We start from the raw sequence: 57,671 nt of genomic DNA, 5'->3' as shown, positions 1-57,671 counted from the left end.
TAAGAGCAACCAAGTTATTGAAACAGACGTTTACAGAGAAACACATGCACTTTATCACGCAATTATGGAAGCTTTGTACGGAGTGACGAGAGGTCAAATTCAGTTAGCAGACGTTCTTCGTACAGTAGGACTTCGCTTTGCGATTGTGCGCGGTACACCATACGACGGAAAAAAAGAAGGCGAATGGGTTGCTGTTGCATTATATGGAACGATTGGTGCACCTGTAAAAGGATCTGAGCATGAGGCGATTGGTTTAGGAATTAATCACATATGATTTGCCCATAGTCTATTAGTTAGAAGGGGGCCTTACTTTTTTAGGACAGAAGTCTGTCTTAAAAAGATAAGGTCCCCTTTTGCCTTTTTAAGGAGGAAAAACAATGATTACGTTAACAGGACACACATTGACAATTGAAGAAATGAAGAGGTTATTACTTGAAGGAGAAGGTGTAACAGCTTGTCCAACTAGTATGCAAAAGGTGGCGGAGTGCCGCGAAGTTGTTGAGAAAATTGTAGAAGACGGAAAAGTCGTTTACGGTATTACAACTGGATTTGGAAAGTTCAGTGATGTGCTTATTCAAAAAGATGATGTAAAGGCACTTCAACACAATTTAATTCAGTCACATGCATGCGGGATAGGCGATCCATTCCCTGAAGAAGTATCACGCGGTATGTTAATTTTACGAGCGAACACGATGCTTAAAGGCGTATCTGGCGTTAGACCGCTTGTTGTAAATATGCTTCTTGAGTTTGTAAATCGTAAAATTCACCCAGTCGTTCCGCAACAAGGTTCACTTGGTGCGAGTGGCGATTTAGCGCCTTTATCTCATCTTGCGCTCGTATTATTAGGCGAAGGTGAAGTGTTCTATAAAGGGAAACGCGTTCATGCGATGGTGGCTCTTACAGAAGAAGGTCTTGAGCCGATTGAACTTGAAGCGAAAGAAGGGCTTGCATTAATCAATGGTACGCAGGCGATGACAGCGCAAGGAGTTCTTTCTTATATAGAAGCAGAAGCAACTGCGTATCAAGCTGAATTAATCGCTTCAATGACAATTGAAGGGTTACAAGGCATTATTGATGCATTTGATGAAAATGTTCATAAAGCACGTGGTTATAAAGAGCAAGTGGAAGTAGCGAGCAGAATTCGTGACATCCTTCACGATAGTAAGTTAACAACAAAACAAGGAGAACTACGAGTACAGGATGCCTATTCACTTCGCTGTATCCCGCAAGTACATGGTGCTTCTTGGCAGGTTTTAAATTATGTGAAAGAAAAATTAGAAATTGAAATGAATGCAGCAACAGATAATCCGCTGATCTTTGATGGCGGAGAAAAAGTAATTTCGGGTGGGAATTTCCACGGTCAACCGATTGCGTTTGCGATGGACTTCTTAAAAGTAGGAATGGCGGAACTTGCAAATATTTCAGAGCGTCGTATTGAGCGTTTAGTAAATCCGCAATTAAATGATTTACCTCCATTTTTAAGTCCAGAACCAGGACTTCAGTCTGGTGCAATGATTATGCAATACGCAGCAGCGTCACTAGTTTCTGAAAATAAAACGTTAGCACATCCGGCGAGTGTTGATTCAATCCCGTCATCAGCTAACCAAGAAGATCACGTAAGTATGGGAACAATCGCTTCACGCCATGCACATCAAATTATTCAAAACGTAAGACGTGTTCTTTCAATTGAAATGATTTGTGCGATGCAAGCAGCAGAATATCGTGGTATTGAAAATATGAGTACAGTGACGAAGAGCTTCTACCATCAAGGTCGTCAGCAAGTGCCTTCTATTACAAATGACCGCATATTCTCAACAGATATTGAAAATATTGCGCATTGGTTAAAAACGAATTATTCGATTAAAGAAAGATTAGATGTAAACGCAGCACTATAAAATGAGAAAAGGGAGAGATTGAAATGGAAAAAGTAAAACAAACAATTCGCGCGCCAAGAGGTACTGAGTTACAAACGAAAGGGTGGGTTCAAGAAGCTGCACTTCGTATGTTAATGAACAATTTAGATCCGGAAGTTGCTGAAAAGCCAGAAGAATTAGTTGTATATGGCGGAATTGGCCGTGCAGCTCGTAACTGGGAAAGCTACAATGCAATTGTAGATTCATTAAAAACGTTAGAAAGCGATGAAACATTACTTGTTCAATCAGGAAAACCAGTTGCTATTTTTAAATCACATGAAGATGCGCCACGCGTTTTGTTAGCAAACTCAAACTTAGTACCGAAGTGGGCGAACTGGGATCACTTCCGTGAACTAGAGAAAAAAGGTCTTATGATGTACGGACAAATGACAGCAGGTAGCTGGATTTACATCGGAACACAAGGTATTTTACAAGGAACATATGAAACATTTGGTGAAGCGGCACGTCAACATTTCGGTGGTTCATTAAAAGGTACATTAACACTTACTGCTGGTTTAGGTGGTATGGGCGGTGCACAACCTCTTGCTGTAACGATGAACGGCGGTGTTGTTATCGCTATTGATGTTGATAAGCGCAGTATCGATCGCCGTATTGAAAAGAGATACTGTGATATGTATACAGAATCGTTAGAAGAAGCGTTAACGGTTGCGAACGAGTATAAAGAGAAGAAAGAACCGATTTCTATTGGTTTATTAGGAAATGCGGCAGAAATTTTACCAGAGCTAGTGAAGCGTAATATTACGCCAGATTTAGTTACGGATCAAACATCTGCTCATGACCCATTAAACGGCTATATTCCAGTAGGTTACACGTTAGAAGAAGCGGCAAAACTTCGTGAAGAAGATCCAGAACGTTACGTACAATTATCAAAAGAAAGCATGACAAAACATGTGGAAGCAATGCTTGCTATGCAAGCAAAAGGCGCAATTACATTTGATTACGGAAATAACATTCGCCAAGTTGCTTTCGATGAAGGTTTGAAAAATGCATTCGATTTCCCTGGATTCGTTCCAGCATTTATCCGTCCATTATTCTGCGAAGGAAAAGGACCATTCCGCTGGGTAGCACTTTCTGGTGATCCAGAAGATATTTATAAAACAGACGAAGTAATTTTACGTGAGTTCGCGGATAATGAGCATTTATGTAATTGGATCCGTATGGCTCGTCAGCAAGTTGAATTCCAAGGCCTTCCATCACGTATTTGTTGGCTTGGTTACGGTGAGCGTGCGAAATTTGGTCGCATCATTAATGAAATGGTTGCAAATGGTGAATTATCAGCACCAATTGTTATCGGTCGTGACCATTTAGATTGCGGATCAGTAGCATCTCCAAACCGTGAAACAGAAGCGATGAAAGATGGTAGTGATGCAGTAGCTGACTGGCCAATTTTGAATGCATTAATTAACAGTGTAAACGGTGCAAGCTGGGTATCTGTTCACCACGGTGGTGGCGTTGGTATGGGTTATTCACTTCACGCTGGAATGGTTATCGTTGCAGATGGAACAGAAGCAGCAGCAAAACGTATTGAGCGCGTATTAACTTCTGACCCTGGTATGGGTGTTGTTCGTCACGTGGATGCAGGGTATGACTTAGCTGTGGAAACTGCGAAAGAAAAAGGCGTTAATATTCCAATGATGAAATAAGGAGGAGAAAAACATGCTGGACACTTTACTAATAAATATCGGTCAATTGCTAACAATGGATCAAGAAGATGGCTTGTTAAGACGGGAAGCGATGAACACGCTTCCTGTTATCGAAAACGGTGCGGTTGGAATTGAAAATGGTGTAATCACTTTCGTTGGAACAGCAGAAGAAGCAAAAGGACTTCAGGCGAAAGAAGTTATTGATTGTGGCGGGAAAATGGTTTCTCCTGGTCTTGTTGACCCGCATACTCATCTTGTATTTGGTGGATCTCGTGAAAATGAAATTGCACTAAAACTACAAGGAGTTCCGTACTTAGAAATTTTAGAACAAGGCGGAGGTATTCTTTCAACTGTAAATGCAACGAAACAGGCGTCGAAAGAAGAACTTGTTCAAAAAGCGAAATTCCATTTAGACCGTATGCTATCTTTCGGAGTTACAACTGTAGAAGCGAAGAGTGGTTACGGATTAGATGATGAGACAGAATGGAAACAATTAGAGGCAACTGCACAATTACAAAAAGAGCATCCCATCGATTTAGTTTCTACATTTTTAGGTGCTCATGCAGTTCCGAAAGAGTATAAAGGTAGATCGAAAGAATTTTTACAATGGATGTTAGACCTACTACCAGAAATGAAGGAGAAGCAATTAGCTGAATTCGTTGATATTTTCTGTGAAACAGGCGTGTTCTCTGTTGAAGAGTCGAAAGAGTTTTTATTAAAAGCGAAAGAGCTTGGCTTTGACGTAAAAATTCATGCAGATGAAATTGATCCTCTTGGTGGTGCGGAAGCAGCGGCTGAAATTGGTGCAGCATCAGCCGACCATTTAGTTGGTGCTTCTGATAAAGGAATTGAAATGCTTGCAAACTCTAATACAGTAGCCACTTTATTACCAGGAACAACTTTCTATTTAAATAAAGAAAGCTTTGCCCGCGGTCGTAAAATGATCGATGAAGGTGTTGCAGTTGCGTTAGCTACAGACTTTAACCCAGGTAGCTGTCCAACTGAAAACATTCAGCTTATTATGAGCATCGCAATGTTGAAGCTGAAAATGACACCAGAAGAAGTTTGGAACGCGGTAACAGTTAACTCTTCTTATGCTATTAACCGAGGCGATGTAGCTGGGAAAATTAGAGTTGGTCGTAAGGCAGATTTAGTTTTATGGGATGCTTACAATTATGCTTACGTACCGTATCATTACGGCGTAAGTCATGTAAATACAGTATGGAAGAATGGTAATATCGCATATACAAGAGGTGAACAATCGTGGAGCACGGCCACTATTTAAAGAAGAATGCAAAGTTTATCGATCGTGAAGTGACGAAATGGAGTGAAATGATTAAAGATTGGGAGGAAGGAGTGGAAATATTCGGTGCTGCCTTAATTGGAGCACCCCTTTCTAAACCATCTATTAGTCATTCAGGAGCAAGTTTTGCGCCAAAAACGATTCGTGCGATGTTGGATGCATATAGCACGTACGCGATTACAGAAGAACACGATATGAAAGAAAGTGTTTTATATGATTGCGGCGATATTACGATGCATGTGACGGATATAAAAGAAAGTCATAACCGAATTGCGAAAACAGTTGGTCATGTAACGAAAGTAAATCCGAACATGATACCAATCGTTCTTGGCGGGGATCACTCAATTAGTTTTCCGAGTATAACAGGATTTGCAAACAGTAAAGGAAAGGTCGGGATTATTCAATTTGATGCCCATCATGATTTACGTAATTTAGATGATGGTGGTCCGTCAAATGGTACTCCGTTCCGTAGTTTACTAGAAAATGATATTATTACAGGAAAACAACTCGTTCAAATCGGAATTCGTAATTTTTCAAATGCACGAGCGTACCATGAATATGCAAAAGAACACGGTGTGACAGTTTATACAATGAAAGATGTACGAGAGCGAGAAATCAAAGATATTATTATAGAAAGTATTGAAGTATTAAGAAAGCAAGGCGTGACCTCTATTTACATTTCTCTTGATATGGATGTACTAGATCAAGCATTCGCACCAGGTTGTCCAGCAATCGGTCCTGGTGGAATGGACAGTACGACTTTACTTGATGCGATTGAATTGCTTGGTAAAGAACCGCTTGTGCAAGGGATGGATATTGTAGAAATTGATCCAACCCTCGATTTTAGAGATATGACGAGTCGAGTAGCTGCGCAAGTGATTATGAGTTTTCTTTTGGCGAGAGAAACAGTCCGTAAGCAGGTTAGTGTATAGACGGAAAAGTAGATTTTTATTTATGCCTTATCAAAAACACATTACTACTCAAATGTAGTAATGTGTTTTTATGTTAAAAGAGAATGAATGTGTGTGGAAATGTTAATAAAATTGCGCTTTTTATAGTGTATTGTGTGAATTAAATTTCTTGCTTTTGAAGTGTTGACGTGTAAAATAATTTTATGATAAAATAAAAATTTTGCTAAAAAAACGAATGTGTGTTAAGCTTGAGAAGGTTACCATATATGGAGGTGGATTATTTGTTTCAAATTGGCGATAACATTGTTTATCCAATGCAAGGAGCAGGTATAATTGAAGCCATAGAAGAGAAGGAAATCGCAGGAAAAAAACAACAATATTATGTTATAAAAATGTCGGCTAGTAATATGGAAATAATGATTCCTGAAGGGAAAATATTGAGTTCAAATATACGACCAGTAACGGATATCACGGCATTAATACACATAATAGATATTTTTCAACATGGAGAATCAGATAGATTACTTACGTGGAAACAAAGATATAAATTGAACACTGATAAAATAAAAACGGGTAAAATGCAAGAAGGTGCTGAAGTTGTGCGTGATTTAATGCGTATACAGAAAGAAAAAGCACTTAATGCAAGCGAAAAGAAAATGTTAGATAACGCACATGAGTTTTTGATTAGTGAACTAGGATTAATTGAAGGTATCACAGAAAATCAAATAAAAAGCTTTTGTTAAGGTTTATTACAAATAATGTATTGCATCCCAAAAAAGATTCTGAATTTTTTGGGGACAAAATTATAGACAATCAATCATTTCAAAGACATTCAACTCTTTTAAACCACTTTTTTGAGCATTAACCTCTTTTGTTATTACTACAATCAAATCCATTTTTATTTTTTAATTCTTTTACGATTGTTCGAAGTTTAATGAAACACTTCGATAGAATAGTTACTTGATTTTTGCAATCCTGATTCACACTGGCACGGACGAGGAGCCGTAAGGATGAAAGAGAGGTAGGGCTTTCATTGTTTTAGGTTTATAAGTTATTATTTTTAGAAGAATACTGAACCATTTCCACTTCTATTGATAAGGGATTTTTTATATGTGAAGAGATAAAGAAATTGATACCCATATATGGTCAACTAAAAAGGTTTCCTACTAAGGAAACCTTTTTAGTTGATTTATCCCGCTATTTGCCGGGCAGTAAGACCCCCACCTCAAAATTTAGCGGAAGCAAAGGAGTTAGGTAGGGATCAACTACCCGTAAAAGCCCGATTGGTGAGGGCTAATAATCAGTGGTGGGATGAACACCCCCCACTGATTAAAGTTTCATTTTATAGCATTCTATTTGTTTGATATTCGAATGTTTTGTGGTTAGAGCGTATAAATTGACGTTACTATCTAAAAGTAAGTATGATGCGATTATAGTAAGAATATTTTTAGGGGGAAGAAAAATGACAAGTTCAAATAATAAAGCGGCAAGTATTTATGAAGGAACAAATATAAACGCTTGGGGATCTTTTGAAAACATTGAAGAAACGAAGTTGTTTGATCCGATTCAAATTGGATCTTGGTCTCTTCGTAATCGTATAGCAATGGCACCGATGACGAGATGTTTCGCGAATCATGAAACGGGAGTCGTTGGTGCTGACGTAGTTGAGTATTATAGAAAGCGTGCAGCTGATGGAGTTGGATTCATTATTACAGAGGGAATCGTCATTAGCCCAAGAGCAAAAGGGAATCCAGGAGTACCAGGAATTTATACACAAGAACAAATCGATTCGTGGAAGCCTGTTACAGAGGCAGTACATAAAGAAGACGGGACGATTATTGCTCAAATATGGCATGTTGGACGTATGAGTCATCACGAAATAATAGGTGGGCAAATGCCGCAAGCGCCTTCTGCAATCGCTGCAGAAGGGAATGTTCCGCGTTTTCGTAAACCATTTGATACGCCAGAAGAAATGACGTTACAAGAAATACAAGAAGTTATCAGTCAATACGCACAAGCTGCGAAAAACGCGATCGAAGCTGGGTTTGATGGGGTAGAAATTCACGGTGCACACGGATATTTAATTGATCAATTTACTTATGAGTTTGCTAATAAGCGTACTGATAAATATGGCGGTGACTTAAAGCAAAGGTTAACGTTTATGAAAGAAGTAACTGAGGCTGTAATAGAAGCAGTTGGAGCTGATAAAACACTTCTTCGTTTCTCTGCTTTTAAAGGGGATAATCCTACTTATATGTGGGAAAACCCTGAGCTGGCAATTGAAACATTCGTAAATATGTTTAAAGAAGTTGGATTAACGATGATTCACCCTTCAACGATGAATTATACGCAAGTGATTGCTGACGGAAAGAATTTTCATCAATTAGTAAGAAAATATTGGGATGGTACGATTGTTGGAGTTGGTAATTTAAATCCGAAAGAGGCAGAAGAAGCACTGCAAGAAGGAACAATTGACGTAGCTGCATTCGGAAGACCGTTAATTGCTAATCCAGATTTTGTTCATCGAATTAAACATGCTGAAAGTTTAGTTGAATATGACGCGAAAGAGCATCTTGCTACATTAATTTGAATAAAGATAAAAGGAGAACACATGGAGTGTTCTCCTTTTATTATGGAATTTCATAGGGGGAAGCGAGATGAGTGAAACGCTACTCGTTATTATTAGTATATTACTATTATTAATGTTGCTTTTAATCGTCTTTTTTATTATCACATTTTTTATAAAAAAACGGACGCATCATTCTATTTTAAAATTACATCCATACTTAGGAAGAATGCGTTACTTATTGGAAAAGATAGGGCCGGAATTCCGACAATATTGGTTTGATCACGATACAGATGGAAAACCTTTTTCACGTTACGATTTTCAAAGTGTTATGTTTTTAGCGAAGTATCGCTCTGAAATACTTGGTTTTGGGTCGAAACGAGATTTTGAAGCATCTGGTTATTATATTGCTAATACGTTGTTTCCGGTATTAACAGAAGAATTAAGTGTGAACGTAACGCAAGAACGTGAAGGGAAAAAGTATGTGATTCATAAAGAAGGATTATTTTCACGGAGAGAAAAATTGACAGCGGATACAACGAATCTTTGGTTATACGAAGAAGACGATGCAATTATCGTCGGCGAAAATCGTAAATATCCGTGGAAACTGTATGGCATGTTTGGGGCATCAGCAACTTCTTACGGTGCGATTGGCGAAAATTATATTTTAGCGAGCGGCTTTGGAGCGAAAATGGCAGGCGGATCGTGGATTAATACTGGTGAAGGTGGCGTTATTCCAGAACATTTACATACAGGGGCGAATATCGTGGCGCAAATTGGTCCAGGGCTATTTGGATACCGTGATGAGGACGGGAATTTTTCAATGGAGAAATTTATGGAGAAAGTGAAAGAAAGTAATATTAAAGCATTTGAATTGAAATTTGGGCAAGGTGCGAAAATACGTGGTGGTCATTTAGAGGGGCAAAAAGTAAATGAGAAAATTGCTTCTGTTCGGAATGTACGAGTAGGAGAGACGATTAATTCTCCGAATCGATTTTCATTTTTGAACAATGCAGCAGATACACTTTATTTTATTCAGCGTTTGCAAGAAACTGGCGGGAAACCAATCGGTATGAAAATTGTAATTGGACAGCAGGAGCCGTTGGAAGATTTATTTAAAACGATGAAAGAGTTAAATATCTATCCGGATTTTATTACAATTGACGGTTCAGAAGGTGGATCAGGAGCAACATATAAATCGATGGCAGATAGTATGGGGATGCCGCTTATTCCAGCGCTACTGACATGTATTGATACAGCGAATCAGTATGGTGTTCGTGATAAATTCAAAGTGTTTGCCTCGGGGAAATTAATTACACCAGATAAAGTGGCAATTGCTTTAGCGATTGGTGCAGATGCTGTAAACTCGGCACGTGGTTTTATGATGGCAAGCGGTTGTATTATGGCGCTTCAATGTAATTCTGGCCAATGTCCATCTGGTGTTGCCACGACGAATCCGCACTATCAAAAAGCGTTAGATCCGTATGAGAAGAAGTGGCGAGTTATGAATTATATTATTAGTATGAGATATAGTTTGTTTTCGTTAGCAGCAGCAGCGGGAGTAAAGAGTCCACGTCATTTAAAGAGAGATCATATTGTATTTAAAGATGAGATGGGGCGGATAGTTCCTCTCTCAGAATTGTTTCCTACTAGTAAATAGAAGTAAGCTATGTTTAATAGATTAAAAGTCATACATTTGTATGGCTTATTTTTATTAAAAAAATAGGTGTTTTATTTTCTGAATATTTTTACTTTAATTCTTTTTAAAAACCGGGTAATCCACTGGGATAAAGGCGTTTATGAAGGTTTTCACATGCAGTAAAAAACACCTGTTCACTTGAAAGAACAAAAAATGTTTGTTAAGGTAGGGAACCATAAGCGAAAACAAGAAAATAGAAAAAGTCATTTTTCGAAATTTTGAATGGCTTATGTAACTAAGGGAGAGATTTGGTGAAGATTGAGATTATGGTTTCGCTTGCTATTTATATGGCAGGTATGTTGTATATCGGTTATTGGTCTTATAAGAAGACATCCGATTTATCAGATTATATGTTAGGCGGAAGGGGACTCGGTCCAGCAGTTACAGCTTTATCAGCTGGTGCTTCTGACATGAGTGGTTGGATGCTAATGGGATTACCTGGTGCGATGTATGCGACAGGGTTATCAAGTGTATGGATTGCGATAGGTTTATTAATAGGTGCTTATGCAAACTATTTAATTCTTGCCCCGCGTTTGCGAACGTATACAGAAGTGGCTAATGATTCAATTACGATTCCAGACTTTTTAGAGAATCGATTTAAAGATCGTACGAAAATACTTCGTTTTGTCTCCGCTATCGTCATTTTAGTATTTTTCACATTTTATGCGTCGGCTGGTTTAGTATCAGGTGGACGTTTGTTTGAAAATTCTTTCAACCTTGATTATAAAATTGGTTTATTTGTAACTGTCGGTGTCGTAGTTGCTTATACACTATTCGGTGGTTTTTTAGCAGTAAGTTGGACCGACTTTGTGCAAGGGTGTATTATGTTTATTGCTCTCGTATTAGTACCAATTGTTGCTTTTACAGATGTCGGTGGTGTAACAGAGACATACAATACGATTAAGCAAGTTGATGCATCGCATTTAGACATGTTTAAAGGGACCACAATTCTTGGTATTATTTCCTTTTTAGCATGGGGCCTTGGGTATTTTGGTCAACCACATATTATTGTCCGCTTTATGGCAATTACCTCTATTAAAGATTTGAAAACTTCTCGTAGAATCGGTATCGGTTGGATGGCGATTTCCATTATAGGTGCAATGCTTACTGGCTTGGTTGGTATCGCCTACTATGCTAAAAATAATGGGACATTACAAGACCCAGAAATGGTCTTTGTAACATTCTCAAACATTTTATTCCATCCGTACATTACTGGGTTTTTATTGTCAGCTATATTAGCTTCTATAATGAGTAGTATTTCCTCGCAATTACTTGTTATTTCAAGTGCAGTAACGGAAGATTTCTATAAAACATTTTTCCGTCGTAACGCAAGTGATAAAGAACTTGTATTTATCGGTAGACTGTCAGTTTTAGTAGTAGCTATGATCGCAGTTGTTTTAGCGTATCATCCAAGTGATACAATTTTAACACTCGTCGGTTATGCTTGGGCAGGATTTGGTTCAGCATTCGGACCTGCCATTTTATTAAGTTTATATTGGAAAAGAACGAACAAATGGGGCGTTCTTGCTGGGATGATTGTTGGTGCAGTAGTTGTAATTACTTGGGTACAAATTCCAAGTTTAAAAGCGACTATGTATGAAATGGTACCTGGATTCTTCTGTAGTTTATTAGCTGTTATTATCGTAAGTTTAGTAACGAAAGAACCAGTTAAAGCAATTCATCGTGAATTTAATGAGATGGAAGCAGTGCTGGAAGAAGAAACGAAATGATTTGAAAAGGGAGTAAACGGTGAATAGTGTTTACTCCCTTTTCATTTTAAATGAAATAAGTAACTTGTTGACAAAGAAAAGTAAGTAACTTATAATAAGTGTTAATTTCGAGGTAAATGATATTCTAAATCACGTTTTATCCCACTTTAATGGGCGGTAAGCCCCCCACTGATTATGGTATTAAAGTGAGTAAATTTTTTGGAAACTATCTTGAAATCGAGATAATTTCGATAAGTTAAACGTTAATGTGTAATTTTATAATTAATATCTCGAATTCGAGATAAAATTATCATGACGGATTTTACTAGGCAGTATGGACAAAATGAATAATGAATTTTAATGTAAAGCAATTTTTATAATAGAATAAAAAGGAGTGGACGAAATGGAAAAGAAAACAATGGGAATTCATCACATTACAGCAATCGTAGGACATCCACAAGAAAATGTAGATTTTTACGCTGGTGTGTTAGGTTTACGTTTAGTAAAACAAACAGTGAATTTTGATGATCCAGGTACGTACCATCTTTATTTTGGTAATGAAGGAGGAAAACCGGGAACAATTATTACGTTTTTCCCATGGGCAGGTGCTCGTCAAGGAGTTATTGGTGACGGTCAAGTAGGAATCACTTCTTATGTTGTACCAAAAGGGGCAATGCAGTTTTGGGAAAATAGATTAGAAAAATTCGATGTTTCGTATACAAAAATGACTCGATTTGGAGAGCAGTATTTAGAATTTGATGATCCACATGGTTTGCATATAGAATTAGTAGAAAGAGAAGAGGGTGAATTAAATAATTGGACTTTTGGAGAAGTTACGCCAGAAGTAGCAATTAAAGGATTTGGTGGTGCAGTTCTTTTATCAACGCAGCCTCAAAAAACAGCCGAACTGTTAGAGCACGTTATGGGTCTTGAGAAAATTGGGGAAGAGGGCGAATTTGTTCGATTCCGTTCTTCTGCTAATATTGGAAATATTATTGATTTGAGATTATCGACAATTGGTCGTGGCCAAATGGGCGTTGGTACAGTGCATCATATTGCTTGGAGAGCGAGTGACGATGATGATCAGCTAGACTGGAAAGAGCATGTGTCCCGTTTTGGATACCACGTAACTCCTGTACAAGATCGAAATTATTTTAACGCAATTTATTTTAGAGAACACGGTGAAATTTTATTTGAAATTGCAACAGATCCCCCTGGTTTCGCTCATGATGAATCGTTAGAGACGATGGGTGAGGAATTAAAGTTACCGGAACAATATGAAAAACATAGAAAACAGATTGAACAAACGCTTTTACCATTTGAAGTGAGACATTTAGATTAAAGTGATTGAAAGGGGAAAAGGATTATGATGAAACATATTTTTCAAAAAGGAAAAGATACGTCAAAACCAGTATTGCTATTACTTCATGGTACAGGAGGTAATGAATTAGATTTATTACCACTTGCAGAAATAATTGATCCGGAAGCATCTGTATTAAGTGTTAGAGGAAATGTATTAGAAAATGGCATGCCACGTTTCTTCCGTAGATTGGCAGAAGGCATTTTTGATGAAGAAGATTTGATTTTCCGTACGAAGGAATTAAATGAGTTTTTAGATGAAGCTTCAAAAGCATATGAATTTGATAGAAATAACATTGTAGCTATCGGGTATTCAAATGGAGCAAACATTGCGGCAAGCTTATTATTCCATTACGAAAATGCGTTAAAAGGTGCTGTGCTTCATCACCCAATGGTGCCTAGAAGAGGAACACAATTGCCTAATTTAGCTGGGAAATCCGTGTTTATTGCTGCTGGGACAAATGATTCAATTTGTTCATCTTCTGAGTCAGAGGAATTGAAGCTACTATTAGAAAATGCAAACGCTAATGTAACAATGCATTGGGAAAATAGAGGACATCAATTAACGATGGGTGAAGTAGAAAAAGCAAAAGAATGGTATGGAAAAACAGTTCTATAAGTATAAATAATAAAAGAAGCATCTGCTAACGATTAGCAGATGCTTCTTTTATTATTTAAGACTGGATTGCAAGGTGAGGTGAAGAAAGTGGTAGGTGAATATCAACGACCGTACCTTTATTTAATTCACTTGAAATGTGTAATTTACCATGATGTTCTTCAATTATTTTGTAACACATCATTAATCCTAGCCCTGTGCCTTTTTCTTTTAAACTATAAAACGGTTCGCCTAAACGGGAGATACGATCTTCTGGGATACCGCAACCTTCATCGATGATCCGTATTAAGATGAAATTACCCTCTAATGGTTTTGTTTGGATGAAAATATTTCCGCCATTTGGCATTGCTTCAATCGCATTTTTTAATATATTTATAAAAACTTGTTTTAATTGGTTACCGTCACATTGAATATCATATACGTAATCAAAATGGTCCATAATGATATGAACGCTGTGCATAATAGCAGTCGGTAAAATAAATGTAACTACCTCTTCAATTAAAGTTTGTATGTTACAAGTTTGGATTGCTAATACTTGTGGTTTAGACATCGCCATAAATTGACTCGTGATAGATTCCATCTGTGAAATTTCACTTAACATAACATCGATATACCACTTCTGCTCCTCATTTATTTCAGGGAGTAGCAATGTTAGAAAACCTTTTAGAGAAGTGAGTGGATTTCGAATTTCATGAGCAATTCCAGCTGTCAGTTGTCCGACTACGGCGAGCTTTTCAGATTTTCGTAATAACTTTTCCGTTTCCTTTAGCTCAGTAATATCTCTTCCCATTACGATAAGACCTTTACGGGAGCCGTCAGGGTGATAGAGAGGAACCTTCGATATACTTAAGATTAGGTCGAAATCATCTCTATGAATAATAAATTCTTCACCATGAAGAATTTGTCTTTGTTGCCATGCTAATTCATCGACTTCTTCACAATGTAAAAAAGCTTCTCGGTACGCTTCATTATATTGAATGAGTTCACTATCTTTTTTTCCGTGGTAAGGTACATGATGGAAATTGAAGCAAGAAAGTGCGTAGTCATTTGCCTCAAGCCAGCGCCCTTCATGATCTTTAAATATAACAAATGCAGGCATGGAGTTTACTAATGTACGCAACCTCTTCTCACTTTCTTTAAGCTTTTTCTCAATTCTTTCTGATTTTTCAAGAGGCTTCATAATGGCATATACGCCAGTTAGACGATTTTGGACAAAAATAGGAACTAGTTTTGTCACGACGTCTAATAAAAATCCATTTTTATGATAAATAGATAATATATACTCGTGCTGATTATCAGCTTTAGTGTTCTTTATATTTTGTAATACTTGCTCAGAAATATGAGCTTCTAAAATAGAGGTAATGCTTTTTCGTTCTAATTCTGAAGAAGTGTAACCTAGTGTTCTTTCGGCAGAAGGATTAGTGTGTATAATAATTCCTTCTAAATTTAATGAAATAATACTATCAGGATTGTGTTCGAACAGAGATGCATACATTTCTGTTAATGAACGATCTTGTATATGGTTCCGTAAACGTCTAGAAATGTTCGGATGACGTTTTCTTTGAGTTGATGAATATTTTTTACGACTCATAATAGTTCCTCCGTACAAATAGCATCTAAAAAGATTTGTCTATTCATAACTATAATATAGATGTAATGTGTATTTCTATAAAAAATGGAAGTTATATAATAAATTTTGTTTTCTTTATTTTGGAAAAGTGCGTATAGGGTGGTAATAAGGGGAGCTTATATTGTTTTATAAATCATTTGTAAGTTACAGGAGTAGGTTTTCCTTATAACATTAGGGTAGAAGAGGGGGAGAGAAAATGAGAAATTATATTCAAGGTATCGATCATGTACAAGTAGCTGCGCCTGTAGGGTGTGAAGAAGAAGCGCGAGAGTTTTATAGTAATAAAATTGGTATGGAGGAAATCCCAAAGCCAGAGGAATTAAAGAAGCGCGGTGGGTGCTGGTTTAAGTGTGGAAATCAAGAGATTCATATCGGAGTTGAGCAAAACTTTACCCCAGCTAAAAAGGCACATCCGGCTTTTTATGTTTTAAAAATAGATGAATTTAAACAAGCGTTAATACAGCAAGGCATTGAAGTAATAGATGATCATGCACGACCAGATGTAATTCGATTTTATGTGTCAGATCCGTTCGGAAATCGAATTGAATTTATGGAAAATAAAAACTAGGTGGAAATCCACCTAGTTTTTTAACCTTTTCTAAACAATCCTAATACTTCAACCGTTTCTGTAATGTTAACGAATGCATGAGGGTCAATTTCAGAAATTGTTAATTTCATACTTGCTAATTCTTCACGAGAAACGACTGTCATAAGTACACGTTTCTTTTCGCTAGAATAAGCACCTTCGCCATCAAGTAATGTAATGCCACGTACAACAGTTGAAAGAAGTTGTTTTTTCATTTTTTCTGCTTCATTTGTTACAATCATAAGTGTAACCTTCCGATGTTTCGTATGAATAGCATCAATAACTTTACCAGTTACATAAATCGAAAGTAAGCTTGTAAGAGCAACATCCCAAGTGAAGAAGAATCCTGCAATGATTACAACGACTGCATTTAAAACAATAAGGAATCCGCCAAGTTTAATATCTCTTTTGCGAGACAACAACATACCGATAATATCAAATCCACCAGTTGATCCATTACAGTTAAAAACAAGACCGATACCAGCTCCGGCAATAACACCACCAAAGATAGATGATAAAAGTGGATCTGTTGCTACGACTTTCACTGGAACATAGTATAATGCAACAGATAATACAATCACAGAGATAATCGTGTTAAAAATGACTTTTTTTCCAAGACCTATGTATCCTAAAATAAGGATAGGTAAGTTTAATACAAAGTTAATAATACCTGTGTTTACAGGAGTTACAATCCCTAAAATAATAGCAATTCCGCCAATTCCACTACTTAAAATTTTGTGGGGGATAAGGAAAAGATTAAAGGCAATCGCAATAATAATAGAACCAATAATAACACCAAGAAATCTGACCATCTCTTTCCCGTCCTTCACTGAAAAATTCATATTATTTCAAGATTATATATGATATTGAAAGTTTTGGGTAAAAACAGTTTATTTCGGAAAATTAGATTAATCAAAAGAATTTGAGTATTTTATCATTTGGAAGGGGATACAGTTATGAAGATAAAAACATATCAACAGAAAAGCCCGTTGAAGCAAGAATGTGAGGATTCTTATTTTTGTAATGAAGAAAAAAAGATTTATGGTGTATGTGACGGCGCAACACCACTTGTCCCGTTTCGTGATGAAAAGGGACATAATGGAGCATACATCGCTTCACATTTATTTGCAAGTTATTTTAATTCATTTCGCGAAAATCATAGTTTACAAGTTGCTGTTGCAAAAGCAAATGAAGCATTGCAAAGAAAAATGTTAGCATATGGAGTAGATACGAGAAAGAAAGAGCATTTGTGGTGCACATGTATCGCGGCAGTCCAAATAGTTGGTGAGAAAATTGAATATGCACAATTAGGGGACTGTATGATTGTTGCAATACTTCAAAATGGAACGATGCAAGTATTAACGAAAGACACGGTCGAAGGAATTAGTAAACGAGCAAAAAAGAAAAGAGAAGAAGATCGTAAAGAAGGGGTATCTGTACCAGAAGAACATGTTTTTCAAGATGTGCGAGAACAGTTAAAATATAATCGTTATCTTGCAAATATGCAGGGGGGGTATTCCGTTGCAAACGGAATGAAAGAAGCGATTCATTATTTACAGCATGGGGAATTACATATAGATGAAGTAAGCGGGGTTTTTATTTGTTCAGACGGATTATTCCACCCAGATTGGTCACTCGAACAAACTGTTGCATATATAAGAAAGAATAGTATAAATGAATATGTAGCAATTATTGAAGAACTAGAAGGGGAAAAGAGAATAAGACCAGATGATAAAACAATTATGATTATTGAATTGTAAGGGAGGATGTTCAAATGGAAATTAAATGTGTTAATTTAACATTTCAAGATGAATTAGTTCCTTTAGAAAAAGTAAATAAACTGATTATCCACCACACATCCGAAGATGGATGGGATGTGTATAAAACACATGAATTTCATCAAAAAGTAAGAGGGTGGAGCGGGATTGGTTATAATTATTTTATCGAAGCAGATGGAACTGTAGTCGAAGGACGTGGTTTACATATTGGAGCGCATGCGAAAGATAATAATAGAGATACAATTGGAATATGTATGACGGGTAATTTTGATAAATATGATCCAACTACCGCACAAATGAATGCATTATATTCTTTATGTAAAATGTTTATGAAGCAGTTTGCTATAAAGAAAGAAAATATACTCGGTCATAGAGAGCTAGAAGGAGTTACAAAAACTTGCCCTGGAAAGCGTTTTTCTATGGTAGAGTTAAGAAACGTACTATCCTAAATATAGAGGAGTAATAAATGATGATGAATATAAAAATACCAAATGATAAAAAAGAAGAGCTAGTAGCACAAATTCAGCAATTTTTCGTTGAGGAAGATTTAGATGAAATTGGACGCTTCCAAGCAGAGCGTTTAATAGAAGAAATGATTAAATTAGTAGGACCATTTGCATACAATCAAGCGATTGGAGATGCTAGAAAGCTTGTAACAGAGAAATTATCTAATATTGAAGAAGATTTGTATGTGTTAGAAAAAAGTGAAGGGAAGTAAACTTCCGTCAATTATAAAATAAGTGTTATGTCACGGCCTTTTTCGATGTTTTATTTGGAAAAGGCCGTGACATTTTTTTATTGTCATCAGGAAAATAATGAAACTTATTCCTCTATCTCGTACTCCATTCTTTTGCCATTTCATCATGATATGCTTCTGTCCAATGATATGGTTGCAACTCTTTTAAAGGTTTAAAAATAATATCTTGTTTAGCATTTGTAATCGCACACTGTACTTCTGGTCCCCAATAAAATAAACGTTCTTGGCATACACCACAAGGCGAGAGTACCTTTAATTCAGAATGCTCATTTTCTCTCGCAAGACAAATAGAATGTGTAACTTTCTTTTGAAATTTATGAGCTTCTAAAATTGCACCTGTTTCCATACAAAGTTCTGTTGAAGCATTTATTACGCCTGGAGCAACACTTGTATAAATTGTTCCATCTTCTACACGAATCGCTGCGGCTCCACCCCAATCGTTTGGATATCTTTGTTCAATTAACTGTTTCACCACATCATATAATTGTTGCTCAATATTCAATTTCTTTTCCTCATTTCTGCCCAAATTCAGGTTTGTTATTTCGAAATATTCTTTCTTTTATCATAATAGCATAAACAAAAAAATGGAATGAACATTTAATTTCAAGCCATCTTTTTGCCAAAAGGAACGTTTTTTTATAAAAAGATTGAGATTAAAAATATATAATCTTAATTTTATCTTTTTTTAATAATTTGTTTATGGGCAATTTATAGTTGTTATTTATAATTCCTATATATAGCAGCTATTGATACTACAAATAAGAAATTTGGATGTGTAACACTTTGTATTCCATTAGCTGTAATCAAAATTTATAACATAAATTGCGCACATAGAATCTTCTTTTGAAAGAAAAGTTGTGTAATTATTTGTTAAATGAAGGAAGGGATTGGGAAGCTATGAATAAAACAATTTTAAAAACATGTATCATATCAGCAGTTTTAGGTGGAAGTCTATTAAGTGAAACGACTGGAGAGGTGAAAGCAGAAGTAGTTACACCAAACACGAATCATACTGGGGTATTCAAAGATGTTCCAAAGGGGCACTGGGCATATGAGGCGATTCAGCAATTAACAGGCGAGAAAATCATTTTCGGCTATGATGATGGGAGATTTGGTTTTGGAGATAACGTGACACGTGAACAAGTTGCAGCTTTACTGTATCGTTATTTTAATTTGGCAGAAGAGAAAAATTATGAGAATCCATATGGGGACGTAAGTGAAGAGTCGACAAGCTATATAAAGGAAATCTTGTCTTTAACAGAAATGGGCGTTTTTAAGGGTGACGAGCACGGGAACTTTAGACCGAAGGCATCCTTAACACGTGCAGAAATGGCACAAGTTCTTACAAATGCTTTTCATTTAAAGGCAAAGAGTAATCATACTTTTAATGACGTTTCAACGAACTCATGGGCAAGCAATGCCATTAGTGCTGTTCAAACAAATAATATTGCAAAAGGAGTAGGCGGAGGGAATTTTGCTCCAAATATGGATGTGACGCGTGAACAGTATGCACAATTTTTATACAATGCAATACAAGAAACTGAGAAAACTCAAGAAACGAAAGGGCAACTATTAGCTAGCATACTTGGTGAAACAAATTGGCAAGGGACAAAAGTCTATGACAAAGATCATAATGATGTAACGAAAGAAAATCAGAATTTCATCGGGCTTGCAAAGTATGATGCTAAAACGGCAAGGTATGAATTTTTTAATGCAAGTACAGGAGAGAGTCGTAATGATAGCGGTACCTTTTTTATAACGAATGATGGAAAGAAAAGAGTACTAATTTCTGAGACGCAAAATTACCAAGCAGTTGTTGAATTAACGCAATTAGATAAAGAGAAATTTACATATAAAAGAATGGGGAAAGATGCAAAAGGGAACGATGTAGAAGTATTTGTTGAACATATTCCTTATCAAGAAAAAGAGCTATCTTTCACGCGACCTGATAAAAATTTAGAGAGCTCGACGGGTAAAATAGTTACGGATGTTGATGGAGATAAAATATTATCTAGTACACTATGGAATGGAACGGTGGTATTAGATGAACAAGGTAATAATGTAACAAAATACAATTCAAACTTAATCAGTCTAGCAAAATATGATAAAAATACAAATAAATATGAGTTTTTTAATGTGAATACAGGAGAAAGTCGTGGAGACTATGGTTTCTTTGATGTTGTACATGATAATAAAATAAGAGCCCACGTTTCGTTAGGAAATAATAAATACGGTGCAGTTCTTGAACTTACAGAATTAAATAAAGAGAAATTTACGTATACAAGAATGGGGAAAGATGCGAATGGAAAAGATATAAAAATCTTTGTTGAGCATGAACCGTATACAGGTGACCTAAAACCAAATTTCACAAAGTAAGCCTTTACTGTATGTAGCAAAGGCATTATGTTAGAAAAGGTTAGTAAGGAAAGATCAGAGTGATTATATAATTAAAATAGTTGTTTATAGACAAATAGATGCCTTGAGGCATCTATTTGTCGTTTTAAAATGATTTTATGGGGCAAATTCTCTTTTTTCAGACCTAGTCACTTACTACTTGCACAACCATACATTTTCGTTCTTTTATTTATTCTCTTTATGTTCTTTATATTCATGAACTTTTTCTTTTACATTACCGACAGTATCTTTAGCAGTGCCTTTTACTTTATCCCATTTTCCTTCAGCTTGTAATTTTTTATTGTCAGTTACTTTCCCGACAACTTCTTTTACTTCGCCTTTTACTTTATCAATAGCACCTTCTACTTTTTCTTTTAAACCATGATCATGTTTAGTCATACATTTCTCCTCCTTGTAGTTTGATTAGAATTCTCTTTTCATATTGCAAGTTGAATGATGTATCTAGCAATAGCGTAACAGATTTAGTTTGAATATTCAAATGATTAATAGAGTTGAAAAGGAATTGTCATAAAGTGTATAAAGTTGTAATGAGAAGAGAAAGAATGTTAATTATATGTTTTTGGCGGTCCAGATTGATTTTGTATAAGCGATCTTCATATGGGCACGTTCCATATTATTTTGACTGCTGCTACCGAATCTTGCTTGTCCGACTATTAAATGACAATTGGATTCAATAGCTGTCTCAATTCGCTTTTGAATTAAGGCAGTATGACAGCCTTTACGCTGAAATTCTGGCAAAGTAGCAGAAGCAGCTAATGATGCGACACCCTTATTTATATACAGGACACCAATGCCCGCAGGAATGTTTTGAACTTCAGCTATGAAAAAATGCCATCCTGGTTTATCGTAGAGAATTTCGTTATTTTGGCGCACACCATCTTTTGTAAAGGATGGCATGTTAAATCCACGTACATATATGTCTGCAAAAACATCAAACTCATTTTCTTTTAATTTGCGTACTGAAATGTTAGAAGGAACAAGGGACGGATCTTCTCGCGGTGTACTATATAAAGCGGTATGGAAGCTAGATTGATAAAAACCTTTTTCAGATAAGTATTGAAATAGTTCAGCTGTACCTTGCGCTGGCGTAATTTCAAAACGACAAGGGATTTGTAGTGATTGATAATAAGAGATGATTTCATCTATCTGAGTTGTATTTGTAATACCTTTTATCGTATTAAAAGCAGGACCAGCAATTACTTTTGATGAAAAGGCGGTGGCACTTCCGAATTGTTCTATTTGTACTTGCATTGGATTTTCTTTTATCGCTTGTAGTGCCTCTAATCTAGAAGAAAGCATATTTATTTCTGCGTTTTCTATTTCTTGTGCTGTATTGGGCGTCATAATTGTACTCATATAATTCCTCCGTCAGTAAATATATTTCATAGTACATATACGATGTTTGTTCTGATATTCCTGTTGAAATGTAAGAGAATATGAAGTTTTTTGGAAGGGAAATGGAAGTGGACTGTCGAAGGGAGTGGAAACAGATTAAAGGTGGTGCTCTCATGAAACAGAAAGACGTGCAGACATGCTCTAATTGTGGTTCTCATAACATAGGAGAAGGTGAGTTTGTCGGTTATGCACAAATACGGAAAAAGGAGACGATGTTTACATCTTCACCAGTAGATGCTTATATTTGTACAGATTGCGGAAATGTCCTTTTATTAAAAGTACGACATTACGAAAAGTTTAAGCAGAAGCCGTTATGATTATTGAGAAGTGGTCATATCCAACATTGTATACGAAACGTCTTATATTAAGGGAAATTAATATGAGTGATAGTTTACATATATATGAGTATGCTGCAGATAAAGAGATGACAACTTATACTGTATGGGATGCTCATCAATCGTTATGTGACACATATAACTATATAGAAGAAATTGTGAGTCAATATAATGAAGGACAAGTAGCGCCTCTTGGAATTGTGTTAAAAGAGAAGCAAAAACTTATAGGAACGTGTGGATTTATAAAATATGATTTGACCGTACATACAACAGAAATTGCATACGCCTTATCTCGGAAATATTGGGGAAGAGGATTAGCTATCGAGGCTGTGTTAGCTTTTTTCTACTATGGTTTTCATAAGTTGCATCTTAATAGTATTGAAGCGGAATGTGATTCAGAAAATGAAGCATCTGAAAAAATAATGAAACGTTTGAATATGGAGTACGAGTGCACGATTTAAAAGGATATGTTCATTAAAGGTAAGTATCGTGACACGAAAAGATATTGTATATCTCGAGAAAGATATATGAATAAATGAAATATTTTATATTAAAAACTCCTTTCAATGAATAAGGGAGTTTTTATTTTTTTGTAGCAATAATTACCTTTAATTTCTATAATTGGTTATTAAGAAGTAGTGGTTTATTAACATCATAATTTTAGAAGAAAAATAGCTAAATCGTATACAAAACCGCTATATAACATAATCGCAACCGTAAGTTGACAAAGTGCAACCGCGGGAAGATAGAGATAAGGGCTATGTTTACATACAATTTAGTTAAGAAAACGGAGGGGGACACACATATGGGATTTGGTGAAAAGCTTTTTAAATTAAGAAAGGAAAAAGGCCTTTCTCAAGAAGCGTTAGCTGAGAAATTAAACACGACAAGGCAAGCAGTTAGTAAATGGGAAAATGGTCAAGGGTTTCCTGAAACTGAAAAATTAATAATGATTGGAAATGTATTCGAAGTATCTCTTGATTACTTATTAAAAGAAAATGTTGAACAAAGTAACGAAAAGGAAAATGGTTATTACGTAAGCAAGGAAATGGCAGAAGGGTATATAGTGTATGGACAAAAAATTTCTAAATATATTGCGTTAGGATTTAGTTTGCTCATTTTATCTACAATACCATATTTATTATTTAAAGAAGATGTAACAATGTCTACGTTTCTTGTCATTATCATTGCTGTCTTTGGAATTGGAGCAATGATGGTACCTGTAACGATAGAAGAGAGTCGATACAATGTATTAAAAAAAGAAGAATTATTATTTGATCAAAACTTTCTAAAAGAATTCACAAAAAGATATGCGATTATTAAGAAAAAGTATGCTGCAGTAATGATCGTTGGATTTTGTTTTATAGCTGCAGGCGCAATCCCGTTTTTGTTTGAGAAAAAGCATATCACTTCAGGGGAATTAGTGCAGTATTACCCTTACTGTGTTGTACTTATTGCTATCGGAGTTTATCTTTTTGTTCGTGTGTTAGGAGTATTAGAGGCGTATCGAATTTTAGTAGAAAATAAAGAATATAGTAATCGTCTTATTTTTAAACTGAAAAAGAAAGTGAGAGAAAAGGTGGATAATTTTTAATAGGAGGAAACATATTTTTATGAAAAGTTAAGATAGGAGTGTAATGATGTCAAATCTTCTAGAAATTGAAAATCTAAGTAAATCATTTGGAAATAAAGTTGTTTTAAGAGATGTTTCTTTCAATGTGCCGTCTGGATCAATTGTTGGATTCATTGGTAACAATGGAGCTGGGAAATCAACAACCTTTAAAACAGTATTACAATTAATTTCTAAAGATAATGGTACAGTAAAAATATTTGGTAAAGAAAATATAAATAAAGATGCCAAGATTAAGGAAAAGATAGGAGTCGTATTTGATGCTATGAATCTCCCGGCTCATCTTACAATAAAACAACTAAATAAAGTTTTTGAAAAGATGTTTGAATCTTGGGATAGAGAAAAATTTTACCGATTAGTTCATTCTTTCTCTTTACCTACTAATGAGAAAGTAGGTAAATTCTCGCGTGGAATGTCAATGAAACTAACTATAGCTGTTGCGCTGTCACATAATGCAAAATTATTAATCCTAGATGAAGCGACGGGAGGTCTCGATCCTTCATCTAGGGAGCAGGTATTAGAGGAGTTAAAAAGTTTTGTGAGTAAAAGTAATGGTGGTATACTACTTTCTTCTCATATTATGAGTGATGTAGAAAAAATAGCTAGCCATCTTATCATTATAAAAGATGGAGAAATTTTATTGAATGAAGAAAAGAATAAGGTTTTGAACAATTATGCCATTGTAGATGTTGATGAGGAACAACTAACTTTAATTAACAAAGATATAGTTGTGGTGAAAAGGAATAATGGCTCTTATTTCAATGTACTTGTATCAGATGTGCATAAATTACCAAATGGGATCGCTCATAGAACCATTTCAATAGAAGAAATAAGTGTTTTATTAACAAGGAGTGAAAAATAAATGAAAGGTTTATTATTGACAAACTATTATCTAGTGTATCGAACTTTCTTTACGTTCATGGGAATAGCGATATTAGGATCGGGATTTGTTTTTTATTTTGGTAATGCTTCAATGTACCGTTTAATTGCTACATTCATTATCTTATTTGCTGCAATTCCTGCACTTGAAGTTATTAAATATGAGAGTAAGTCAGGTTATGAAAAATATGTACTTACTTTACCGGTTACTAGAAGTAATATTGTGCAAAGTCACTACTTTTTCTATTTTTTAGTTGTAATTATTGGTACTGTATTATCATATGGCATATTTTATGTACATAGTTTCGTTTCAGATACGCCAATTGATGATGAGATATTTAAGAGTGTTTCTTTAGGGACATTCATCATCCTTAATGCCGGAGCAATAGCCTACCCACTTCTCTATGTTTTTGGAGCAGAAAAATCTGATGCTATTACAATTGGGGGCGCATGCGGGGGACTTGTAACTTATTTTGGATTACAAAGTGTAATTGGCTATCTAATAGAACAATTTCCAATATCAAATTTAAATTTATCTGTATACGTTTCAATTCTATATACAATATTTGGCGTTATCATATATATCTTTTCTTTTGTTATTTCGGTATTTATATATCGTAAGAAGGAGTTTTAATGTGTTTTCTCTTAGTATTTTCTGAATTATTTCCAAAGAAATAATTCAGAAAATACAGAAAAATGTCGTGATTATTTGTAGAAGTCTGTTATAATAAACAAAAAATGAAAACGCTTTAAAGGGGGATGTAACCAATATGATGATGAATGTACCGCTAACAATTAGTTCTATGATGGAAAGAGCAGAAAAACTGTTTTCGAAGAAAGAAATTGTTTCACGGACACATGACACAGTTATGACATTAACGTATAAGCAGTTAGGTGAAAGAACGAGAAGGCTTTCCAGTGCGTTGAAAAAATTAGGAATTAAAGAAGGCGAGCGTATAGGAACGTTAGCGTGGAATCATCATCGACATGTGGAAGCGTATTTTGCTATTCCTGGTATTGCTTCCGTTTTACACACAATTAATATTCGTTTATCTCCTCAACATATTTCATACATTATTCAGCACGCAGAAGATCGAATTCTACTTATTGATGAAGATCTTGTACCACTTGTTGAAAAAATTCAATCTGAATTATCAACTGTACAAGCCTACATTATTATGACTGATAAAGATGAACTTCCAAATACTACGCTAGAACCTGTATATCATTATGAAAAGCTATTAGAAGAAGGCGATCCAAATTTCCAATTTGTAAAAGATATTGATGAAAATACACCTGCTGGTATGTGTTATACGTCAGCGACTACAGGAAATCCAAAAGGTGTTGTATATACGCATCGTAGTACTGTACTGCATTGTATGGCACTCGGTTTAGCAGATACAGCTGCTTTATCGGAAAGTGATGCGGCAATGGCTATTGTACCGATGTTCCATGTGAATGCTTGGGGACTACCTTTCGCAGCTACTTGGTTTGGATCAAAACAAGTTCTTCCAGGACCGATGTTTACGCCGAAAATTTTATTAGAAATGATTCAAACTGAAAAAGTGACGTTAGCTGCTGGTGTGCCGACAATTTGGCTTGGTGTATTACAAGAGTTAGAAAATAATAGTTACGATTTATCTAGTATGACGAGAATACTATGCGGTGGTGCAGCTGCACCGAAGAGTGTTATTAAAGCATTTGAACAGAAACATAATGTTCCGTTCATCCATGCATATGGTATGACCGAAACAAGCCCACTCGTAACACTTGCACGTTTAAAAAGTTATGAAACAGAATTATCATATGAAGAGCAATTAGAAATCCGCTCAAAACAAGGATATCTTGTCCCTGGTGTAGAGATGAAAGTAGTCGGTACAAATGGTGAAGTGAAGTGGGATAGTACGGAGATGGGAGAACTATGTTTACGAGCACCGTGGATCGCTGAAAACTATTATAACGATGATCGTACTGTTGAAGGCTTTCGCGATGGATGGTTATATACAGGAGATGTTGTCACAGTCGATGAGGAAGGTTGCATAAAAATTGTCGACCGCACGAAAGATGTGATTAAAAGCGGAGGCGAGTGGATTTCCTCTGTTGACCTTGAAAATGCGTTAATGGCACATGATGCTATATTTGAAGCGGCTGTCGTTGCCGTTCCTCATCCGCAGTGGCAAGAGCGACCAGTTGCCTGTGTCGTTCAAAAGAAAAATAGTACAGTAACAAAAGAAGAAATATATGAGTTTTTAAAACCACAGTTTGCAAAGTGGTGGTTACCAGACGATATTGTATTTATGGAAGAAATACCGAAAACATCTGTTGGGAAGTTTTTAAAACAGGCGCTTCGGAAAGAACTCGAGCATTTGCATAAAGAGAAATAATGGAATTTATATTTGTAAACCTATTTTAAAAATAAGTTGACAAATGCTAGATAGAAAGATAATATAACTCCTATAATATGTTATCTAAAAATCATTTTGAGTTTACAAATAGGAGAAGCAAATATGAATACAAAAAACTTAGTTTTCGTCGCTCTATTTAGTTCTATTATGGGAGTGTTAGGGTTAATACCTCCAATTGCTCTTTCTATTACACCAGTTCCAATTACATTACAATCACTTGGTGTTATGCTTGCTGGTGGATTGTTAGGATCACGTCTTGGTGCATTAAGCCAGCTTATTTTCTTACTTATTGTAGGAGTTGGAGCGCCATTACTTGCTGGTGGACGTGGTGGCTTTGGCGTATTTGTTGGACCAAGTGCAGGATATTTAATTGGTTATATTGTTGGAGCGTTTGTCATAGGGTATTTAATTGAGCGTTTACGTGAAGTTTCTATTATAAAAGTATTATGTATTAATATAATTGGTGGTATTTTCGTAGTTTATGTATTTGGTATCCTTGTGCAAGCTTTCGTAATGGATATTTCTGTATGGGAAACGATGAAAGTGAGTGTTGTGTTTTTACCAGGTGATTGCATAAAAGCAATTATAGCAGCAATTCTTGTAACGAAATTACATCGTTCATTGAAACATATTATTACGCCTGCTTTAAAGAGTGGGAAATATACAAAAGCGGGATAAGAAAGAGAAGAAACACGTTCATTACGTGTTTCTTTTTATTATTTTGTCAAGAAAGGACGTCTCATATGGGGATTACAAAAGAATATAAAAAGCATGCCTCTGTACAACCGAATAAAATAGCAATAAAGGAAAATGATCGAGTTTTAACATATAAAGAGTGGTTTGAGTCAGTGTGTAAAGTAGTAAACTGGTTGGATGAAAAAAAGTCAAAGAATAAAACGATAGCAATCGTATTAGAAAATCGTATAGAGTTTTTACAACTATTCGCTGGTGCTGCTATGGCCGGATGGATTTGTGTACCATTAGATATAAGGTGGAAACAGGATGAGCTTAAAGAAAGGATTGCAATCAGTAATCCGGATGTGATTGTGACAGAGCGATATAAGGTAAATGATCTACCTGGTGAAGAAGGAAGAGTAATAGAAATTGATGAGTGGAAAAGAATGATAGAGCATTATCTTCCTGCATATCAGTCCGTAAAAAATGTACAAAATGCTCCTTTTTATATGGGATTCACATCAGGATCAACTGGAAAAGCAAAAGCATTTTTACGTGCGCAACAATCGTGGGTTCATAGTTTCGATTGCAATATACATGATTTTCATATGAAAGAAGAAGATTCTATTTTAATAGCTGGGACACTCGTTCATTCTCTTTTTTTATACGGCGCAATCAGTGCATTATATGTAGGGCAAACGGTGCATATTATGAGGAAGTTTATTCCAAAACAAGTGTTGGATAAGTTAGAAACTGAAAATATTTCGGTCATGTATACCGTACCAACAATGCTGGAATCTTTATATAAAGAAAATAGAGTAATAGAAAATAAAATGAAAATAATTTCGTCAGGAGCGAAGTGGGAAGCTGAAGCGAAAGAAAAAATAAAGAGTATATTTCCTTATGCGAAAAGATATGAATTTTACGGTGCATCGGAGTTAAGCTTTGTAACAGCGCTAGTTGATGAAGAGAGTAATAGAAGGCCAAATTCAGTAGGGAAATCTTGCCACAATGTGCAAGTGCGAATATGTAATGAAGCAGGAGAAGAAGTACAGAAAGGTGAGATAGGAACTGTTTATGTGAAAAGTGATCAGTTTTTTATGGGATACATATTAGATGGGATTTTAATTCCAGAGTTGACTGCAGATGGCTGGATGACAGTGCGAGATGTAGGTTATGAAGATGAAGAAGGATTTATTTATATTGTCGGTAGAGAGAAGAATATGATTTTATTTGGAGGAATTAATATTTTCCCAGAAGAAATAGAAAGCGTATTACATGAACATCCAGCTGTTGATGAAATAGTTGTAATTGGTGTGGAAGATAGTTACTGGGGTGAAAAACCTGTCGCGATTGTAAAAGGAAGTGCTACGAGGCAACAATTAAAGAGTTTTTGCTTACAACGATTATCCTCTTTTAAAATACCGAAAGAATGGTATTTTGTAGATGAAATACCGTATACAAATAGCGGGAAAATCGCTCGTATGGAAGCAAAAAGTATCATTGAAAATCAGGAGAAAATATATGAATAGAGCAGTTGTTGTAGAAGCGAAAAGGACACCTATTGGTAAGAAGAATGGGATGTTAAAAGACTATGAAGTTCAGCAATTAGCAGCGCCGCTTCTTACATTTTTAAGTAAAGGAATGGAGAGAGCAATAGACGATGTCATATTAGGGAATGTTGTTGGGCCAGGAGGGAATGTTGCGAGATTATCTGCTTTAGAAGCAGGGCTTAGTCATCATATTCCGGGTGTAACGATTGACCGGCAATGTGGTGCCGGATTGGAAGCGATTCGCACCGCATGTCATTTCATTCAAGGGGGGGCCGGTAAGTGCTATATCGCCGGAGGAGTAGAGAGTACAAGTGTGTCACCTTTTCAAAATAGGGCGCGATTTTCACCAGAAACAATTGGCGATCCTAATATGGGAGTAGCGGCTGAATATGTTGCAGAACGTTATAACATCACGAGAGAAATGCAAGATGAGTATGCTTGCCTCAGTTATAAACGAACACTGCAAGCATTAGAAAAAGGATATATACATGATGAAATATTGTCTTTTCATGGATTATTAGATGAATCTATAAAGCCAGAAATGAATTATGAACGAATGATTAAAAGAACTAAACCTGCATTTTTACAAAATGGTACAGTAACGGCAGGTAATTCGTGTGGTGTCAATGATGGGGCATGTGCTGTTCTTGTAATGGAAGAGGGGCAAGCTCGAAAATTAGGATATAAGCCTGTCCTTCGTTTCGTTCGTAGTGCTGTAGTTGGAGTAGACCCAAATCTTCCGGGGACTGGTCCGATGTTTGCGGTGAACAAATTATTAAACGAAAGGAATATGAAAGTAGAGGACATCGATTATTTTGAAATAAATGAAGCATTCGCCTCAAAAGTTGTAGCTTGTGCAAAGGAGTTACAAATTCCGTATGAAAAATTAAATGTAAATGGTGGTGCAATTGCGCTCGGTCATCCGTACGGTGCATCTGGGGCTATGCTTGTAACGCGCTTGTTTTATCAGGCGAAACGAGAGCGTATGAAATACGGAATCGCGACGTTAGGAATAGGGGGCGGGATAGGTCTTGCACTATTATTTGAGAAAGTAGAAGACTAGAAAGGAACTAGTTTTCTACTTTTTGAGGAACATAAGCATTGCTACCACGTTTTGCTTTTATTTCATTCCAAGCAGCGATAGCATCAGCTTTTGATTTTCCTTTATTATGTGGATCTTCGAAAAAGTCACGAGTAAAACGATTGTATTCAAACTGCGCGCTGATCGTTGTTTTATATGTAGGGTCTTTTTTACGTTCGTTTTCTTCATACCAAAATGTTATCGCGTCTTCATATGTTTTTCCAACATTCTCTTTAAAAAACTTTTGAAGAGCTACTGTAAAGCGGAAGTTTGCTCCAATTTTTTCTTTGAAAAAAGCACGAACATCTTCGCTACAGCGGTGATTGTTAGTAATAATCGTTTGAAGAGAAAGTTCTTTATAAGAGAGGGAAGTTTTACTCATCTTTTGACCAGAGCTGTTTTTTAATATTTTACCAGTATATAAATAATGTGAGATACGCTCGGTTATTTCAATCTTAGAGCCACTAGCTGGTAACCCATGCTCACGACAAAATATTTGAAGTTCTTCTTTTAACCAATAATAGTTTTGGAAATCTTCAAGTGATATAGACTTTGTTAAAGGTGGACGCATGAATGTAACAACTTCTTTCTTCCATAATTTTCTTTAATTATAAAACATATGTTCTTTTTGTGGAAGGATTAATTTGTAAATATAACAGGAAGAGGAGATTACATATGGAAAATGTAATGCAAGTTCGTGTTACCGGAATTTTAATTGAAGATGAAAAGGTATTGCTAGTAAAGCAAAAAGTTGCTAATCGGAATTGGTCTTTACCTGGAGGAAGAGCAGAGAATGGCGAAACGTTAGAGGAAGCAATGATTCGAGAAATGAGAGAAGAGACAGGGTTAGAAGTTAACATTCAGAAGCTACTCTATGTTTGTGATAAACCAGATGAACGCCCGTCTTTATTACATATAACGTTTTTGCTTAAAAGGATTGAAGGTGAAATTACGCTACCTTCTAACGAGTTTGATCATAATCCGATTCATGATGTGCAAATGGTACCGGTTAACGAATTAAGTCATTATGGTTTTTCGGAAACTTTTATAAAACTGGTAAATGAAGGGTTTGCAAATGCAGGGAGTTATCAAGGATTGAAACGAAATATAGGCTTGTAAATAAAGATGAAGGATAGCTATTAGCTATCCTTCATAAACATGCTTTACACTGCTGACTGTAAAGAAGAAATAAGTTGATTTAAAAACTCATCCCCAGTCATAAACGCTTTTCCACCGCCACGAGCACTTTTTTTATTTCCGCCACCTTTTCCTTCAATTGCAGGAAGTGCATCTTTTAAAAGAGCATTCATATCAAACGTGACTGTTTTTCCGCAAGCAAGAATACATTGTAATTTGTCCTCGTTTTCAATAACAAAATATGTAATGGCATGTTCTTGTTGTTCTGTAATAATAGCAGATAGTTTTGCGATTTCTTGTATAGAACGATTTGTAAACACTTTAGAAATAAGTATGCTAGCATGTATTTTGACAGGCTGTTGAAGTAGTTCATTTGCCTCTGCATATAATAATTTTTCATTCATTGTTTGTATTGTTTTTTCGTTTTCTTTTTGAGAAGTAAGCAGTTGTGCTACTTTTGCTGGAATATCACTCTCGCTACTGTTTAATTGTTTGGAAACATCCTTCATAATTTGTTGTTGTTGCCCTATTACTTTAAGTGTGCGCCAGCCAGCGATAAACGTTAGTCGTATGCCACCTTTATTGCGTTCCCAGCTAAGAACTTGAATAGGACCTACTTCACCAGTACGTTTCGGGTGTGTTCCGCCACAGCCGTTATAATCAAAGTTTTCGATCATAACAATGCGTATATTTTCTGTCATATTCGGTTCTTTACGAAGAGGTAATGTTTTCGCTTCTTCTAAGTCCATCCACTCTATACGGATTGGATGGTTTTCAAAAACAATATTGTTCGCAATTTGCACTGCTTTTTCAACCGTTTCATTAGGAAGATTTTCCGTTTCTAAATCGATTGTTACTATTTCTTTTCCAAGATGGAATCCAATCGTAGGTATGTTAAAATGGTCCCAAAAAGCAGCAGATAAAATGTGCTGAGCTGCATGTTGCTGCATATGATCAAAACGACGCTCCCAATTAATTGTCCCTTCTACTTCTTCTGTATGTAATTGTTCTACAATGAAGTGGCGAATTTCTCCATCTATCTCTTCTACATTGATTACATCGATGTCATTTAATGTGCCAGTATCATACGGTTGTCCGCCACCTGTCGGATAAAATGCCGTTTCGTTTAAAACAACGTATAAGTGCCCGTCTTTATCATAATCTTGCTTTATAATTTTAGTAGTAAAGTCCTTTTTATAAGCGTCAGTGTAATATAATTTTTGTACCAATTTTCTTTCCCCTTTCATGTTCACTAGTTTCATTGTAAAACAATTGAAATTAGTTTCCTAATATTTCAGAAGAAAGAAACTTTTTTTGGAATTTTCTTGCTATAATAAGAAAAAGAAAATGCGGGGGTGGAATGAATATGTTGTATGAAAACGGCGTAGATAAACTGCTTAGTTTAAGCAAAAATATTTCTGAATTGTATCGAGAATTAAACGAAATGACCCGGATTTTAACGGATTGTAACCGTGAAAGTGTGAAGTTTGATCGGTTATATGTAAAAGAGGTAATGTGGAAGAAAGAAGATGTAATCGAGAAATATGACCAGTTACTTGTGCAACTTTGTATAAATGAATGCTTTGATTTAAAAAGTGTTATTACAGGGGAATATAAGTATACATATGAAGAAGTAGAAAACATCGTTTTACAATTTAATGAAAAGTATAATGTCGCAATTTTAATTAAAGATGTTTGTAAAGAATTACAGTTTACATATGGCATAGATATGGATATAACGAGAACAGCTCGAGTATCAACAGCTCAAGTATAAAAAGGGAAAAGAAAGCAGATCCTTTGCTTTCTTTTTTTATGTGATAACAGGGAGAGTAGGTTTTTAAGATGAAGGGGAAGTTACAAAATATTCATCCGTTAGGAATGACAATTATAATAGGGACTTTATTTGCGAGGTTCGCCACGTCAATGAGTATTCCTTTTTTAGCAATTTATTTAACGACTGTTAAAGGCGTATCAGCTGGAATGACGGGTGCTATTATTGGAACGAGTGCACTTGTTGGAGTGTTTGCTAGTTTTATCGGAGGGAATTTATCTGATCGATTCGGTCGAAATATGATTCTAATATGGTCCATGATCGTTTGGGTGTTTGTATTCATAGGATTTTCACTTGCAGATCATGTTTTAAGTTTCTTTTTATTAAATGCTTTGAATGGATTATGTAGGTCCTTTTTTGAACCGACGTCAAGAGCATTATTATCAGATTTAACGAAACCAGAGTATCGTTTACTCGTATATAATTTGCGTTACGGTGCAATCAATGTTGGGGTAGCGATTGGGCCACTTGTCGGATTACAAATCGGAAGCGCAAAATCTACAATTCCTTTTTTAGTAGCAGCGGGAGTATATATTCTATATACAGCTATATTAGCATTCCAATTTAAGAAGTATCCAATTGAAAAAAAGAAAGTAAATATAGAAAAGCCTGTCACAATGTTAAATGCAATTCGCATTTTGCGAAAGGATGTTGTATTTTTAGTCGCGTTAGTTGGTATTATTTTGAGTAATTGTGGTTTTTCTCACTTAACGACGACAGTATCACAATATTTTGCAAATGCACATATATTCCAGGATGGAGTGAAGTTATTCTCATATATGCTCGCTTTAAATGCAGTTGTTGTAGTGATTATTCAATATCCTGTTATTCAAATGTGTAAAAAGTATACACCATTAGGATCCATTATGGTTGGAACTTTATTTGTGAGCGGGGGATTATTTGGATTTGGAATAGTAGAATCTATGCTAGGTGCTGCTATTTGCACAATTATTTTTACAATTGGAGAAGTCTTAATGTTTTCAATGACGGATGTATTTATAGATGATATAGCTGTTTCACAGTTAAAAGGAACATATTTTGGAGCAATGGGATTTTCAGGAATTGGAGCAGTAATAGGTCCATGGTTTGGGGGAGTACTTCTCGATTATTACGGGTACCAAAATGGATTTGTAGTATTTTCAGCGTTAGCTATATTTTCAACTGTAGCATTTCCTGTACTTTTAATTACGAAAGGTTTATTGAAAAAAAGGCATGGTGCAAATTGTAATTTAGAATTACATGCGAAATAAAATAAGCCCCAGTCATCTGCTGGGGCTTATTTTTGTATTTATCCCGTTATTAACGGGTAGTAAAACTCCTGTTGATTAAAGTTTTACTTTATTTTAATTCTCAATTTGAAAAAGAACTTTTTCTTCATGTTTATGAGCAACTTCGTTTTTGGAAATATGAATGGCTAAATATCCATTCTCTAAGCAGGCTAGCATCTTCTTATAAATAATATTATCGGGTAAAAGAATGATTCTCTGCAAAGAAATATTTTTATGAAGTATGCAAATGTTTAGGCCTGTCTTCATCTTTTTAATGACTACATTTTGTTCTTTTACATTTGGTACATCTGTTTCCAAAATGTATTCTTGTTCCGTTTCACAAAGGTCAATATGAATTTGATTTGGGAAACTAAAGTTGCTACAAGAATCAGAACAAAACTGATCCATCCATTCTTCGAAACCATCAACATGAAAAAGACAATCCTTCTTTTTCTTGCCCATGTAAGACACCCTCCGTAAAATCTCAATTCATACTATGTTATGCATGAATGAAGTAGGGGTGAAGAATAAATGGAAAAATATAAACATTGTATGTGGAAAAGGTAGCTAGTGTGCATTTTTTGTTTTACATATCATGATGTGCATGATGTTTTTGACGTGAATGGTTACGGTTTTTTACTTTATGAGATCCGCTTAATGGTTCGGGTTGTCCTTTTTTTTCTTTCGCTTCACGATTGTTTTTGCCCATTGTATGTGACACCTCCTCTTTCTCTTTAGAATGAGAGAAGTTTGCAAATTTATACGAGAATGTTTTTAGAAAAAAAGGTAAAGATAATTGGGACTAACTATTATGGAAAGGGGATTATATAATGCCATATCATAAAGATAAGCAGCAAGCTTTTCAAGCAGCGCAGCAAGGAGTTACACAAGCAGAAAATGCATTTAACAACATTGTAAAAAATGATCCAAACTACGGTCATGATTTAAAAGAATTACGCCAAGAGGTTCAGGAAGCCTATGAACAGATTCAAAATGCACTAGAAGTAGCTTCGGAAACACAACGCCCACAACTTGAGCAATACGAAAATAATCTTCAAAATATTATGCAGCATGTAGATCAATTAGAAAAGTAAATGAGATTGTTGTGTATTCGACAACCTCTTACTTTAACGAATATTATGCGAAAACAGAAAATTTTTCTACTCATTTTTTCTTTATTATGCGCAGTACATATATTTCAAGTTGAAAAAGTGGAAGCGAAAATGTTGCTCAGAAAAGAGCTAGAACCAACTGGCTATGTAACATGGGAAGTACCTAATAATGAAAAGATTATTGCTATTACATTTGATGATGGACCGGATCCAACTTATACACCACAAATTTTAAATTTATTGCGCCAATATAAAGCAGAAGCGACATTTTTTATGATTGGATTTCGAGTTCAGCGTAATCCATATTTAGTGAAACAAGTGTTAAAAGAGGGGCATGAAATTGGAAATCATACGATGAACCATTTGTATGCGAGTAATTCATCGGATGAAAAATTAGAAAATGATATTTTAGATGGAAAGAAATTTTTCGAAAAATGGGTGAAAGAGCCTTTGCTATTCCGTCCTCCTGGCGGTTATATTAACGATGCTGTATTTAAAACAGCGAAAGAAGCTGGTTATCAAACTGTTCTATGGTCGTGGCATCAAGATCCGCGTGATTGGGCAAATCCAGGGGTTGAATCTATCGTAAATCATGTAGTGAAACATGCTAAAAGTGGTGATATTGTATTGTTACATGATGGGGGAAATAATCGTAGTCAAACAGTAGCGGCGCTAGCAAAAATATTACCTGAACTGAAAAAGCAGGGCTATCGATTTGTAACGGTTTCGGAATTGTTACGTTATAAACATTAGAAAAAATCCCAAAAGGTGAATGCTCCTTTTGGGATTTTTCGTTACTGGTTCTTTTTGCGTTTCTTATTATTTTGTCGTTCTGCAGGAGTTAAGTTTTCATTTGCAAACTCTTCGTTATAACCAGCACCTTGTCCTTGTGCAGATGCTGCATTCATTCCTGAAATAGTATGATTTGCTTTTCTTTTACCCATTTTATTTCACCTCTATAACTTTTTTTGTAAGTTGCATGATGAGCAGTTCATAGTATGTATGAACTGTAAAGAAAACGCTAATAGAGCACTTTACTTTATGGTAATAGTATTCATAAGGAACATGAACACTATTCAAATTTAGAAACATAAAGAAAACTTATGATAATCTATAAGTTTCTTATTATTTACTTATTTAGAAAGTTGTAATAAGATATTATCGTAAGGTATTGAAAAGTTTGTCTACATTTTATATTCAGACAACTTAGTCACGTTTAACAGGGGGGAAACATAATGGTCAAACATAATCCATTTCAATCACGCGCAACTTTTGAAGTAGATGGAAAAACGTATCATTATTATGATTTGAAAGCGCTTGAAAACGCAGGGGTTGGCAACGTATCTCAATTACCATATTCCGTGAAAGTTTTACTTGAATCAGTACTTCGTCAAGTAGACGGACGTGTAATCACAGAAGAGCATGTTACAAATTTAGCGAAATGGGGAACGAAAGATGTGCAAGATATCGATGTTCCATTTAAACCATCTCGTGTAATTTTACAAGATTTCACTGGTGTTCCAGCTGTTGTTGATTTGGCTTCGCTTCGTAAAGCAATGGCAGACATGGGTGGGGATCCTGATAAAATTAATCCGGAAATTACTGTAGACCTTGTAATTGATCACTCTGTACAGGTTGATAGAGCGGGTACAGCAGACGCGCTTGCATTCAACATGGACTTAGAGTTTAAACGTAATGAAGAACGTTATAAATTTTTAAGCTGGGCACAAAAATCATTTGATAACTATCGTGCAGTTCCACCGGCTACAGGTATTGTACACCAAGTAAATCTTGAATATTTAGCACCAGTTGTTCATGCTGTGAAAAATGCCGAAGGTGACTTAGTTGCATACCCAGATTCGTTAGTTGGAACAGACTCACATACAACAATGATTAATGGTATCGGTGTTCTTGGATGGGGCGTTGGTGGTATTGAAGCAGAAGCGGGAATGCTTGGACAGCCTTCGTACTTCCCAGTACCTGAAGTAATCGGTGTAAAATTAACTGGTACACTTCCAAGTGGTACTACAGCAACAGACGTTGCATTAAAAGTAACACAAGTATTACGTCAAAAAGGTGTAGTTGGTAAATTTGTTGAGTTCTTCGGTAATGGCTTAAAGAGCATGCCTTTAGCTGACCGTGCAACAATTTCAAACATGGCACCAGAATACGGCGCAACTTGTGGATTCTTCCCAATCGACGAAATTTCATTAGAATACTTACGTTTAACAGGTAGAGATGAAGAGCAAATTCGCGTTGTTGAAGAATATTGTAAAGCAAACGGCTTATTCTATACAGCAGACAGCAAAGATCCAATTTACACTGATCTTGTTGAAATTGATTTAAATACAATCGAATCTAACCTTTCTGGACCGAAACGCCCACAAGATTTAATTCCACTTTCAGATATGAAAGATGCGTTCCACAAAGCTGTTGTAGCACCAGTTGGAACACAAGGACTTGGATTTAATGAGCAAGAGTTCGATAAAGAAGTGAAGGTTACATTAGAAGATAAAGAAGTAACGATGAAAACAGGTGCAATCGCAATCGCTGCAATTACAAGCTGTACAAATACATCAAACCCATACGTATTAATTGGGGCAGGTTTAGTTGCGAAGAAAGCAATTGAAAAAGGACTTAAAGTACCTGAGTACGTAAAAACATCATTAGCACCAGGATCTAAAGTTGTTACTGAATACTTAGATAAATCAGGTTTAACAACGTATTTAGACCAATTAGGTTTCCAAACAGTTGGTTACGGCTGTACGACTTGTATCGGTAACTCTGGTCCATTAGCACCGGAATTAGAAGAAGCAATCGCGGCAAACGATTTATTAGTAACATCTGTTTTATCTGGTAACCGTAACTTCGAAGGTCGTATTCACCCGCTTGTAAAAGCGAACTACTTAGCATCACCACCACTTGTTGTGGCTTATGCACTTGCAGGTACTGTCGATATTGACCTGAAAAATGATGAAATCGGTAAAGATGCAAATGGCAATGCTGTTTACTTCAATGACATTTGGCCATCAGCTAAAGAAATTGAAGATGTAGTCCAAAGTGTTGTTACATCTGAACTGTTCAAGAAAGAATATGCACAAGTATTTAACAGCAATGAGCGTTGGAATGAAATCCAAACTTCAAACGAAGCTTTATATACTTGGGATAATGATTCAACATACATTCAAAACCCACCATTCTTTGAAGGTTTATCTAAAGAGCCAGGTGAAGTTGAAACGTTATCAGGCTTACGCGTAGTTGGTAAATTTGGTGACTCTGTAACGACAGACCACATTTCACCAGCAGGTTCAATCGGTAAGCACACACCAGCTGGACGTTATTTATTAGAAAACGGCGTACAACCAGTTGACTTTAACTCTTACGGTTCTCGTCGTGGTAACCATGAAGTTATGATGCGTGGTACATTCGCGAACATCCGTATTAAAAACCAAATCGCACCAGGAACAGAAGGCGGATATACAACATACTGGCCAACTGGTGAAGTAACATCAATCTATGATGCTGCTATGAAATATAAAGAAGATGGCACAGGCCTTCTAGTTGTTGCTGGTAAAGATTACGGTATGGGAAGTTCTCGTGACTGGGCTGCGAAAGGTACAAACTTATTAGGTATTAAAGCAGTAATCGCAGAAAGCTTCGAGCGTATTCACCGTAGTAACTTAGTGTTAATGGGTGTGTTACCACTTCAATTTAAAGATGGCGAAAGCGCTGAAACGTTAGGTCTTGTTGGTAACGAATCATTTGAAATTCAAATTGACAAAACAGTTAGACCACGCGATCTTGTAAAAGTAGTTGCAACTGATGCAGATGGCAACGAAAAACAATTTGAAGTAGTAGCTCGTTTCGATAGTGAAGTTGAAATTGACTACTACCGTCACGGTGGTATCCTGCAAATGGTTCTTCGTGAGAAAATTGAAGAGTCTAAAGTGTCGAACTAAACAATTGAAATGAATGATAAGGAAGCTAACAACTGTTAGTTTCCTTATTTTATGGAAAGGGATGAAACCAAATGGTTTCATCCCTTTCTTTTTACTATAAAAATGGAGGGAACATTATGAAAGAATATAAAAGAGTATTGTTACCGTTACAGAAAGAAAAACTATTAGTAATAGCAGCTGTATGCAGTGGGATTTTTGCAGCTATTTTAAATCTATCCCGTCCACTATTCATGGGACTAATTGTAGATAACCTAATTCAACGAGAGCTGAAGGGAGCGTATCTTTACATTACTTTGTTTGCAGCTACCCGCTTATTGATGTGGGTGAACAATCTTTCATTTGATTATGTAAGCTCAAAAGCAAGTCAACGAATATTGCAAAAGAAGCGTATAGATGTATTGCGCCATTTTTTCTTATTACCGTTTGAAGAGAGTGAGAAAATCAAACAAGGAGAGTTAGAAACGTTAGTTGTGTCTGATATTCCAAACTGGGTCAGATTATATGGTTCTATATTAATAGAATATATACATGCCATTGCACAATTTATAGGTGCGTTCATAGCACTACAACATATAGATATACAGTTTATATTGTGGGTAACTCCGTTTTTATTTTTAAGTGCAACGGTTCCGATATTGATGGGGAAAAAGGTAAGAAATATTGCAAGTATTGCTCAAAACAATCAGTCAACTGTCGTAGAGATGGTGTCACAGTTTGTAAAAGGAGTACAAGATTTACGTAGTTTGCAAAAAGAAAAATGGGCCATTCGCTTATTTAAAAGAGTAACAGCACAATCTTATAGAACAGAAGTAAAGAAGACGATGATGCAACATTGCATTGGAGTAGTTGGAACGGTGATGGAAACAGGAGCATATATCGTTGTTCTTATTATAGGTGTACAAAAAATAATGAGGGGAGAAATAGAAGTTGGTTCACTCGTTGCAGTGTTAGCCACAATTGAGATGCTCTTTTTCCCTGTCCGTTATGTGGGCGATTTATTAATGATGACACAAGTTGCAATTGCTTCGGCAAGCAGAGTTTTTTTCTTTTTAGATAAACGAGTGGCAAATAGTAATGTAGAAAGAGCGATGGGGATGATAATAACAAATGTTTCATTTCAGGAGAATGATGAAGGGAAATGCAGAATTCATAATGTTGATTTGCAAATTCAACCTGGTGAACTCGTTATGATTGTAGGAGAAAGTGGTGCAGGAAAAACGACGCTTTTAAAATTAATGACAGGGTTGTATAAACCATCAAACGGTAGCATTGTTTATCATGGTAATAAGGCTCGTATGACGACAGTGTGGCAAGAACCTCGCTTTTTCCGAACGACTGTAAAAGAGAATACGTATTTCGGGGAAGTGTATGTAGAAAACCAGTTAGAAAAAAATATGGAACTTGTTAATGTGAAGCCAATTATTAGAGATTTACCTGAGGGGATTCAAACTGTACTACATAAAAGCGGTGAAGAGTTCTCGGGAGGGGAAAGAAAACGACTTGCATTATTGCGAGCAATAGGTTCAAATCCGAATTTTATTATTTTAGATGAACCGACTGCTGGATTAGATCCGAGCAATCAAGAAATTGTTTGGGATATGATAGAAGGGCTGGGAGGTGAGGTCACGAGAATTGTGGCGACACATGATGTAGAGAAAGTAATACTAGCAGATCGTGTTGTCATAATGAAAGAAGGTAGTATTGTTGCATGTGGAAGTCCTGAAAAATTAATATATAGTCATTCATTTTTTAAGAAATGTGAACAAGGATAAGGGCACTGCTCTTATCCTTATTCAGCATCATTAATTTGATACTCAATAGATTCTGAATGATTCAGATCAACGTTAAAGGTAGCAGTCACAAGGAAAGTGGCAATTCCAAGAATTAAGAAAAGGACGAATGAGACTAGAGAGACGTAGAGACAAATGCGTCCTACTTTCTTTTTTTCAAGATCTTTACTAAAGAGTGAAATGATCCATGTAATAATACCGACTGGGTATAAAAGAAAACTAAGAATATATAATGTTGTTTTTTCGAATGAATTCATAAACAATCCCCCTTTTGTTGTAGGGTTATAACTATGAGAGGAAAAAGGTGAATGGGTCCATAAGAAGATAAGCAACACTTTATCTGTTTTTCTAATTATATGATAAAAAGGAAAAAAACGCACTTTAAATAAGAATATTCTAATTATTTCGACTGTGAATATTTCCAAGCTTGTCCGTATAAGCTAAAATAAGGTATATAGTATTTTGATAAATATGTTAAAAGAAGATAAATACGTTAGGGTGATATAAAATGTGGCGGAAGCTTACGATTATTGTAGTGTTACTTTGTTTAGCGGGATATGCAGCTTATGAACAGTTTGGTAAAAACGATCAAGTGGTCCAAGGGGAGCGCACAAAAAGTGAAGCTGCTATGAAAGAGATGATTGCAAGTAATGGTATTGAAATAGGGAAGAGTGCGCCGGACTTTGAATTAACGAAGTTAGATGGAACGAATGTAAAGTTATCGGATTTAAAAGGAAAGAAAGTGATTTTAAACTTTTGGGCAACTTGGTGTGGGCCTTGCCAGCAAGAAATGCCAGATATGGAGGCTTTCTATAAAGAGCATAAAGAAAATGTAGAAATTTTAGCAATAAATTATACGCCTTCAGAAAAAGGTGGGGGGATAGAAAAGGTAAGTAATTTTGCAAAGGAAAAAGGAATTACTTTTCCTATTTTATTGGACAAGAACATTGATGTAACAACAGCGTATAAAGTCATTACGATCCCAACTTCGTATTTTATAGATACAAAAGGTGTCATTCAAGATAAGTTTATTGGACCGATGACACAAAAAGAAATGGAGAAACGGATTGCTAAATTAAAATAACAGTGAAAAGGTAGAGATGGAATATAATCATTTCTGCCTTTTCTTTTTCACGTAGTGAAAGCTTCATGATATGATAAAAGAAATATAAACGTTGAGAGATAAAGGAGTGTATTTGGAGTGGGGAATATATCCTTACCGTTAGATTATGTTGTAATTGACTTTGAAACAACAGGATTTAACCCTTATAATGATAAAATTATTCAAGTCGCAGCAGTGAAATATCGTAATCATGAACTAGTAGATCAATTTGTTTCCTATGTGAATCCAGAGCGTTCAATTCCGGACCGAATAACGAGTTTAACAGGTATTACAAATTATCGTGTTTCGGATGCACCGACGATTGAAGAAGTGTTACCTTTATTTTTAGCATTTTTACATACAAATGTAATTGTCGCTCATAATGCATCTTTTGATATGCGCTTTTTGAAAAGTAATGTGAATATGCTTGGTTTACCGGAACCGAAAAATAAAGTGATTGATACTGTATTTTTAGCGAAGAAATATATGAAACACGCTCCTAATCATAAACTTGAAACGTTAAAGCGAATGCTTGGAATTCGTTTAAGTTCTCATAATGCATTTGATGATTGTATTACTTGTGCAGCAGTTTATCAAAAATGTGCCTCTATTGAAGAAGAGGCGAAAAGGAAATCGAATACAGAAGTACTTGATGAAACAGCAGTATATGAAGCGGTAAAAGAGATACTTGTACGAAATAAACGTGATATTGAATGGATTCGTTGCATGAATGTAGGAAGCTATTTAGATATAAAAGCTTTTTATCCAGTTATGAGATTAAAGGTAAAAGGGCGAAAGAAATACGTATTAACAGACATATTAGAAGATGATGTGAAAGAAATATGTACGAGTTTAGCCTGTGAACCGGCGTTAAAAAGTGAAGTTGGTAATACGAGAATTATGCTGAATAGCTTAGAGGACGTCCTGAAATTAGAAAGTTATATTTTAGAACAGTATGATTTCGTACTGCAAGCGCTGCATGATTATAAACAAAGTGAAATGAATGCAGATGAAAAGTTAAAAGAGTATTTAAATATTATGGTATGAAAAACTCCGTGTACGTTTTATTGTACACGGAGTTTTTTTAGGAGTATTAAAACATAAAATTTTCTTGCAAATCTGATTAAAGAGTTTTTCCTTTGCTCATACTATGTATAGTAAGAATGAGAAGGAGAGAGGGTGAACAGCATGAGAAGAAGTCGTCGCAAATCATTTGACGAGCTTGTGAAAGAAAATAAACAACAATTATTAAGCGATCGCGATGCAATCGATCGCATTGAAGAGCGTATTGAAAAACGTTATGAAATGAAACTTTTTAAGCAAGCTGAATAATTCTTAACACTAGTACGATACTACTGTTAAGGAGGCGATAGTAATGGGTAATCCGAAAAAGAATTCAAAAGACTTTGTACCGAATCATATTGGAACACAATCAAAAAAAGCTGGTGGCAATAAAGGGAAGCAAATGCAAGACCAAACGGGTAAACAACCGATTGTTGATAACGGTTAAAAAGGGAGAATGTTATCATTCTTCTTTTTGTGACGAGTTTTTAATAGTAAAAAGGGCTGACTTTTGTCAGCCCTTTTTCGTAATCGTAAAGTTTTCAACGAGTAAACGCCAATTTTGTGGAAATGGCAAGCCGATCTTCCAGTAGCTAATACCGCCTATACCTTGTTCTTTCATTAAATTGAATTTACTTTGAACAGAACGTGAATCTTCAAACCAAACTTCGTGTTGTACACCATTTTCATCGAAATAATTAAAATGAGGGGCTTGGGCTGTGAAATCATAGCGGATAGGGACATTGTATTTACGAGCTAGTGCAACAGCTGCAACAGAGCTAATTGCTTTTGCAGGCGGATTTCCTTGTTTGAACGGTAGTTTCCAATCGAATCCGTACAAATTTTGCCCCATCATAATTTTTTGTGGAGGCATTTGAGATTTTGCGTATTGAAGTACTTCTTTTACAGGACCGATAGGAGAAATAGCCATCGGTGGTCCGCCTTGCCAACCCCAGTCATATGTCATAATGACGACGAAATCAACGATTTGTCCTTGTGCTTTATAATCGTGAGCTTCAAAAAATTTTCCTTTTTGGTTTGAACTTGTTTTCGGTACTAGCGTTGTACTCAATGTGTATCCGTTAGGTAAACGGGTTTTCACATTACGTAAAAAGCGATTATACGCCTCTCGGTCTTCAGGAGCTACACTCTCGAAATCAAAATGAATGTCTCGCATACCGTACTTCTCAGCAGTTTGCAAAATGTTTGTAATAAATTTATTTTGAATCGTTGCATCACGTAAAATAACGGATGTTAGATCGGCACTAAAGTTTCCATTTTCAATATTTGTAATAACGAGCATAGGAATGGTGTTTCCTTGCGTTGCAATATTAGCAATTTTAGCTGTTTCAGTTGGTTCTTTTAACGTACCATCTCTTTTTGCCTCGAAACTGAAGTAGGCTAAGTATGTTAAAAATGGATTAATAGCACGTGTAGAATTAACTAAACTTTCTTTAATGGGGATAGTTGAAGGTTGTAAATAAGCGATGGATTCTACTGCTCGTTTCGTCCCTTTTGGAATATATAATTGCTGGCCAACATGGAGAATGGATTTTAAAGATAAATTATTCACTTTAGCTAAACTAGCGAGAGGAACGTTATATGTTTGAGAGATTCGATATAAGCTATCGCCAGGCTGTACATAATAATTATTTCCTTTCGTATTCACAATTAGTGCCTGACCAACAACGAGTGTTTCAGCTGGATTTAATCCATTGTCCTTTACTATTTCGTCAGGTGTGGATCCATATTTTGATGCCAAGCTATATACGCTATCCCCGCTACGAACCGTTACAATTTGAATCATATGCTTGCTCCTTTCGGTAAAAGATTCACTGTTTTTATTTTATTTTTGCTTCCGCTGTATTATGATTAAATGTATGCAAGGCAGCAGAAGTGAAAGAAGGGAATACATATGTTTGTAGCAGAATATGAAGTTGAAATCCGTTATGCGGAAACAGATCAAATGGGTGTTGTTTACCATTCAAACTATTTAGTGTGGCTTGAACTAGGTCGCACGAAACTTATACAAGATTTAGGGTTTTCATATGTTGAAATGGAGAAGGAAGGAATTATTTCTCCTGTTTTAGATTTGCAAATTTCTTATCGTAAAGCGATGCGCTACGGGGAAAAAGCAATTGTAAAAACGTGGGTTGATACAGTGAGCCCGCTTCGCGTTGTATATGGATATGAAATTTATAATGGTGATGGCGAACTTTGTATTACTGCAAGTACGACAAATATTTGTGCGAAAAAAGAAGGGTTCAGGCCTGTATCATTTAAAAAGTTCTATCCTGAGTGGTATGCGAAATATGAGGAAATTAAGAAAAAATAAAAAAACGTGGCGGAAGCCACGTTTTTTTATTTTTCATAATTAAATTGCGGGAAATCATCACCGTCGTTAAATGTAACAACTAAATTATGTCCATCGAAGAACCACTCATCATCGCTTTCAATAAAGAAGTTAATATCTTCTTCTTGAATTTGCACAGCAGGATGTGCAGGATCATCTTTACGAATACCTAAAGAAAGTCCTTTTTGCACAGTACTGCAACCACCGTATTGTACGAAAAAGCGTAGTGTTTCACCTGATTGTAAGTTTAATTCGTTTTTATACCATTGTGCTGCTTCTTTTGTTACGGAAAGATTCATGTATAGTTCCTCCAAATTATGTTGCTTTTTCTTTAGTATAAAAAATAACGCAAAAAGACGCTATTAATATGCTTCACGTTTTCTTTTTGCGTTATGTGGGTTACAATCTTATTTTTGCTTTTTTGAAAAGTTTGCTTTCGGTTCAGTTTTATTTATAATTCGTCCAATATTTGCACGGTGTTTATAAATAACCATACCTGCTAATAAACACATCGCAATAATGAAGATTTTATCCCCGCTAACAATTGATGCGATAACGGCAACGACAGCTGTTACCATAGAAGAAAGTGATACGTATCTTGTTGTAAATAAAAGGCTGAAAAAGACAACAGCTAATATTGCAAAAACAACTGGTGAGTAGCATAATAGCACGCCAGCAGAAGTTGCAACTGCTTTACCACCACGGAATTTCGCGAAAATCGGATACACATGTCCAAGAACAGCTGCTAATCCGAACCATAATGGATGAACATCTAACGCGAAAATAATCGGTAGACTCGTTGCTAATGTACCTTTTAAAATGTCAGCAATTGTAACGATAAAACCTGCTTTTTTCCCTAATGTGCGGAATGTATTTGTTCCGCCTAAATTACCGCTTCCGTGCTCACGAATGTCAATTCCATAACCAATCTTTCCAACGACTAGTGCAAATGGAATCGAGCCAAGTAAGTAGGCAACGATAAATAAAAGATATGTAGTAACCATAAGTTCAGTCTCCTTTATTCAAATGTGTTGATAAAGGGTAAAAAGAGTTTTTCCCGTATATTGTACCATACATTTGTAAAGAGCACATTTCTTTTTTGTAAATGAAAAATTCATTATTTCGTGCAAAAAATTTCACAGGAATGTTACATTTCTCACAGAAACAATAAGACTATATGTAGTAACATTTTAATCAAAAGACAACAACATATTGGTGGAGGGTTATAAATGTTACAAAAAAATACACGTGGAGAAGAATTAATGAGAGTGTTTGAGACGATTGTCCACGGCAATGAACAAGATTTAATGCAAGAAAATGCAAATGTAGACGGCCGCTCTCCAATGGGAGTAATGGGAACGTTCGCATCTGAGAGTGCAAAATATTATGCTGTTGAAAATTTATTGTCAGATCAAGTGAAAAAAGCGATAAATGAAAATATATTATATCCACATGATTTAGATTTTTATGCGACAGGAACGACGACTTGTTCACAAATTCCGTTAGCGCAAATGCTTGCGAACGGTTTTCATACCGGACATGGACATATGAGACAACCGCAAGACATTAAAAGTGCATTAGCTCTTTCATCTATTATTTTTCAAGCGAATCAAAATATGCAGCACGGTGGTCAATCGTTTGCACTCTTTGATGTTGATTTAGCTCCATATGTGAGAAAAACAGTAGAGAGACATAAGAAACGATTACAGTCATATCCGCTTACGAAAGAACAAATAGAAGAATTTGCGTGGAAAGAAACAGAAAATGATACGTATCAGGCTTGTGAGGCTTTCATTCATAATTCAAATAGTATGCATAGTAGGGGCGGCGGGCAAGTCCCGTTTATTTCTATTAATTATGGAACAGACACATCAAAAGAAGGACGGTTATTAGTTAGAAAGCTTTTAAAAGCGACACAAGCTGGTCTTGGTAAAGGAGAAACACCAATTTTTCCTATTCAAATTTTTAAAATGAAAAAAGGTGTGAACTTTGAAGAAAGTGATCCGAACTATGATTTATTTGAATTAGCGTTAGAGACAACGGCTGAACGATTATTCCCTAACTTTTCATTTTTAGATGCGCCATTTAATGCTGTGCATTATGATGGAAGACCGGAAAGTGAAGTATGTTACATGGGATGTCGTACTCGTGTTATGTCGAACATACATGGAGAAGAAACGGCGATTGGAAGAGGGAATTTATCATTTACATCTATTAATTTAGTGAAATTAGCGTTAATTAGTGGTTCAAAAGAAGCGTTTTTTGAAGCGTTAAATTATTATTTAGATGTAGGAATCCAGCAATTATTAGAGCGATTTGAGTATCAATGTACGAAGCGAGCAAGAGATTTCCGATTTTTATATTCACAAGGTGTATGGCGCGGTGGAGAAAAGTTACAGCCTGAAGATTCTGTAGCAGCCATTTTAAAGCAAGGGACATTAAGTCTTGGTTTTATCGGTCTTGCGGAGTGTTTAGTAGCTTTAACAGGAAAGCATCACGGAGAAGATGAAGAATCATGGAAACTCGGGTATGAAATTATTTCCTTTATGAGAGATAGAATGGATAAAGCGACAGAAGAACATGAACTGAATTTCTCAGTCATTGCAACTCCTGCAGAAGGGTTATCAGGAAAGTTTGTGAAAAAAGATAGGGAAGAATTTGGCGTGATTAGCGGTATAACAAACCATAATTATTATACGAATTCATTCCATATCCCAGTTTATTATAACATGCAAGCGATAAATAAAATTCGTTTAGAAGGACCTTTCCACGCTCTATGTAACGGGGGACATATTACGTATATTGAACTAGACGGAGCAGCAATGCATAATAAACTGGCATTAAAACAAATAGTGCAAGCGATGGCAGAACATGGCGTTGGATACGGTTCTATTAATCATCCTGTTGACCGTTGTAAGTGCTGTAGTTATCACGGGGTTATTGGAAATGAATGTCCGAGCTGCGGAAATGAAGATGAGGCTAATATAGAAAGAATTCGCCGTATAACAGGTTATCTTGTAGGAGATATGTCGAAGTGGAATAGTGCGAAACGTAGTGAAGAGATGGATCGGGTGAAACATAAATGAAAGTGATGAACATTATTCATGATAGTGTAGTAGATGGAGAAGGGTTGCGGACAGTCGTGTTTTTTGCGGGCTGTCCGCATCGTTGTTTCGGTTGCCATAATCCGAAATCGTGGAATATTTGTAATGGAACTGAAATGACAGTAGAAGAAATTGTGAAAGAGATTGCAAGTAATCCATTAACTGATGTAACATTTTCAGGTGGAGATCCATTTTTCCAAGCTGCTGAAGTGAAAAAAGTAGCAAAAATCGTGAAAGATTTGAAAAAAAATCTATGGATGTATACAGGTTATACGTTAGAAGAGATACAGAGTTCTCAAAATAATGATATGATAGAGTTGTTACATTATGGGGATGTTTTAGTCGATGGAAGATTTGAAATCGAGAAAAAAGATTTAACACTTCCATTTCGCGGAAGCTCCAATCAACGTATTATTCGATTGAAAGAGTAAAAAGGCGGGATAGATTATTATGAATAAAACAGTATTGCTTGTTGAAGATGAAAGAAGATTACGTGAAATTGTTAGCGATTATTTTCGCAATGAAGGCTTTGAAGTAATCGAAGCAGAAGACGGAAAAAAAGCGTTAGAATTATTTGCAGAGCATGAAATTGATTTAATTATGTTAGATATTATGTTACCAGAAATAGATGGATGGTCTGTTTGTAGACGAATTAGAAAAGAATCAGCAGTACCAATTATTATGCTAACAGCACGTTCGGATGAGGATGATACATTACTAGGATTTGAATTAGGTGCAGATGAATATGTAACGAAACCTTTCAGCCCGAAAGTGTTAGTAGCTCGCGCGAAGACGTTACTGAAACGTGCGGATGGCGTGGTAGGAGTAGCTGAAGAAAATGCTATGTCTTTAGCTGGAATAGAAGTGAATCGTCTATCTAGAACTGTTTTAGTAGATGGAGAAGAAATTATATTAACACATAAAGAATTTGAACTTCTCGTTTATTTAATGGAGAACAAAGGAATTGTGTTGTCACGTCAACATTTATTAGATCAGTTATGGGGATATGACTATTACGGCGATGACCGAACGGTTGATACTCATATTAAAAAACTACGGAATAAGCTAGGAGATAAGGCGAAGCATATCGGTACTGTTATTCGTGTTGGTTATAAATTTGAAGAATAACTCGGAACGTATTGTGTGCTTCACTCTAGGAAAATAACAATTTTATATCCTCTTTTGCAGGTAGAATGTACAAAAAATACTTTTTTTGTCTACAATGTTAGATAAGTGTATTTTTTTAATTGGATTTCACGATGAGTTCACAAGAAGGACACAAAACGTGACTATACTAAAAATACGAATTCACCAGAGAGGGGAAGTAAACATGGGATATTACGACGGACCAAATTTAAATGAAGAGCATAGTGAAACGAGAGAAGTGAGAAAATCAAGCAGTAAAAAAGGTTATTTTTTCACAGGTTTAGTCGGAGCTGTAGTTGGGGCTGTTTCAATTAGTTTTGCAGCACCGTATATGCCATGGGCTCAAAATAATGGAGCGCCAGTATCATCATTCAGCTCGGATTCAAAAGTAGAAGGTACTGTAGTTCCTGTTGTCAATAAAGCAAAAAATGAAACGGACTTACCTGGTATGATTGAAGGCGCGAAAGATGTTGTTGTAGGTGTTATTAATATGCAACAAAGTATTGATCCATTTGCAATGCAACCGACGGGTCAAGAACAACAAGCTGGTTCAGGATCAGGTGTTATTTATAAAAAGGCAGGAAATAAAGCATATATTGTAACGAACAATCATGTAGTAGATGGTGCAAATAAACTTGCTGTAAAACTGAGTGATGGCAAGAAGGTAGATGCGAAGCTTGTAGGGAAAGACCCTTGGCTAGATTTAGCTGTTGTTGAAATTGATGGTGCTAATGTAAATAAAGTTGCCACTTTAGGTGATTCTAGTAAAATCCGTGCGGGTGAAAAAGCAATTGCAATCGGTAACCCACTAGGATTTGATGGAAGTGTAACGGAAGGTATTATTAGTAGTAAAGAACGTGAAATTCCAGTAGATATCGATGGTGATAAGCGTGCAGATTGGAATGCTCAAGTTATTCAAACAGATGCAGCGATTAACCCTGGTAATAGTGGTGGAGCGTTATTTAATCAAAACGGTGAAATAATTGGAATTAATTCAAGTAAAATTGCACAACAAGAAGTTGAAGGAATTGGATTTGCTATTCCAATTAACATCGCAAAGCCAGTTATTGAGTCACTTGAAAAAGACGGAGTAGTAAAACGTCCAGCGCTTGGAGTAGGTGTTGTTTCATTAGAAGATGTGCAAGCTTATGCAGTAAATCAATTGAAAGTACCGAAAGACGTAACAAACGGCGTTGTATTAGGTAAAATTTACCCAATATCACCTGCTGAAAAAGCTGGTTTAGAACAATATGATATTGTAGTAGCATTAGATAATCAAAAAGTAGAAAATTCACTTCAATTCCGTAAATATTTATATGAAAAGAAAAAAGTAGGCGAGAAAGTAGAAGTTACATTCTATCGTAACGGTCAAAAAATGACGAAAACAGCTACTTTAGCAGATAACTCAGCTACAAAGAATCAATAATCGGAATAAAAGAAAGTCTCTTTCATATTGAAAGAGACTTTCTTTATCGGCTATACTAAAGGAATAGGAGGGATAATTTATGACAATTGAAAACCCAACTCGTACGGAAATTGGTGAAGTATTAAAGAAAAGCAAAACGATTGCAGTTGTTGGTTTATCGGATAAGCCAGAACGTACATCGTATATGGTTTCAAAAGCAATGCAAGATGCTGGATACCGCATTATTCCAGTTAACCCAACAGTAGATGAGGTGCTTGGAGAAAAGGCAGTTGCTTCACTAAAGGATATTAAGGAACACGTTGACATTGTAAATGTATTTCGTCGCTCAGAGTTTTTAATGGATGTTGCAAAAGAATTTGTAGAGATTGATGCAGATGTTTTTTGGGCACAATTAGGAGTACAAGATGAAGATACATACAAACTTTTAAAAGAAAAAGACTATACTGTAATAATGGATCGTTGTATAAAAGTAGAACATGCGATGACAAAATAGTATAGATTGTAAAGGTAGGAAGATTGCTTCAGCCCTCATGATAATAAGTGGGGCCGATGAACGAGGTGTTCATCATGAGATTTTTTAAAGGCTGTTTTTGGGGATTGTTACTTGTAATCCCGTTTTGGATCTTGATCATTTGGATCATAATAAAGGTTTGGAATGTGTAATCTTGGAATACATATCCATTTCTCGTTGACAAACGATTATTTTTCTGAAATAGTAGCCTAGAGGAATCCTTGTGAAAAAACAAGGATTTTTCTATTGAAAATGGTATATAAAAGAGATAAGATAACTTGCCAAAACTATAGTCGAGGCGTTATTCTATAATAGAAACATATGTTCTGATTTTGGATTAGGAAAGGGGCAAGGAGTTTGGCGAAGCATCAGTTCCAATATAATGAAGATGCGATTCAAGTGTTAGAAGGACTTGAAGCCGTTCGAAAACGCCCGGGTATGTATATCGGGAGCACGGACAGCCGTGGATTGCATCATTTAGTATACGAAATAGTAGATAACTCCGTTGATGAAGCGTTAGCGGGATTTGGCGACGAAATTTCTGTCGTAATACATAAAGATAATAGTATTAGCGTTATAGATAAAGGGCGAGGAATGCCTACGGGAATGCATAAGCTTGGAAAACCTACACCAGAAGTTATTTTAACTGTACTTCATGCCGGTGGTAAGTTTGGTCAAGGTGGTTACAAAACGAGTGGTGGTTTACACGGTGTTGGGGCATCAGTTGTAAACGCCTTATCTGAATGGTTAGTCGTAACGATTAAGCGTGACGGAAATATTTATGAACAACGCTTTGAAAATGGCGGTGTTCCTGTAACGACGCTTGAGAAAATCGGAAAGACGAAAGAATCTGGTACGACAATGCATTTCAAACCAGATACAACGATTTTCAGCACAACAAATTACAATTATGAAACATTATGTGAGAGATTACGTGAATCTGCATTCTTATTAAAAGGGATGAAAATCTCAATAAAAGATGAAAGAAATGATTTAGAAGATGTCTTTCATTATGAAACAGGAATTGAAGCCTTCGTTTCCTATTTAAACGAAGAAAAAGATTCAATTCACCCAGTTGTATACTTCACTGGTGAACAAAATGGGATTGAAGCAGAACTAGCATTTCAATTTAACGATGGCTACTCAGAAAATATTCTTTCGTTTGTAAATAATGTACGTACAAAAGATGGTGGAACACATGAAGCTGGATTTAAGACAGCGATGACGCGTGTGTTCAATGAGTATGCTCGCAAAGTTTCACTATTAAAAGAAAAAGATAAAAACTTAGAAGGTACAGATATTCGTGAAGGTGTAGCGGCTATCGTTTCTGTACGTGTACCAGAAGAAGTACTTCAGTTTGAAGGACAAACAAAAGGGAAACTAGGTACAAGTGAAGCTCGTTCTTCAATTGATGCCATTGTATCAGAGCATTTAGCTTACTTTTTAGAAGAAAACCCGGACGTAGCCACACTTCTTGTGAGAAAAGCAATTAAAGCAGCGCAAGCACGTGAAGCCGCTCGTAAAGCGAGAGAGGAAGCGCGTACTGGTAAAAAGAAAAAGAAATCAGAAGGTACATTAAGTGGTAAGTTAACACCTGCACAATCACGTAACCCGCAGAAAAATGAACTATACCTAGTAGAGGGTGACTCTGCCGGTGGTTCTGCAAAACAAGGGCGAGATCGACGCTTCCAAGCGGTATTACCGTTACGTGGTAAAGTAATTAATACAGAAAAAGCAAAGCTTGCTGATATCTTTAAAAATGAAGAGATTAATACAATTATTTATGCGATTGGCGGCGGTGTAGGCAATGAATTCGATGTGGAAGACATTAACTACGATAAAGTTGTAATCATGACCGATGCAGATACAGACGGGGCGCATATTCAAGTCTTGTTATTAACATTCTTCTACAGATATATGAAACCACTTATCGAAGCTGGTAAAGTGTTTATCGCACTTCCTCCTTTATACAAAGTAAGTAAAGGAAAAGGAAAAAGTGAAGTAATTGAATACGCATGGTCAGATGATGAATTAGATGAAGTAACGAAAAAAGTTGGAAAAGGTTACATGTTACAGCGTTATAAAGGACTTGGCGAAATGAATGCGGATCAATTATGGGAAACAACGATGAATCCTGAAACACGTACATTAATTCGCGTGAAAATTGATGATGCAGCAAGAGCAGAGCGCCGCGTTACAACATTAATGGGTGATAAAGTAGAACCGCGCCGTAAATGGATTGAGCGTAATGTACAGTTTGGTATGCAAGAAGAAGGAAATATTTTAGAAAATGAAATGATTATGGAGACGGAGGTGGAATAACATGCAAGCAGAGAAGTTTCATGACCTCCCGCTTGAAGACGTGTTAGGTGATCGCTTTGCACGTTATAGTAAATATATTATTCAAGATCGCGCGCTTCCAGATGCGCGTGACGGCTTAAAACCAGTACAAAGACGTATTTTATATTCTATGTATGTAGAAGGAAACGTACACGATAAAGCGTTCCGTAAGTCAGCTAAAACAGTCGGTAACGTTATTGGTAATTATCATCCGCATGGTGATTCCTCTGTATATGAGGCGATGGTACGTTTAAGCCAAACTTGGAAAGTACGTAATGTTTTAGTTGAGATGCATGGTAATAATGGTAGTGTTGATGGGGATCCAGCAGCAGCAATGCGTTATACGGAAGCCCGATTATCACCAATTGCATCTGAGTTATTACGTGATCTTGATAAAGAAACAGTAGAATTCGTATCAAACTTTGATGATACGAGTGAAGAACCAGTTGTTTTACCAGCAGCGTTTCCGAACTTATTAGTGAACGGATCTACAGGGATTTCCGCTGGTTATGCAACAGAAATTCCACCGCATCATCTTGGAGAAGTTATTGACGCTACAATGATGCGTATTGATAAGCCGAATAGTACTGTTGATGATTTATTAACAGTTATGAAAGGACCAGATTTCCCAACAGGTGGTATTATTCAAGGGATTGATGGTATTAAGAAGGCGTATGAAACAGGTAAAGGTAAAATTATTATTCGCGGGAAAGCAGAGGTTGAAACGGTTCGTGGCGGGAAACAGCAAATCGTAATTACTGAAATTCCATACGAAGTAAATAAAGCAAACCTTGTTAAGAAAATGGATGAGTTACGTCTAGATAAAAAATTAGATGGCATTGCTGAAGTACGTGATGAGACAGATCGTACAGGTCTTCGCATTGTCGTAGAGTTAAAAAAAGAAGCAAATTCTGAAGGTATTTTAAATTATTTATATAAAAATACAGATTTACAAATTCCATATAACTTTAATATGGTAGCGATTAATAATCGTCGTCCAACGCTTATGACATTACCGAAAATTTTAGATGCATATATTGGCCATCAAAAAGAAGTTGTTACGAGACGTTCACAATATGAATTACGAAAGGCAGAAAATCGTCAACATATTGTAGAAGGTTTAAAGAAAGCATTATCGATTTTAGACCAAGTTATTGAAACGATTCGTGCTTCAAAAGATAAGCGTAATGCAAAAGATAATTTAAGTGCGAAATTTGGTTTTACAGAAGCGCAAGCGGAAGCAATTGTATCCTTGCAATTATATCGTTTAACGAATACAGATATTACAGCGCTACAACAAGAGGCAGATGAGCTTAATAAGAAAATTATTGAGCTACAGGCAATTTTACAAAGTGAAAAAAGATTACTTCAAGTAATTAAAACAGATTTAAAGAGAGTTAAGAAAACATATAGTGATGATCGACGCGCGATTATTGAAGATCAAATCGAGGAAATTAAAATCGATGTAGAAGTGATGATCCCACAAGAAGATGTCATCGTTACTGTAACGAAAGAAGGATATGTGAAACGTACTGGATGGCGCTCACATAATGCCTCAAACGGCAAAGACTTCGGTATGAAAGAGGGTGACATCTTACTTGAACGATTCGATACGAATACGACAGAGACAGTCCTCTTATTTACGAATAAAGGAAACTATATATATTTGCCAGTATACGAAATGCCAGATATTCGTTGGAAAGATTTAGGTCAGCACGTTGCTAATATCGTTTCACTCGACCGGGATGAAACCATTATTTGGGCAACTGTCGTACCGAACTTTGAGGAAGAAAAGCGATTTATCGTATTTGTAACGAAGAACGGTATGATTAAGAAGACAGAATTAAACCAATATAAAGTACAGCGTTACTCAAGAGCGTTCGTTGCTGTAAACTTGAAAAAAGATGATGAAGTTGTTGATATATTTGCGACAGATGGAACGAGTGATATCGTTCTTGCTACACACGGTGCATATGCACTTATTTTCCATGAAGATGAAGTAAGTCCAGTCGGTGTAAGAGCCGCTGGTGTGAAAGCAATTAATTTAAAAGAAGATGACTATGTCGCTTCTGGTAAACCATTAAATGCTGATAAAGATCAACTTATTCTCGTAACGCAGCGCGGTGCTGTAAAACGTCTAAAAGCATCAGAAATTGAGAAATCAACGAGGGCGAAGCGAGGTCTTGTTATTTTCAAAGAATTAAAACGTAATCCATACCGCATTGTCGGTATTGAAATCGTTCGAGACGATGAACTAGTTTATATGAAGACAGAGAAACATATCGTAGAAGAAATTGATCCGAAAGCGTATCGAAATAAAGACCGGTATAGTAACGGTAGTTTAGTGCTAGATGTTAACGATACTGGTGAAGTTATTGAAACGTGGACGAAAAAAAGACCGGAATAAAAAAAGCATCTTGCCATGAATAATGGCAAGATGCTTTTTTCTAGGCAATTTAGTATGAATCTTGTTATAATAACTGAATGAAATCGTTCTCATATAGTGAAAGTTTAATCAGTGGGGGTCTTGTTGCCCACAAATAGCGGGACAAATGGAGGTAATAACAGTAAATAAGAATCTATAAAAAACTATAAAAATTTACAATTACAGGTTTTATATTTTACAGAATTCAACCTATAATATTTTCAGGTGATGAAAAGGGGGAAAAGG

Annotated in this window: 57 protein-coding genes and 1 pseudogene (1 of these 58 running past the window's edge); 44 read left to right on the top strand and 14 right to left on the bottom strand. The window is 35.9% G+C overall.

What is annotated here, in order from left to right:
• The 11 genes from hutP to ACTFSI_RS00240 all read left to right on the top strand — a co-directional run.
• Positions 1-274: the 3' portion of a hut operon transcriptional regulator HutP gene (gene hutP, locus ACTFSI_RS00290; protein WP_000926516.1), read on the top strand. The gene continues 167 nt to the left of window position 1, outside the view; only the last 274 of its 441 coding nucleotides appear in the window; its start codon lies off the left edge, out of view; it ends in the stop codon at positions 272-274.
• A 103-nt stretch (positions 275-377) separates the two neighbouring features.
• On the top strand, positions 378-1,895 hold the full coding sequence (gene hutH / locus ACTFSI_RS00285) for a histidine ammonia-lyase (protein ID WP_000631846.1): 1,518 nt from the start codon (positions 378-380) through the stop codon (positions 1,893-1,895).
• A 23-nt stretch (positions 1,896-1,918) separates the two neighbouring features.
• The gene (gene hutU, locus ACTFSI_RS00280; protein WP_000416706.1) at positions 1,919-3,577 is read left to right on the top strand and encodes a urocanate hydratase; all 1,659 of its coding nucleotides are present in this window, start codon (positions 1,919-1,921) and stop codon (positions 3,575-3,577) included.
• A 13-nt stretch (positions 3,578-3,590) separates the two neighbouring features.
• The gene (gene hutI, locus ACTFSI_RS00275) at positions 3,591-4,862 is read left to right on the top strand and encodes an imidazolonepropionase (RefSeq protein ID WP_000887529.1); all 1,272 of its coding nucleotides are present in this window, start codon (positions 3,591-3,593) and stop codon (positions 4,860-4,862) included.
• On the top strand, positions 4,841-5,812 hold the full coding sequence (gene hutG / locus ACTFSI_RS00270) for a formimidoylglutamase (protein WP_044793433.1): 972 nt from the start codon (positions 4,841-4,843) through the stop codon (positions 5,810-5,812). Before hutI ends, hutG begins: the two co-directional genes overlap by 22 nt.
• 260 nt (positions 5,813-6,072) lie before the next feature.
• Positions 6,073-6,534 carry a CarD family transcriptional regulator gene (locus ACTFSI_RS00265; protein ID WP_440045186.1) on the top strand — a complete coding sequence of 154 codons (462 nt, stop codon included), beginning with the start codon at positions 6,073-6,075 and terminating at the stop codon, positions 6,532-6,534.
• Positions 6,535-7,253: 719 nt separating this feature from the next.
• Positions 7,254-8,381 (top strand): alkene reductase, encoded by a 1,128-nt coding sequence (locus ACTFSI_RS00260; protein WP_440045185.1) that lies wholly within the window; start codon positions 7,254-7,256, stop codon positions 8,379-8,381.
• Between the two features lie 67 nt (positions 8,382-8,448).
• Entirely contained in the window at positions 8,449-10,017 is a 1,569-nt protein-coding gene (locus ACTFSI_RS00255) for an FMN-binding glutamate synthase family protein (RefSeq protein WP_044793431.1), read from the top strand.
• A gap of 290 nt (positions 10,018-10,307) precedes the next feature.
• Positions 10,308-11,786: a sodium/proline symporter PutP gene (putP, locus tag ACTFSI_RS00250; RefSeq protein ID WP_440045184.1), complete on the top strand. Its 1,479-nt coding sequence runs from the start codon at positions 10,308-10,310 to the stop codon at positions 11,784-11,786.
• Between the two features lie 382 nt (positions 11,787-12,168).
• Complete coding sequence (locus tag ACTFSI_RS00245; protein ID WP_440045183.1) at positions 12,169-13,107, top strand: ring-cleaving dioxygenase; 939 nt, start codon at positions 12,169-12,171, stop codon at positions 13,105-13,107.
• Between the two features lie 24 nt (positions 13,108-13,131).
• Positions 13,132-13,743, top strand: a complete 612-nt coding sequence (locus ACTFSI_RS00240) for an alpha/beta hydrolase (RefSeq protein WP_000975439.1) — start codon at positions 13,132-13,134, stop codon at positions 13,741-13,743.
• 55 nt (positions 13,744-13,798) lie between these two features.
• On the opposite strand, the gene ACTFSI_RS00235 is transcribed toward ACTFSI_RS00240, so the two are convergent.
• Positions 13,799-15,331, bottom strand: coding sequence for a BA3702 family sensor histidine kinase (locus ACTFSI_RS00235; RefSeq protein ID WP_139896246.1), 1,533 nt, complete (start codon positions 15,329-15,331; stop codon positions 13,799-13,801).
• 235 nt (positions 15,332-15,566) lie between these two features.
• Between ACTFSI_RS00235 and ACTFSI_RS00230 the strand changes: the two genes are divergently transcribed.
• On the top strand, positions 15,567-15,938 hold the full coding sequence (locus ACTFSI_RS00230) for a VOC family protein (protein ID WP_001246942.1): 372 nt from the start codon (positions 15,567-15,569) through the stop codon (positions 15,936-15,938).
• Positions 15,939-15,958: 20 nt separating this feature from the next.
• On the opposite strand, the gene ACTFSI_RS00225 is transcribed toward ACTFSI_RS00230, so the two are convergent.
• A complete protein-coding gene (locus ACTFSI_RS00225; protein ID WP_000251333.1) occupies positions 15,959-16,768 on the bottom strand; it encodes a YitT family protein in 810 nt (269 codons plus the stop codon).
• 144 nt (positions 16,769-16,912) lie between these two features.
• On the opposite strand from ACTFSI_RS00225, the gene ACTFSI_RS00220 reads away from it, so the two are divergent.
• The 3 genes from ACTFSI_RS00220 to ACTFSI_RS00210 are packed head-to-tail and all read left to right on the top strand — an operon-like array spanning position 16,913 to position 18,452.
• On the top strand, positions 16,913-17,716 hold the full coding sequence (locus tag ACTFSI_RS00220; RefSeq protein WP_044793427.1) for a protein phosphatase 2C domain-containing protein: 804 nt from the start codon (positions 16,913-16,915) through the stop codon (positions 17,714-17,716).
• Positions 17,717-17,730: 14 nt separating this feature from the next.
• Positions 17,731-18,183, top strand: coding sequence for a peptidoglycan recognition protein family protein (locus tag ACTFSI_RS00215; RefSeq protein WP_044793425.1), 453 nt, complete (start codon positions 17,731-17,733; stop codon positions 18,181-18,183).
• Between the two features lie 17 nt (positions 18,184-18,200).
• Complete coding sequence (locus ACTFSI_RS00210; protein ID WP_001983516.1) at positions 18,201-18,452, top strand: DUF2164 domain-containing protein; 252 nt, start codon at positions 18,201-18,203, stop codon at positions 18,450-18,452.
• Between the two features lie 112 nt (positions 18,453-18,564).
• Here the strand turns inward: ACTFSI_RS00210 and ACTFSI_RS00205 are convergent, their stop codons facing one another.
• Positions 18,565-18,993 carry a cytidine deaminase gene (locus tag ACTFSI_RS00205; RefSeq protein WP_001019674.1) on the bottom strand — a complete coding sequence of 143 codons (429 nt, stop codon included), beginning with the start codon at positions 18,991-18,993 and terminating at the stop codon, positions 18,565-18,567.
• 395 nt (positions 18,994-19,388) lie between these two features.
• On the opposite strand from ACTFSI_RS00205, the gene ACTFSI_RS00200 reads away from it, so the two are divergent.
• Positions 19,389-20,867 carry a DUF4822 domain-containing protein gene (locus ACTFSI_RS00200; RefSeq protein ID WP_044793424.1) on the top strand — a complete coding sequence of 493 codons (1,479 nt, stop codon included), beginning with the start codon at positions 19,389-19,391 and terminating at the stop codon, positions 20,865-20,867.
• A 204-nt stretch (positions 20,868-21,071) separates the two neighbouring features.
• Here the strand turns inward: ACTFSI_RS00200 and ACTFSI_RS00195 are convergent, their stop codons facing one another.
• Together ACTFSI_RS00195 and ACTFSI_RS00190 are read right to left on the bottom strand one after the other, a co-directional pair.
• Positions 21,072-21,284, bottom strand: coding sequence for a CsbD family protein (locus tag ACTFSI_RS00195; protein WP_000160409.1), 213 nt, complete (start codon positions 21,282-21,284; stop codon positions 21,072-21,074).
• Positions 21,285-21,455: 171 nt separating this feature from the next.
• Positions 21,456-22,262 carry a GNAT family N-acetyltransferase gene (locus tag ACTFSI_RS00190; RefSeq protein ID WP_265153427.1) on the bottom strand — a complete coding sequence of 269 codons (807 nt, stop codon included), beginning with the start codon at positions 22,260-22,262 and terminating at the stop codon, positions 21,456-21,458.
• 152 nt (positions 22,263-22,414) lie between these two features.
• Here ACTFSI_RS00190 and ACTFSI_RS00185 point away from each other — a divergent pair, with 152 nt between their 5' ends.
• From ACTFSI_RS00185 to ACTFSI_RS00145, 9 genes and pseudogenes are all read left to right on the top strand, one after another.
• A complete protein-coding gene (locus tag ACTFSI_RS00185) occupies positions 22,415-22,618 on the top strand; it encodes a hypothetical protein (RefSeq protein ID WP_000810208.1) in 204 nt (67 codons plus the stop codon).
• A pseudogene (locus ACTFSI_RS00180) lies at positions 22,615-23,175 on the top strand (GNAT family N-acetyltransferase). Before ACTFSI_RS00185 ends, ACTFSI_RS00180 begins: the two are co-directional and overlap by 4 nt.
• 266 nt (positions 23,176-23,441) lie before the next feature.
• On the top strand, positions 23,442-24,230 hold the full coding sequence (locus ACTFSI_RS00175; RefSeq protein WP_346749456.1) for a helix-turn-helix domain-containing protein: 789 nt from the start codon (positions 23,442-23,444) through the stop codon (positions 24,228-24,230).
• 46 nt (positions 24,231-24,276) lie between these two features.
• Complete coding sequence (locus tag ACTFSI_RS00170) at positions 24,277-25,128, top strand: ABC transporter ATP-binding protein (protein ID WP_265153425.1); 852 nt, start codon at positions 24,277-24,279, stop codon at positions 25,126-25,128.
• A complete protein-coding gene (locus tag ACTFSI_RS00165; protein ID WP_440045182.1) occupies positions 25,129-25,779 on the top strand; it encodes an ABC-2 transporter permease in 651 nt (216 codons plus the stop codon). It begins immediately after the preceding gene.
• A gap of 136 nt (positions 25,780-25,915) precedes the next feature.
• Complete coding sequence (locus tag ACTFSI_RS00160) at positions 25,916-27,529, top strand: long-chain fatty acid--CoA ligase (RefSeq protein WP_044793418.1); 1,614 nt, start codon at positions 25,916-25,918, stop codon at positions 27,527-27,529.
• A gap of 123 nt (positions 27,530-27,652) precedes the next feature.
• Complete coding sequence (locus tag ACTFSI_RS00155; RefSeq protein WP_044793417.1) at positions 27,653-28,228, top strand: biotin transporter BioY; 576 nt, start codon at positions 27,653-27,655, stop codon at positions 28,226-28,228.
• A 65-nt stretch (positions 28,229-28,293) separates the two neighbouring features.
• On the top strand, positions 28,294-29,757 hold the full coding sequence (locus ACTFSI_RS00150; protein ID WP_440045181.1) for an acyl-CoA synthetase: 1,464 nt from the start codon (positions 28,294-28,296) through the stop codon (positions 29,755-29,757).
• A complete protein-coding gene (locus ACTFSI_RS00145; protein ID WP_440045180.1) occupies positions 29,750-30,841 on the top strand; it encodes an acetyl-CoA C-acyltransferase in 1,092 nt (363 codons plus the stop codon). The genes ACTFSI_RS00150 and ACTFSI_RS00145 overlap by 8 nt, the downstream gene beginning before the upstream one ends.
• A 7-nt stretch (positions 30,842-30,848) precedes the next feature.
• On the opposite strand, the gene ACTFSI_RS00140 is transcribed toward ACTFSI_RS00145, so the two are convergent.
• Positions 30,849-31,430: an SAP domain-containing protein gene (locus tag ACTFSI_RS00140; protein ID WP_265153422.1), complete on the bottom strand. Its 582-nt coding sequence runs from the start codon at positions 31,428-31,430 to the stop codon at positions 30,849-30,851.
• Positions 31,431-31,534: 104 nt separating this feature from the next.
• On the opposite strand from ACTFSI_RS00140, the gene ACTFSI_RS00135 reads away from it, so the two are divergent.
• On the top strand, positions 31,535-31,978 hold the full coding sequence (locus ACTFSI_RS00135; RefSeq protein ID WP_265153421.1) for an NUDIX hydrolase: 444 nt from the start codon (positions 31,535-31,537) through the stop codon (positions 31,976-31,978).
• A 44-nt stretch (positions 31,979-32,022) separates the two neighbouring features.
• Here ACTFSI_RS00135 and ACTFSI_RS00130 read toward each other — a convergent pair whose 3' ends face one another.
• Positions 32,023-33,225: an alanyl-tRNA editing protein gene (locus ACTFSI_RS00130; protein WP_265153420.1), complete on the bottom strand. Its 1,203-nt coding sequence runs from the start codon at positions 33,223-33,225 to the stop codon at positions 32,023-32,025.
• A 137-nt stretch (positions 33,226-33,362) separates the two neighbouring features.
• Between ACTFSI_RS00130 and ACTFSI_RS00125 the strand changes: the two genes are divergently transcribed.
• Together ACTFSI_RS00125 and ACTFSI_RS00120 are read left to right on the top strand one after the other, a co-directional pair.
• Entirely contained in the window at positions 33,363-33,770 is a 408-nt protein-coding gene (locus ACTFSI_RS00125; protein WP_000965145.1) for a hypothetical protein, read from the top strand.
• 68 nt (positions 33,771-33,838) lie between these two features.
• Positions 33,839-35,077, top strand: coding sequence for an MDR family MFS transporter (locus ACTFSI_RS00120; RefSeq protein WP_265153419.1), 1,239 nt, complete (start codon positions 33,839-33,841; stop codon positions 35,075-35,077).
• 93 nt (positions 35,078-35,170) lie between these two features.
• On the opposite strand, the gene ACTFSI_RS00115 is transcribed toward ACTFSI_RS00120, so the two are convergent.
• Together ACTFSI_RS00115 and ACTFSI_RS00110 are read right to left on the bottom strand one after the other, a co-directional pair.
• Complete coding sequence (locus ACTFSI_RS00115) at positions 35,171-35,557, bottom strand: Hsp20/alpha crystallin family protein (protein WP_440045179.1); 387 nt, start codon at positions 35,555-35,557, stop codon at positions 35,171-35,173.
• A gap of 124 nt (positions 35,558-35,681) precedes the next feature.
• A complete protein-coding gene (locus ACTFSI_RS00110) occupies positions 35,682-35,804 on the bottom strand; it encodes a small acid-soluble spore protein P (RefSeq protein WP_000517649.1) in 123 nt (40 codons plus the stop codon).
• A 121-nt stretch (positions 35,805-35,925) separates the two neighbouring features.
• On the opposite strand from ACTFSI_RS00110, the gene ACTFSI_RS00105 reads away from it, so the two are divergent.
• Both ACTFSI_RS00105 and pdaB read left to right on the top strand, forming a co-directional pair.
• A complete protein-coding gene (locus ACTFSI_RS00105; protein WP_001146294.1) occupies positions 35,926-36,189 on the top strand; it encodes a hypothetical protein in 264 nt (87 codons plus the stop codon).
• Positions 36,190-36,234: 45 nt separating this feature from the next.
• Positions 36,235-36,960 carry a polysaccharide deacetylase family sporulation protein PdaB gene (pdaB, locus tag ACTFSI_RS00100; protein ID WP_130983660.1) on the top strand — a complete coding sequence of 242 codons (726 nt, stop codon included), beginning with the start codon at positions 36,235-36,237 and terminating at the stop codon, positions 36,958-36,960.
• 41 nt (positions 36,961-37,001) lie between these two features.
• Here the strand turns inward: pdaB and sspO are convergent, their stop codons facing one another.
• Positions 37,002-37,151, bottom strand: a complete 150-nt coding sequence (gene sspO / locus ACTFSI_RS00095; protein WP_000518052.1) for an acid-soluble spore protein SspO — start codon at positions 37,149-37,151, stop codon at positions 37,002-37,004.
• A 291-nt stretch (positions 37,152-37,442) separates the two neighbouring features.
• Here sspO and acnA point away from each other — a divergent pair, with 291 nt between their 5' ends.
• Complete coding sequence (gene acnA / locus ACTFSI_RS00090) at positions 37,443-40,166, top strand: aconitate hydratase AcnA (RefSeq protein WP_000238572.1); 2,724 nt, start codon at positions 37,443-37,445, stop codon at positions 40,164-40,166.
• Positions 40,167-40,237: 71 nt separating this feature from the next.
• Positions 40,238-41,938: an ABC transporter ATP-binding protein gene (locus ACTFSI_RS00085; RefSeq protein WP_440045178.1), complete on the top strand. Its 1,701-nt coding sequence runs from the start codon at positions 40,238-40,240 to the stop codon at positions 41,936-41,938.
• Positions 41,939-41,955: 17 nt separating this feature from the next.
• On the opposite strand, the gene ACTFSI_RS00080 is transcribed toward ACTFSI_RS00085, so the two are convergent.
• Positions 41,956-42,213 (bottom strand): hypothetical protein, encoded by a 258-nt coding sequence (locus ACTFSI_RS00080; protein WP_044793406.1) that lies wholly within the window; start codon positions 42,211-42,213, stop codon positions 41,956-41,958.
• Positions 42,214-42,464: 251 nt separating this feature from the next.
• Here ACTFSI_RS00080 and ACTFSI_RS00075 point away from each other — a divergent pair, with 251 nt between their 5' ends.
• The 4 genes from ACTFSI_RS00075 to sspN all read left to right on the top strand — a co-directional run bounded on the left by ACTFSI_RS00075 (position 42,465) and on the right by sspN (position 44,568).
• A complete protein-coding gene (locus tag ACTFSI_RS00075) occupies positions 42,465-43,040 on the top strand; it encodes a TlpA family protein disulfide reductase (RefSeq protein ID WP_000269071.1) in 576 nt (191 codons plus the stop codon).
• A 117-nt stretch (positions 43,041-43,157) separates the two neighbouring features.
• The gene (locus ACTFSI_RS00070) at positions 43,158-44,105 is read left to right on the top strand and encodes a 3'-5' exonuclease (protein ID WP_000526916.1); all 948 of its coding nucleotides are present in this window, start codon (positions 43,158-43,160) and stop codon (positions 44,103-44,105) included.
• Positions 44,106-44,246: 141 nt separating this feature from the next.
• Positions 44,247-44,390, top strand: coding sequence for an FbpB family small basic protein (locus ACTFSI_RS00065; RefSeq protein WP_001254697.1), 144 nt, complete (start codon positions 44,247-44,249; stop codon positions 44,388-44,390).
• 43 nt (positions 44,391-44,433) lie between these two features.
• Positions 44,434-44,568: an acid-soluble spore protein SspN gene (gene sspN / locus ACTFSI_RS00060; RefSeq protein ID WP_000527989.1), complete on the top strand. Its 135-nt coding sequence runs from the start codon at positions 44,434-44,436 to the stop codon at positions 44,566-44,568.
• Positions 44,569-44,634: 66 nt separating this feature from the next.
• Here sspN and ACTFSI_RS00055 read toward each other — a convergent pair whose 3' ends face one another.
• Complete coding sequence (locus ACTFSI_RS00055) at positions 44,635-45,927, bottom strand: glycosyl hydrolase family 18 protein (RefSeq protein ID WP_044793403.1); 1,293 nt, start codon at positions 45,925-45,927, stop codon at positions 44,635-44,637.
• Between the two features lie 108 nt (positions 45,928-46,035).
• Here ACTFSI_RS00055 and ACTFSI_RS00050 point away from each other — a divergent pair, with 108 nt between their 5' ends.
• Positions 46,036-46,455, top strand: a complete 420-nt coding sequence (locus ACTFSI_RS00050) for an acyl-CoA thioesterase (protein WP_044793402.1) — start codon at positions 46,036-46,038, stop codon at positions 46,453-46,455.
• A 26-nt stretch (positions 46,456-46,481) separates the two neighbouring features.
• On the opposite strand, the gene ACTFSI_RS00045 is transcribed toward ACTFSI_RS00050, so the two are convergent.
• Together ACTFSI_RS00045 and plsY are read right to left on the bottom strand one after the other, a co-directional pair.
• The gene (locus tag ACTFSI_RS00045) at positions 46,482-46,772 is read right to left on the bottom strand and encodes a HesB/YadR/YfhF family protein (RefSeq protein ID WP_001054442.1); all 291 of its coding nucleotides are present in this window, start codon (positions 46,770-46,772) and stop codon (positions 46,482-46,484) included.
• Between the two features lie 108 nt (positions 46,773-46,880).
• Positions 46,881-47,477 carry a glycerol-3-phosphate 1-O-acyltransferase PlsY gene (gene plsY / locus ACTFSI_RS00040; protein ID WP_000258966.1) on the bottom strand — a complete coding sequence of 199 codons (597 nt, stop codon included), beginning with the start codon at positions 47,475-47,477 and terminating at the stop codon, positions 46,881-46,883.
• Positions 47,478-47,702: 225 nt separating this feature from the next.
• On the opposite strand from plsY, the gene ACTFSI_RS00035 reads away from it, so the two are divergent.
• The 7 genes from ACTFSI_RS00035 to parC all read left to right on the top strand — a co-directional run bounded on the left by ACTFSI_RS00035 (position 47,703) and on the right by parC (position 57,407).
• Complete coding sequence (locus ACTFSI_RS00035) at positions 47,703-49,559, top strand: anaerobic ribonucleoside triphosphate reductase (RefSeq protein ID WP_044793401.1); 1,857 nt, start codon at positions 47,703-47,705, stop codon at positions 49,557-49,559.
• A complete protein-coding gene (nrdG, locus tag ACTFSI_RS00030; protein ID WP_000867063.1) occupies positions 49,556-50,008 on the top strand; it encodes an anaerobic ribonucleoside-triphosphate reductase activating protein in 453 nt (150 codons plus the stop codon). Before ACTFSI_RS00035 ends, nrdG begins: the two co-directional genes overlap by 4 nt.
• Before the next feature lie 19 nt (positions 50,009-50,027).
• A complete protein-coding gene (locus tag ACTFSI_RS00025) occupies positions 50,028-50,705 on the top strand; it encodes a response regulator transcription factor (RefSeq protein WP_001044683.1) in 678 nt (225 codons plus the stop codon).
• Positions 50,706-50,907: 202 nt separating this feature from the next.
• Positions 50,908-52,149, top strand: a complete 1,242-nt coding sequence (locus ACTFSI_RS00020; protein WP_044793400.1) for a S1C family serine protease — start codon at positions 50,908-50,910, stop codon at positions 52,147-52,149.
• Positions 52,150-52,228: 79 nt separating this feature from the next.
• Positions 52,229-52,642: a CoA-binding protein gene (locus tag ACTFSI_RS00015; protein ID WP_000151382.1), complete on the top strand. Its 414-nt coding sequence runs from the start codon at positions 52,229-52,231 to the stop codon at positions 52,640-52,642.
• Positions 52,643-53,017: 375 nt separating this feature from the next.
• Complete coding sequence (gene parE / locus ACTFSI_RS00010; RefSeq protein WP_001062205.1) at positions 53,018-54,982, top strand: DNA topoisomerase IV subunit B; 1,965 nt, start codon at positions 53,018-53,020, stop codon at positions 54,980-54,982.
• Between the two features lies 1 nt (position 54,983).
• The gene (gene parC, locus ACTFSI_RS00005; RefSeq protein WP_001147475.1) at positions 54,984-57,407 is read left to right on the top strand and encodes a DNA topoisomerase IV subunit A; all 2,424 of its coding nucleotides are present in this window, start codon (positions 54,984-54,986) and stop codon (positions 57,405-57,407) included.
• Positions 57,408-57,671: the final 264 nt, after the last annotated feature.

Origin of the sequence: Bacillus cereus group sp. MYBK101-2 (assembly GCF_051918845.1) — a bacterium.
In the GTDB taxonomy this organism is placed as follows: domain Bacteria; phylum Bacillota; class Bacilli; order Bacillales; family Bacillaceae_G; genus Bacillus_A; species Bacillus_A paranthracis.
The sequence above is the reverse complement of the archived record's forward strand: the minus strand, read 5'-3'. Positions and strand labels throughout refer to the sequence as shown.

Bases quoted from the DNA above. Each gene is read 5' to 3' on its own strand.
- hutH (WP_000631846.1), top strand. From the start codon at position 378: ATGATTACGTTAACAGGACACACATTGACAATTGAAGAAATGAAGAGG.
- hutU (WP_000416706.1), top strand. From the start codon at position 1,919: ATGGAAAAAGTAAAACAAACAATTCGCGCGCCAAGAGGTACTGAGTTA.
- hutI (WP_000887529.1), top strand. From the start codon at position 3,591: ATGCTGGACACTTTACTAATAAATATCGGTCAATTGCTAACAATGGAT.
- ACTFSI_RS00260 (WP_440045185.1), top strand. From the start codon at position 7,254: ATGACAAGTTCAAATAATAAAGCGGCAAGTATTTATGAAGGAACAAAT.
- ACTFSI_RS00255 (WP_044793431.1), top strand. From the start codon at position 8,449: ATGAGTGAAACGCTACTCGTTATTATTAGTATATTACTATTATTAATG.
- ACTFSI_RS00245 (WP_440045183.1), top strand. From the start codon at position 12,169: ATGGAAAAGAAAACAATGGGAATTCATCACATTACAGCAATCGTAGGA.
- ACTFSI_RS00240 (WP_000975439.1), top strand. From the start codon at position 13,132: ATGATGAAACATATTTTTCAAAAAGGAAAAGATACGTCAAAACCAGTA.
- ACTFSI_RS00235 (WP_139896246.1), bottom strand. From the start codon at position 15,331: ATGAGTCGTAAAAAATATTCATCAACTCAAAGAAAACGTCATCCGAAC.
- ACTFSI_RS00230 (WP_001246942.1), top strand. From the start codon at position 15,567: ATGAGAAATTATATTCAAGGTATCGATCATGTACAAGTAGCTGCGCCT.
- ACTFSI_RS00225 (WP_000251333.1), bottom strand. From the start codon at position 16,768: ATGGTCAGATTTCTTGGTGTTATTATTGGTTCTATTATTATTGCGATT.
- ACTFSI_RS00220 (WP_044793427.1), top strand. From the start codon at position 16,913: ATGAAGATAAAAACATATCAACAGAAAAGCCCGTTGAAGCAAGAATGT.
- ACTFSI_RS00215 (WP_044793425.1), top strand. From the start codon at position 17,731: ATGGAAATTAAATGTGTTAATTTAACATTTCAAGATGAATTAGTTCCT.
- ACTFSI_RS00210 (WP_001983516.1), top strand. From the start codon at position 18,201: ATGATGATGAATATAAAAATACCAAATGATAAAAAAGAAGAGCTAGTA.
- ACTFSI_RS00200 (WP_044793424.1), top strand. From the start codon at position 19,389: ATGAATAAAACAATTTTAAAAACATGTATCATATCAGCAGTTTTAGGT.
- ACTFSI_RS00195 (WP_000160409.1), bottom strand. From the start codon at position 21,284: ATGACTAAACATGATCATGGTTTAAAAGAAAAAGTAGAAGGTGCTATT.
- ACTFSI_RS00190 (WP_265153427.1), bottom strand. From the start codon at position 22,262: ATGAGTACAATTATGACGCCCAATACAGCACAAGAAATAGAAAACGCA.
- ACTFSI_RS00185 (WP_000810208.1), top strand. From the start codon at position 22,415: ATGAAACAGAAAGACGTGCAGACATGCTCTAATTGTGGTTCTCATAAC.
- ACTFSI_RS00175 (WP_346749456.1), top strand. From the start codon at position 23,442: ATGGGATTTGGTGAAAAGCTTTTTAAATTAAGAAAGGAAAAAGGCCTT.
- ACTFSI_RS00170 (WP_265153425.1), top strand. From the start codon at position 24,277: ATGTCAAATCTTCTAGAAATTGAAAATCTAAGTAAATCATTTGGAAAT.
- ACTFSI_RS00165 (WP_440045182.1), top strand. From the start codon at position 25,129: ATGAAAGGTTTATTATTGACAAACTATTATCTAGTGTATCGAACTTTC.
- ACTFSI_RS00160 (WP_044793418.1), top strand. From the start codon at position 25,916: ATGATGATGAATGTACCGCTAACAATTAGTTCTATGATGGAAAGAGCA.
- ACTFSI_RS00155 (WP_044793417.1), top strand. From the start codon at position 27,653: ATGAATACAAAAAACTTAGTTTTCGTCGCTCTATTTAGTTCTATTATG.
- ACTFSI_RS00150 (WP_440045181.1), top strand. From the start codon at position 28,294: ATGGGGATTACAAAAGAATATAAAAAGCATGCCTCTGTACAACCGAAT.
- ACTFSI_RS00145 (WP_440045180.1), top strand. From the start codon at position 29,750: ATGAATAGAGCAGTTGTTGTAGAAGCGAAAAGGACACCTATTGGTAAG.
- ACTFSI_RS00140 (WP_265153422.1), bottom strand. From the start codon at position 31,430: ATGCGTCCACCTTTAACAAAGTCTATATCACTTGAAGATTTCCAAAAC.
- ACTFSI_RS00135 (WP_265153421.1), top strand. From the start codon at position 31,535: ATGGAAAATGTAATGCAAGTTCGTGTTACCGGAATTTTAATTGAAGAT.
- ACTFSI_RS00125 (WP_000965145.1), top strand. From the start codon at position 33,363: ATGTTGTATGAAAACGGCGTAGATAAACTGCTTAGTTTAAGCAAAAAT.
- ACTFSI_RS00120 (WP_265153419.1), top strand. From the start codon at position 33,839: ATGAAGGGGAAGTTACAAAATATTCATCCGTTAGGAATGACAATTATA.
- ACTFSI_RS00115 (WP_440045179.1), bottom strand. From the start codon at position 35,557: ATGGGCAAGAAAAAGAAGGATTGTCTTTTTCATGTTGATGGTTTCGAA.
- ACTFSI_RS00110 (WP_000517649.1), bottom strand. From the start codon at position 35,804: ATGGGCAAAAACAATCGTGAAGCGAAAGAAAAAAAAGGACAACCCGAA.
- ACTFSI_RS00105 (WP_001146294.1), top strand. From the start codon at position 35,926: ATGCCATATCATAAAGATAAGCAGCAAGCTTTTCAAGCAGCGCAGCAA.
- pdaB (WP_130983660.1), top strand. From the start codon at position 36,235: ATGCGAAAACAGAAAATTTTTCTACTCATTTTTTCTTTATTATGCGCA.
- sspO (WP_000518052.1), bottom strand. From the start codon at position 37,151: ATGGGTAAAAGAAAAGCAAATCATACTATTTCAGGAATGAATGCAGCA.
- acnA (WP_000238572.1), top strand. From the start codon at position 37,443: ATGGTCAAACATAATCCATTTCAATCACGCGCAACTTTTGAAGTAGAT.
- ACTFSI_RS00085 (WP_440045178.1), top strand. From the start codon at position 40,238: ATGGTTTCATCCCTTTCTTTTTACTATAAAAATGGAGGGAACATTATG.
- ACTFSI_RS00080 (WP_044793406.1), bottom strand. From the start codon at position 42,213: ATGAATTCATTCGAAAAAACAACATTATATATTCTTAGTTTTCTTTTA.
- ACTFSI_RS00075 (WP_000269071.1), top strand. From the start codon at position 42,465: ATGTGGCGGAAGCTTACGATTATTGTAGTGTTACTTTGTTTAGCGGGA.
- ACTFSI_RS00065 (WP_001254697.1), top strand. From the start codon at position 44,247: ATGAGAAGAAGTCGTCGCAAATCATTTGACGAGCTTGTGAAAGAAAAT.
- sspN (WP_000527989.1), top strand. From the start codon at position 44,434: ATGGGTAATCCGAAAAAGAATTCAAAAGACTTTGTACCGAATCATATT.
- ACTFSI_RS00055 (WP_044793403.1), bottom strand. From the start codon at position 45,927: ATGATTCAAATTGTAACGGTTCGTAGCGGGGATAGCGTATATAGCTTG.
- ACTFSI_RS00050 (WP_044793402.1), top strand. From the start codon at position 46,036: ATGTTTGTAGCAGAATATGAAGTTGAAATCCGTTATGCGGAAACAGAT.
- ACTFSI_RS00045 (WP_001054442.1), bottom strand. From the start codon at position 46,772: ATGAATCTTTCCGTAACAAAAGAAGCAGCACAATGGTATAAAAACGAA.
- plsY (WP_000258966.1), bottom strand. From the start codon at position 47,477: ATGGTTACTACATATCTTTTATTTATCGTTGCCTACTTACTTGGCTCG.
- ACTFSI_RS00035 (WP_044793401.1), top strand. From the start codon at position 47,703: ATGTTACAAAAAAATACACGTGGAGAAGAATTAATGAGAGTGTTTGAG.
- nrdG (WP_000867063.1), top strand. From the start codon at position 49,556: ATGAAAGTGATGAACATTATTCATGATAGTGTAGTAGATGGAGAAGGG.
- ACTFSI_RS00025 (WP_001044683.1), top strand. From the start codon at position 50,028: ATGAATAAAACAGTATTGCTTGTTGAAGATGAAAGAAGATTACGTGAA.
- ACTFSI_RS00020 (WP_044793400.1), top strand. From the start codon at position 50,908: ATGGGATATTACGACGGACCAAATTTAAATGAAGAGCATAGTGAAACG.
- ACTFSI_RS00015 (WP_000151382.1), top strand. From the start codon at position 52,229: ATGACAATTGAAAACCCAACTCGTACGGAAATTGGTGAAGTATTAAAG.
- parC (WP_001147475.1), top strand. From the start codon at position 54,984: ATGCAAGCAGAGAAGTTTCATGACCTCCCGCTTGAAGACGTGTTAGGT.